The 57,671-nt window shown below is 69.0% G+C and carries 46 protein-coding genes, 1 tRNA gene and 2 pseudogenes; 33 read left to right on the top strand and 16 right to left on the bottom strand.

What is annotated here, in order from left to right:
- Positions 1-327 precede the first annotated feature (327 nt).
- On the bottom strand, positions 328-1,194 hold the full coding sequence (locus ACFYO0_RS26210) for a LysR substrate-binding domain-containing protein (RefSeq protein ID WP_388680512.1): 867 nt from the start codon (positions 1,192-1,194) through the stop codon (positions 328-330).
- A 148-nt stretch (positions 1,195-1,342) separates the two neighbouring features.
- Here ACFYO0_RS26210 and ACFYO0_RS26205 point away from each other — a divergent pair, with 148 nt between their 5' ends.
- Positions 1,343-2,380: a bile acid:sodium symporter family protein gene (locus ACFYO0_RS26205; protein ID WP_388680509.1), complete on the top strand. Its 1,038-nt coding sequence runs from the start codon at positions 1,343-1,345 to the stop codon at positions 2,378-2,380.
- Here the strand turns inward: ACFYO0_RS26205 and ACFYO0_RS26200 are convergent.
- The 8 genes from ACFYO0_RS26200 to ACFYO0_RS26165 form a co-directional block, all read right to left on the bottom strand.
- Entirely contained in the window at positions 2,319-3,551 is a 1,233-nt protein-coding gene (locus ACFYO0_RS26200) for a DUF4185 domain-containing protein (protein ID WP_388680507.1), read from the bottom strand. The genes ACFYO0_RS26205 and ACFYO0_RS26200 overlap by 62 nt on opposite strands.
- A gap of 11 nt (positions 3,552-3,562) precedes the next feature.
- Positions 3,563-5,464 carry an exo-alpha-sialidase gene (locus ACFYO0_RS26195; protein ID WP_388680504.1) on the bottom strand — a complete coding sequence of 634 codons (1,902 nt, stop codon included), beginning with the start codon at positions 5,462-5,464 and terminating at the stop codon, positions 3,563-3,565.
- A gap of 439 nt (positions 5,465-5,903) precedes the next feature.
- Complete coding sequence (fdhD, locus tag ACFYO0_RS26190) at positions 5,904-6,758, bottom strand: formate dehydrogenase accessory sulfurtransferase FdhD (protein ID WP_388680501.1); 855 nt, start codon at positions 6,756-6,758, stop codon at positions 5,904-5,906.
- A gap of 7 nt (positions 6,759-6,765) precedes the next feature.
- Positions 6,766-7,626 (bottom strand): 2Fe-2S iron-sulfur cluster-binding protein, encoded by an 861-nt coding sequence (locus ACFYO0_RS26185; protein ID WP_388680498.1) that lies wholly within the window; start codon positions 7,624-7,626, stop codon positions 6,766-6,768.
- A 31-nt stretch (positions 7,627-7,657) separates the two neighbouring features.
- The gene (locus ACFYO0_RS26180; protein ID WP_388680495.1) at positions 7,658-9,628 is read right to left on the bottom strand and encodes an NAD(P)H-dependent oxidoreductase subunit E; all 1,971 of its coding nucleotides are present in this window, start codon (positions 9,626-9,628) and stop codon (positions 7,658-7,660) included.
- 4 nt (positions 9,629-9,632) lie between these two features.
- A complete protein-coding gene (locus ACFYO0_RS26175) occupies positions 9,633-11,576 on the bottom strand; it encodes a molybdopterin oxidoreductase family protein (protein ID WP_388680492.1) in 1,944 nt (647 codons plus the stop codon).
- Positions 11,573-12,544, bottom strand: a complete 972-nt coding sequence (locus ACFYO0_RS26170) for a 2-dehydropantoate 2-reductase (protein ID WP_388680489.1) — start codon at positions 12,542-12,544, stop codon at positions 11,573-11,575. Before ACFYO0_RS26170 ends, ACFYO0_RS26175 begins: the two co-directional genes overlap by 4 nt.
- 182 nt (positions 12,545-12,726) lie before the next feature.
- Positions 12,727-13,614, bottom strand: a complete 888-nt coding sequence (locus ACFYO0_RS26165; RefSeq protein ID WP_388680486.1) for a LysR family transcriptional regulator — start codon at positions 13,612-13,614, stop codon at positions 12,727-12,729.
- A gap of 81 nt (positions 13,615-13,695) precedes the next feature.
- Here ACFYO0_RS26165 and ACFYO0_RS26160 point away from each other — a divergent pair, with 81 nt between their 5' ends.
- The 5 genes from ACFYO0_RS26160 to ACFYO0_RS26140 all read left to right on the top strand — a co-directional run bounded on the left by ACFYO0_RS26160 (position 13,696) and on the right by ACFYO0_RS26140 (position 18,761).
- Entirely contained in the window at positions 13,696-14,652 is a 957-nt protein-coding gene (locus ACFYO0_RS26160; RefSeq protein ID WP_388680484.1) for a Gfo/Idh/MocA family protein, read from the top strand.
- Positions 14,649-15,611 (top strand): quinone oxidoreductase family protein, encoded by a 963-nt coding sequence (locus ACFYO0_RS26155; RefSeq protein ID WP_388680482.1) that lies wholly within the window; start codon positions 14,649-14,651, stop codon positions 15,609-15,611. The genes ACFYO0_RS26160 and ACFYO0_RS26155 overlap by 4 nt, the downstream gene beginning before the upstream one ends.
- A gap of 121 nt (positions 15,612-15,732) precedes the next feature.
- Positions 15,733-16,182, top strand: coding sequence for a nuclear transport factor 2 family protein (locus ACFYO0_RS26150; RefSeq protein WP_388680479.1), 450 nt, complete (start codon positions 15,733-15,735; stop codon positions 16,180-16,182).
- A 495-nt stretch (positions 16,183-16,677) separates the two neighbouring features.
- The gene (gene ctaD / locus ACFYO0_RS26145; protein WP_388680477.1) at positions 16,678-18,390 is read left to right on the top strand and encodes a cytochrome c oxidase subunit I; all 1,713 of its coding nucleotides are present in this window, start codon (positions 16,678-16,680) and stop codon (positions 18,388-18,390) included.
- Positions 18,387-18,761 (top strand): hypothetical protein, encoded by a 375-nt coding sequence (locus ACFYO0_RS26140; protein ID WP_388680474.1) that lies wholly within the window; start codon positions 18,387-18,389, stop codon positions 18,759-18,761. The genes ctaD and ACFYO0_RS26140 overlap by 4 nt, the downstream gene beginning before the upstream one ends.
- A 198-nt stretch (positions 18,762-18,959) precedes the next feature.
- Here ACFYO0_RS26140 and ACFYO0_RS26135 read toward each other — a convergent pair whose 3' ends face one another.
- Positions 18,960-19,439, bottom strand: a complete 480-nt coding sequence (locus ACFYO0_RS26135) for an SPW repeat protein (protein WP_388680471.1) — start codon at positions 19,437-19,439, stop codon at positions 18,960-18,962.
- A 311-nt stretch (positions 19,440-19,750) separates the two neighbouring features.
- Here ACFYO0_RS26135 and ACFYO0_RS26130 point away from each other — a divergent pair, with 311 nt between their 5' ends.
- From ACFYO0_RS26130 to ACFYO0_RS26030, 21 genes and pseudogenes are all read left to right on the top strand, one after another.
- Positions 19,751-20,323, top strand: coding sequence for a hypothetical protein (locus tag ACFYO0_RS26130; protein ID WP_388680468.1), 573 nt, complete (start codon positions 19,751-19,753; stop codon positions 20,321-20,323).
- 647 nt (positions 20,324-20,970) lie between these two features.
- Entirely contained in the window at positions 20,971-22,299 is a 1,329-nt protein-coding gene (locus tag ACFYO0_RS26125) for an OFA family MFS transporter (protein WP_386341444.1), read from the top strand.
- Positions 22,271-22,426, top strand: coding sequence for a hypothetical protein (locus ACFYO0_RS26120; RefSeq protein WP_386341446.1), 156 nt, complete (start codon positions 22,271-22,273; stop codon positions 22,424-22,426). The genes ACFYO0_RS26125 and ACFYO0_RS26120 overlap by 29 nt, the downstream gene beginning before the upstream one ends.
- Before the next feature lie 135 nt (positions 22,427-22,561).
- The gene (locus ACFYO0_RS26115; RefSeq protein ID WP_388680465.1) at positions 22,562-23,500 is read left to right on the top strand and encodes a beta-ketoacyl-ACP synthase III; all 939 of its coding nucleotides are present in this window, start codon (positions 22,562-22,564) and stop codon (positions 23,498-23,500) included.
- Between the two features lie 144 nt (positions 23,501-23,644).
- Positions 23,645-24,322, top strand: a complete 678-nt coding sequence (locus ACFYO0_RS26110; RefSeq protein ID WP_388680462.1) for a GntR family transcriptional regulator — start codon at positions 23,645-23,647, stop codon at positions 24,320-24,322.
- A 164-nt stretch (positions 24,323-24,486) separates the two neighbouring features.
- The gene (locus tag ACFYO0_RS26105; protein WP_388680460.1) at positions 24,487-25,209 is read left to right on the top strand and encodes a VOC family protein; all 723 of its coding nucleotides are present in this window, start codon (positions 24,487-24,489) and stop codon (positions 25,207-25,209) included.
- Positions 25,210-25,408: 199 nt separating this feature from the next.
- A complete protein-coding gene (locus tag ACFYO0_RS26100) occupies positions 25,409-26,590 on the top strand; it encodes an ROK family transcriptional regulator (protein WP_189326998.1) in 1,182 nt (393 codons plus the stop codon).
- Between the two features lie 165 nt (positions 26,591-26,755).
- Positions 26,756-28,273 carry a sugar ABC transporter ATP-binding protein gene (locus ACFYO0_RS26095; protein ID WP_388680457.1) on the top strand — a complete coding sequence of 506 codons (1,518 nt, stop codon included), beginning with the start codon at positions 26,756-26,758 and terminating at the stop codon, positions 28,271-28,273.
- On the top strand, positions 28,270-29,289 hold the full coding sequence (locus ACFYO0_RS26090) for an ABC transporter permease (RefSeq protein WP_388680455.1): 1,020 nt from the start codon (positions 28,270-28,272) through the stop codon (positions 29,287-29,289). The genes ACFYO0_RS26095 and ACFYO0_RS26090 overlap by 4 nt, the downstream gene beginning before the upstream one ends.
- A 109-nt stretch (positions 29,290-29,398) precedes the next feature.
- Positions 29,399-30,436 carry a substrate-binding domain-containing protein gene (locus ACFYO0_RS26085; protein ID WP_388680452.1) on the top strand — a complete coding sequence of 346 codons (1,038 nt, stop codon included), beginning with the start codon at positions 29,399-29,401 and terminating at the stop codon, positions 30,434-30,436.
- A gap of 220 nt (positions 30,437-30,656) precedes the next feature.
- Positions 30,657-31,859: a Gfo/Idh/MocA family protein gene (locus tag ACFYO0_RS26080; protein WP_388680450.1), complete on the top strand. Its 1,203-nt coding sequence runs from the start codon at positions 30,657-30,659 to the stop codon at positions 31,857-31,859.
- A 13-nt stretch (positions 31,860-31,872) separates the two neighbouring features.
- Positions 31,873-32,877 (top strand): sugar phosphate isomerase/epimerase family protein, encoded by a 1,005-nt coding sequence (locus tag ACFYO0_RS26075; RefSeq protein ID WP_388680446.1) that lies wholly within the window; start codon positions 31,873-31,875, stop codon positions 32,875-32,877.
- Positions 32,878-32,960: 83 nt separating this feature from the next.
- On the top strand, positions 32,961-35,471 hold the full coding sequence (locus tag ACFYO0_RS26070) for a PQQ-dependent sugar dehydrogenase (RefSeq protein ID WP_388680993.1): 2,511 nt from the start codon (positions 32,961-32,963) through the stop codon (positions 35,469-35,471).
- A 14-nt stretch (positions 35,472-35,485) separates the two neighbouring features.
- Positions 35,486-36,889 carry a ThuA domain-containing protein gene (locus tag ACFYO0_RS26065; RefSeq protein WP_388680443.1) on the top strand — a complete coding sequence of 468 codons (1,404 nt, stop codon included), beginning with the start codon at positions 35,486-35,488 and terminating at the stop codon, positions 36,887-36,889.
- 144 nt (positions 36,890-37,033) lie between these two features.
- The gene (locus tag ACFYO0_RS26060) at positions 37,034-38,254 is read left to right on the top strand and encodes an inositol-3-phosphate synthase (RefSeq protein ID WP_388680441.1); all 1,221 of its coding nucleotides are present in this window, start codon (positions 37,034-37,036) and stop codon (positions 38,252-38,254) included.
- Positions 38,251-39,312: a sugar phosphate isomerase/epimerase family protein gene (locus tag ACFYO0_RS26055; RefSeq protein ID WP_388680438.1), complete on the top strand. Its 1,062-nt coding sequence runs from the start codon at positions 38,251-38,253 to the stop codon at positions 39,310-39,312. The genes ACFYO0_RS26060 and ACFYO0_RS26055 overlap by 4 nt, the downstream gene beginning before the upstream one ends.
- Positions 39,309-40,034: an EboA domain-containing protein gene (locus ACFYO0_RS26050; RefSeq protein WP_388680435.1), complete on the top strand. Its 726-nt coding sequence runs from the start codon at positions 39,309-39,311 to the stop codon at positions 40,032-40,034. The genes ACFYO0_RS26055 and ACFYO0_RS26050 overlap by 4 nt, the downstream gene beginning before the upstream one ends.
- Complete coding sequence (locus tag ACFYO0_RS26045; protein WP_388680432.1) at positions 40,034-40,909, top strand: TatD family hydrolase; 876 nt, start codon at positions 40,034-40,036, stop codon at positions 40,907-40,909. The genes ACFYO0_RS26050 and ACFYO0_RS26045 overlap by 1 nt, the downstream gene beginning before the upstream one ends.
- A 3-nt stretch (positions 40,910-40,912) precedes the next feature.
- Complete coding sequence (gene eboE, locus ACFYO0_RS26040) at positions 40,913-42,085, top strand: metabolite traffic protein EboE (RefSeq protein WP_388680430.1); 1,173 nt, start codon at positions 40,913-40,915, stop codon at positions 42,083-42,085.
- A 36-nt stretch (positions 42,086-42,121) separates the two neighbouring features.
- A pseudogene (locus ACFYO0_RS26035) lies at positions 42,122-42,301 on the top strand (alkaline phosphatase family protein); the annotation flags it as partial.
- Positions 42,302-42,416: 115 nt separating this feature from the next.
- Positions 42,417-43,469: a sugar phosphate isomerase/epimerase family protein gene (locus ACFYO0_RS26030; RefSeq protein WP_388680427.1), complete on the top strand. Its 1,053-nt coding sequence runs from the start codon at positions 42,417-42,419 to the stop codon at positions 43,467-43,469.
- A gap of 81 nt (positions 43,470-43,550) precedes the next feature.
- On the opposite strand, the gene ACFYO0_RS26025 is transcribed toward ACFYO0_RS26030, so the two are convergent.
- The 4 genes from ACFYO0_RS26025 to ACFYO0_RS26010 form a co-directional block, all read right to left on the bottom strand.
- Positions 43,551-44,939, bottom strand: coding sequence for an OFA family MFS transporter (locus ACFYO0_RS26025; protein ID WP_388680424.1), 1,389 nt, complete (start codon positions 44,937-44,939; stop codon positions 43,551-43,553).
- Positions 44,940-45,051: 112 nt separating this feature from the next.
- A complete protein-coding gene (locus tag ACFYO0_RS26020) occupies positions 45,052-47,253 on the bottom strand; it encodes an acetate--CoA ligase family protein (RefSeq protein WP_388680421.1) in 2,202 nt (733 codons plus the stop codon).
- A gap of 3 nt (positions 47,254-47,256) precedes the next feature.
- The gene (gene frc, locus ACFYO0_RS26015; protein WP_388680418.1) at positions 47,257-48,534 is read right to left on the bottom strand and encodes a formyl-CoA transferase; all 1,278 of its coding nucleotides are present in this window, start codon (positions 48,532-48,534) and stop codon (positions 47,257-47,259) included.
- Positions 48,535-48,544: 10 nt separating this feature from the next.
- Positions 48,545-50,230 (bottom strand): thiamine pyrophosphate-binding protein, encoded by a 1,686-nt coding sequence (locus ACFYO0_RS26010; RefSeq protein WP_388680415.1) that lies wholly within the window; start codon positions 50,228-50,230, stop codon positions 48,545-48,547.
- Positions 50,231-50,418: 188 nt separating this feature from the next.
- Here ACFYO0_RS26010 and sucC point away from each other — a divergent pair, with 188 nt between their 5' ends.
- The 4 genes from sucC to ACFYO0_RS25990 all read left to right on the top strand — a co-directional run bounded on the left by sucC (position 50,419) and on the right by ACFYO0_RS25990 (position 54,404).
- Positions 50,419-51,549 (top strand): ADP-forming succinate--CoA ligase subunit beta, encoded by a 1,131-nt coding sequence (gene sucC / locus ACFYO0_RS26005; RefSeq protein ID WP_388680412.1) that lies wholly within the window; start codon positions 50,419-50,421, stop codon positions 51,547-51,549.
- Positions 51,550-51,560: 11 nt separating this feature from the next.
- Positions 51,561-52,457 (top strand): succinate--CoA ligase subunit alpha, encoded by an 897-nt coding sequence (sucD, locus tag ACFYO0_RS26000; RefSeq protein WP_388680409.1) that lies wholly within the window; start codon positions 51,561-51,563, stop codon positions 52,455-52,457.
- 87 nt (positions 52,458-52,544) lie between these two features.
- Positions 52,545-54,086 carry an aldehyde dehydrogenase family protein gene (locus tag ACFYO0_RS25995; protein ID WP_388680406.1) on the top strand — a complete coding sequence of 514 codons (1,542 nt, stop codon included), beginning with the start codon at positions 52,545-52,547 and terminating at the stop codon, positions 54,084-54,086.
- A 233-nt stretch (positions 54,087-54,319) separates the two neighbouring features.
- Positions 54,320-54,404 (top strand) — tRNA-Leu (locus ACFYO0_RS25990).
- On the opposite strand, the gene ACFYO0_RS25985 is transcribed toward ACFYO0_RS25990, so the two are convergent.
- On the bottom strand, positions 54,369-54,602 hold the full coding sequence (locus tag ACFYO0_RS25985) for a hypothetical protein (RefSeq protein WP_388680403.1): 234 nt from the start codon (positions 54,600-54,602) through the stop codon (positions 54,369-54,371). The two genes, ACFYO0_RS25990 and ACFYO0_RS25985, sit on opposite strands and share 36 nt — an antisense overlap.
- Positions 54,603-54,637: 35 nt before the next feature.
- Positions 54,638-54,721, bottom strand: a pseudogene (locus ACFYO0_RS25980) (hypothetical protein); the annotation flags it as partial.
- A gap of 63 nt (positions 54,722-54,784) precedes the next feature.
- Between ACFYO0_RS25980 and ACFYO0_RS25975 the strand changes: the two are divergent.
- Positions 54,785-55,396 (top strand): hypothetical protein, encoded by a 612-nt coding sequence (locus ACFYO0_RS25975; RefSeq protein ID WP_388680400.1) that lies wholly within the window; start codon positions 54,785-54,787, stop codon positions 55,394-55,396.
- Positions 55,397-55,741: 345 nt separating this feature from the next.
- On the top strand, positions 55,742-57,433 hold the full coding sequence (locus ACFYO0_RS25970) for a sigma-70 family RNA polymerase sigma factor (protein WP_388680990.1): 1,692 nt from the start codon (positions 55,742-55,744) through the stop codon (positions 57,431-57,433).
- Positions 57,434-57,671 lie beyond the last annotated feature (238 nt).

Genomic DNA, 57,671 nt, shown 5'->3' with positions numbered 1-57,671 from the left:
GCGGGAGTGGCGGTGGCTTGTGCGGTCGTTGTGTTATACGTGCTGGTCAGGGCCCTATTTGCGGCTCCAACGGGGTGGGCCGGGACATAATTCTTACGGGTGCGTAGGTTTCCGGCTCGTAATCTCCACGGAATCTGTACGAAAGCGCTCCGCTCGGTGCGCCGTGGGGTGGATTCCCTTTGGGGTGGTGGGCTCGTGCGGGTTGTCTGTGGCTGGTCGTGCCCACGCGGCGGAGCCGCAAATCGACACAGCTCCGCGCCCCTTTCAGGGTCGCTTCCGTGAGCGTCCGCTGTCGAGGAACCCGCCTCAGTGCAGGCCGAACCCGCCTCAGCGGCCGGTGTGTGGGCTGACGCCGCCTTGGAGGATGCGAGTTGCCAGGGCGTTGGCTGAGCCCTGTGCCGGTGTGTGGCGGGTGGCTTGGGTCAGGACGAAGTCGACTCTGCCCAGTTCGGGGAGGGCTGCTCGGGGTGGGAGTCGGACCAGACCCGGAGGGATCAGACCCTGGGAGTGAGCCATTACGCCCAGCCCTGCTCGGGCTGCTGCGATGAGGCCGCTCAGGCTGCCGCTGGTGCAGGCTATGCGCCAGGGGCGGCCCTGGCGTTCCAGAGCTTCCAGGGCCAGGGCTCGGGTGATGCCCGGGGGTGGGTAGACGATCAGGGGTACGGGGCGGTCGGGGTCCAGCCGGAGGCGTTCCGCGCCGATCCAGACCAGGCGGTCGTGCCAGACGAGTTCGCCGTGGGGGTCCTCGGGGCGGCGTTTGGCCAGGACCAGGTCGAGCTTTCCGTCGGCCAGTTGCTCGTGCAATGTGCCTGAGAGCTCGACCGTCAGCTCCAGGTCGACTTCGGGGTGGTCGTGCCGGAAGCCCTCCAGGATCTCGGGGAGGCGGGTCAGTACGAAGTCCTCGGAGGCGCCGAAGCGCAGCCGGCCGCGCAGCCGCGTCCCCGTGAAGAACGCCGCCGCCTGCTCGTGCGCCTCAAGGATGCGGCGCGCGAAACCGAGCATGGCCTCGCCGTCTTCCGTCAGCTCCACGGAGTGGGTGTCCCGCGAGAACAGCTGCCGCCCCGCCGTGCTCTCCAGCCGGCGCACATGCTGGCTGACCGTCGACTGACGCAGCCCGAGGCGCCGGGCGGCCTGGGTGAAGCTCAGCGTCTGGGCCACGGCCAGGAACGTACGCAGGTGTGAAGGGTCGTACACGCTCCTCAGGCTATCGCGATCCGTGATGACAGTAAGAGCCGTATGCCGGATTCCCGATCACGCTCCGAAGGAGGACCATGGAGAGGGCACGATCCTGCGTCCGGACCGACAGACCGACGAACAAGAACCGACTCAGCAACGGAGCACCGTGAAACGCCTGACGTGGCCGTCCTGGCTGCCGATCGACCCGTACATCCTGCTCCTGCTCGGGACGGTGGGCCTCGCGGCGCTGCTGCCCGCCCGGGGGACGGCGGCCGATGTCGCGTCCGGGGTGTCGACGGGTGCGATCGCTCTGCTCTTCTTCCTGTACGGGGCACGCCTGTCGACCCGCGAGGCCCTGGACGGGCTGCGCCACTGGCGGCTCCATGTCACCGTCCTGGCCTGCACGTTCGTGGTGTTCCCGCTGCTCGGTCTGGCGGCCCGCGGCCTTGAACCGGTGTTCCTGACGCACTCGCTCTACATCGGACTGCTCTTCCTGACGCTGGTGCCCTCGACGGTCCAGTCGTCGATCGCGTTCACGTCCATCGCGCGCGGCAATGTGCCCGCCGCGATCTGCGCGGGCTCCTTCTCCTCCCTCGCGGGCATCGTGATCACCCCGCTGCTCGCGGCGACGCTCCTCGGCAGCGCCGGCGGCGGCTTCTCCGCGGACTCGATCCTCAAGATCGTGCTGCAACTGCTCGTACCGTTCGTGGCGGGCCAGGTGCTACGGCGCTGGATCGGCGACTTCATCGCACGCCACAAGCGGATCACCGGCCTCGTCGACCGCGGCTCGATCCTCCTGGTCGTCTACGCCGCGTTCAGCGAAGGCATGGTCCAGGGCATCTGGCACCAGGTCAGCCCGCTGCGGCTGGCCGGGCTGCTCGCGGTCGAGGCGGTGCTGCTCGCCGTGATGCTCACGCTCACCTGGTACGGCTCGAAGGCGCTGCGGTTCAGCCGTGAGGACCGGATCGCCATCCAGTTCGCCGGGTCGAAGAAGTCCCTGGCGGCCGGACTGCCCATGGCGAGCGTGCTGTTCGGTGCGCAGGCCTCGCTGGCCGTGCTGCCGCTGATGCTCTTCCACCAGATGCAGCTCATGGTCTGCGCGGTGATCGCCAAGCGCCGCTCCCGCGACCCCGAACCGGACCTCAGCCCGAGCCCAGCTTCAGGGTCACGAATCTCGGTCGGTACAGGGACACGTTCCGACTGAGATTCGACTGCGCCGCGGCCCCCGTCGCGTCCAGCCAGTTGACGTCGTAACTGAGCACGAGCCGCCCGCCGAGCGCCGGGTGCACCTGCGGGTTGTACGCCGCGACTTCCCCCTTCTGCTCGGGCAGCGGCGGGCTGAAGCCCTTGGTGGGCCCGCGCCAGGGGCCGGTGGGCGAGCACGCCCAGTACGAGGTGACGGTCGTCAGCCCCTCGGCGCCCGCCGCCATCGTGAACAGCACCCACGTGCCGCCGTCCCGCACGACCGTGAACGCGCTGCCCACGCCCTTACGCTGCCCGTCGCCGAGCACGGGCTTCATCCGCGACGAGATGGTGGACCACCGCCCGCCGTCCCAGTACTCCCACGCGTCCGGCTCAGCCAGCCGGTCGCGGGGCACCCGCGCCACGTACGCCTTCGAGGCCGGCCGGGAGGCGGCCTGTGCGTCGTCCCCGCCGAACACATACGTCCAGTCCTCGTCACTGGTCACCGCCGTCGTGCCGAACAGCACCCGCCGCTCCGGCTCCCGCACCTGCTGCTGGTCGAGGACCTTGACGATGCCCTCGACCCGCAGATCGGGCAGCGAGAGCGTGGCCACCTCCGTGGCGGTGGGGACGCCGTAGATCCAGGGGTACGTGCCGTTCGTACGGGTCCACAGCAGGACGCGTACGACCTTGTCCGAGGACCCGGGGGAGCGGGCCTCGACCTTTGCTGCTACCGGCCAGCGCCACTGACCGGGGGCCGGGTCCGGGAACAGAGGCGCGGGCAGGGTGTTCTGGAGGCGGCCGTCCGACATGACCACGGCCGAGTTCCGCACCAGGGGCGTGTTCTGGTCCCGCCAGGCGTACGACTCACCCACCGGGTTCGGCGGGCCGTACACCTGGCCGAGATACGTGTCCGAGAACAGCCACAGCACCCGGCCGTCCGGCAGCCGCACGGAATGGGTGCCGTCGCCGCCGGTCCAGTCGTCGGCCCGCGAGGCGTCATCGCCGTACCGCGCGAACTCGCCGGTGAGGTCCGGCTCCGCCGCCCAGGACGAGACCGTACGAGGCGTGCAGGCGCCCTCCCGGTCGTCTTCCTCCGGGAGGGCGGTGAGCAGCACCGCTCCGAGGACCAGGGCAAGGAGCAGTCCCAGCCCGGCCCCCGTACGGTGTCGTACTCGTGAGTCGTCGGGCACGGCACGGGACGTTAGTTGCTACCGCGCACCCGGTCCATGGGAAGCCACAGGACGGTGTCCCGCGTCACAGAGCTCGAACTGCCCGTACTGCCCGTGCTGCTGACTCCGGTCAACTCCGTGTCGCTGAGCGCACGGTCGTAGACGCGCACATCATCGATCGCGCCCGCGAAGTGTGCCCGGCTGTCCAGCTTCTGGCCGATGTGCACGCCGAACGGTGAGTTACGGCTCACGGAACCCGGCACGTCCGCCGTGCTGATCGGCGTGCCGTCGATGAACAGCGTGAGCTCCCCTCCGCCGCGCCGCAGCGCCAGATGGTGCCACTGCCCGTCGTTGTACGCGCCACTCGTGCGGACCGAGGCGGACTGCGGGGCACTCGCGCCGTCCCGGACCGTGATCAGCCCCTGAATGCGGTTCGAAGCGGGTTCACCGCGCAGCCACACCTGCGGCTGCGTGGTGCCGACCCCGCCCATCCAGAGCAGCGGCTGCTCACCGGTGGTGGCGGTGTAGCGGAACCACAGCGAAGCCGTGAAGTCCTTTGTCTCCAGCGGCAGTTCACTGTGATATGGCAGCCTTACGGCGTCGTCGGCGCCGTCGAACTCCATCGCCCGGCCGAACACACCGTCCGTCGGGCGCGCGCCACCGAGGACCGCCGCGGGACGCGTGGGAGAGACCAGATCGGTGGTCTTGGGGTCGGGGCCGCGACGCGGTTGCAGCCAGTCCTCCGTGAACCGTGCGAAACGGATCTCGTCGCGCGCGTCCACGGCCCCGCCCTCGTACATCAGGCCGACCGTGCCGCGGTTGATGTCCACCATGTCCGAGTAGCCGGACCAGTCCGTCGTGACGACCGTGCCACGGTCCACGCTGTCCCAGGTCCGCCCGCCGTCGTACGAGGAGCGGACCATCATCGTCCGGCGCCGGTCCGGATCGGCGGGGCAGGCGAGCAGGAGCCGGTCGCCCAACCGCAGGGTGGAACCCTGGACCTGGGGCGTGTAGAGGTCCGGCTGGGTACGGAAGGGCGAGGTGAAACTGTCGCCGCCGTCACGGCTGAACGTCTGCGTGCGGTGGCCGAGTTCGGTGCCGTCCTGCTCACGGCCGCTGATCAGGATCACCCCGTCGGCCCGCTCGGTCATGGTGATCTCGGACGGCTTCTGGCGGAACGTACCGCCTGCCGGTATCGGGTAGGAGTCCGTCGCCCCGATCCGCCAGCTGTCGCCGCCGTCGTCACTGACGATCAGCGCGGCATGATTGGCGGAGACCTGACTGCCGTTCCACGTCTCGGTGTTGACACCGAAGACGAGCCGCCCCGCGTGCCGGCCACGGCTCAGCTGGATGCCGTGCACGGGCCCGGTCGCGTACCAGGAGTTCCAGTGGTCGGGCAGGATCTCGTCGCTGAGGTCGCGCGGTTCGGACCAGGTGAGCCCGTCGTCGTCGCTGTGCTGCATATGGGGAGTGCGGTCGCACGGCACGTCGCAGTTGCGACCGTCCGTACGGCCCGTGTTGTACGTCTCCGCCAGCACGATGCGCCCGGTCTCGCGGTCCACGATCGGAGCGGGGTTGCCGTGGGTGTCACCCCCGCCCTCGTTGACGACCTGGAGGGGACTCCAGGTGCGCCCGCCGTCCGTGGAGCGCTTGAGCACGATGTCTATGTCGCCGGCGTCACTGCAGTCGTTCACCCGGCCTTCGGCGAACGCCAGCAGCGTGCCTTGCGTCGTTTTCACGACGGCGGGGATCCGAAAGCACGCGTATCCGGGATCCTGAGAGGCCTTGAAGAGGATCTGCTGCTCGAACCCGGTGGTTCCTGCGGCCGGTTGGATCCGGTCTGGTGCCGGTTGTGGCGACAGCGCGAGTAACGCGGCGGTGGTGACGCTTGCGATGGCGGTGGTTCTGAGACGTGCGCGAACACTTGACGGCATGGTGCGACCTGCCCTTCATCCGTCCGGACATCTGGACATCCCACGTCCAACGTGCGCGCCACAGACGCTACTTGGGCTCTCAGTGGGCCCACAAGAAGCGTGCAGCGGCCGTTCCGTCCGTTCCGTGATCACGAATGCCCGTGCGGCGACTGTGAAACCTCCGGGGCCACGGATGGGGGAGGTCAGGTGCTGTGGCTGGGGGAGTTCATTCTGACGGAGCAACAGATGATCAGGGTGGATCGTTATGGCGCGGCCGCGATTCAAACGCCGGTCCGGGCGAATTGAGCCCGTCCGGCGATTGAGGACAAGGCCTCAAGGCCGATACGGCGGTCTGGGGGCGGAGCCCCCAGTCGCGGCGTGACTGAGGCGGAGCCCCATCACGGCGCAGGGGGCGCTCCCCGCCGGTCGGGGGCCCCGCCGCCGTGTCGCGGGGAGCCGGTCAGCCCTGGGCGGCCGCGGTCCGCAGGGCGATCCGGTGTTCGCCCGCGTACACGTTCATGGAGGCGCCCCTGAGGAAGCCGACGAGGGTCAGATCCGACTCCGCCGCCAGGTCCACCGCGAGGGACGAGGGCGCCGAGACGGCGGCCAGGACGGGTATGCCCGCCATCACCGCCTTCTGGGCGAGCTCGAAGGAGGCCCGGCCCGAGACCAGCAGGGTCGTGCGGGAGAGCGGAAGCATGCCGTTCTGGAGGGCGCGGCCGACCAGCTTGTCGACCGCGTTGTGCCGGCCCACGTCCTCGCGGATGTCCAGCAGCTCTCCGTCCTCTGTGAACAGGGCCGCCGCGTGCAGACCCCCGGTCCGGTCGAAGACGCGCTGGGATGCGCGCAGCCGGTCGGGGAGACTCGCGAGCAGTTCGGGTTCGAGCCGGACCGGGGCGGCTTCGCCGTCGTCGATGGCCCATCGTGCCGTCGTACGGACGGCATCGAGGCTCGCCTTGCCGCACAGGCCGCAGGAGGACGTCGTGTAGACGTTGCGTTCAAGCGTGATGTCGGGGATGACGACGCCGGAGGCGGTCTTCACATCGACGATGTTGTACGTGTTGGACCCGTCCACGGTCGCGCCCGCGCAGTAGACGATGTTCTGCAGCTCTTGCTGATCGCCCAGCACCCCCTCACTGACCAGGAACCCCGCCGCCAGCGCGAAGTCATCGCCCGGAGTGCGCATCGTGATCGCGAGCGGCTTGCCGTTCAGCCGGATCTCCAGTGGTTCCTCGGCGACGAGCGTGTCCGGGCGGGACGAGACCGCCCCGTCCCGGATACGGATCACCTTGCGTCGTTCCGTGACTCGTCCCATGTTCTGATCAGCCCCGGTTCTGTACGTGCTGGTAGCCGAAACGGCCCTTGATGCAGAGATTGCCGTGGGTCACCGGGTTGTCGTGCGGCGAGGTGACCTTCACGATCTCATTGTCCTGCACGTGCAGGGTCAGATTGCAGCCCACTCCGCAGTACGCGCACACCGTGGTCGTCTCGCTCTGCGCCGACTCGTCCCACGTACCCGCCGCCCGCATGTCGAACTCCGTTTTGAAGCTGAGCGCTCCCGTCGGGCACACCTCGATGCAGTTGCCGCAGTACACGCAGGCGGAATCGGTGAGCGGGGCGTCGTGCTCGACCGCGATACGGGCGTCGAAGCCGCGCCCGGCGACGGAGATCGCGAACGTGTTCTGCCACTGGTCGCCGCAGGCGTCGACGCACTTGTAGCAGAGGATGCACTTGTCGTAGTCGCGGACGTAGAGGTCATTGTCGATCTTTGGTTGTTCATTCAGCCGGGCCGCGTCCGGGCCGAAACGGTCCGGCTTGGCCTCGTACTCCTTGAGCCACTCGGCGACCTGGGGTGTGGTCGACAAGTCGACCGAGGAGGCGAGGAGTTCGAGGACGATCTTGCGGCTGTGGCGGGCGCGTTCGGTGTCGGTCCGCACCTCCATGCCGGGCTCGGCCCTGCGGGAACAGGCCGGGACCAGGGTGCGAGAGCCCGCCACCTCCACCACGCAGACGCGGCAGGCGTTCTTGGGGGTGAGGGTGTCGCCCTGGCAGAGAGTCGGGATGTCCTTCCCCGCGGCCCGGCAGGCGTCGAGGATGGTAGAGCCCTCCGGGACCCTGGCCTCCTCGCCGTCGATGGTGAACTCCAGCAGACGACGGGGGATCCCCAGCGGCGTCACGGTCATACGGCGGCTCCTGTGCTGCGGCAGGTCGCGGTCATTCGTACGCCCCCAAGCGGTCGATGGCGGATTCCACGGCGTTCCACGCGGTCTGCCCGAGACCGCAGATCGAGGCATCCCGCATGGCGCGGCCGACCTCCCGGAGCAGGGCGATGTCGCCGGCCGCGTCCGTGCCCGTGCGCTCGACGATGCGGTGCAGGGCCTCCTCCTGGCGCACGGTCCCGACCCGGCATGGCACGCACTGGCCGCACGACTCGTCGCGGAAGAACTCTGCGATACGGAGCAAGAGGCGGGGGAGGGGAACGGTGTCGTCGAAAGCCATCACGACACCCGAGCCGAGCGTCGTTCCCGCCTCCCTCGTGCCCTCGAAGGTGAGCGGGATGTCCAGCTCGTCAGGGCGTACGAAGCCGCCGGCGGCGCCGCCCAGGAGGACGGCGCGCAACCGTCGACGTACGCCTGCCAAATCCAGCAGTTCGCCCAGTGTCGCGCCGAACGGGAGCTCGTAGACACCGGGGCGGTCCACGCTTCCCGATACGCAGAACAGCTTGGGGCCGGTGGATTTCCCGGTGCCGATCGCCGCGTATGCCTCGGCCCCCATCGTGAGGATCGGCAGCACGTTGACCAGTGTCTCGACGTTGTTCTCGGTAGTGGGTTTGCCGAACAAACCCTTCTCTACGGGGAAGGGCGGTTTCGAGCGGGGCTCTCCTCTGTAGCCCTCGATGGAGTTGAAGAGGGCGGTCTCCTCACCGCAGATGTAAGCGCCCGCGCCGCGGCGGATCTCGATGTCGAAGGCGTAGCCCTGGCCGAGGATGTCGTCGCCGAGCAGGCCACGCGCGCGTGCCTGACCGATGGCGTGCTCCATGCGCTCGAGGGCGCGTGGGTACTCGCCGCGCAGGTACAGGTAGCCCTTGTGCGCGCCGATCGCGTACGCCGCGATCGTCATCGCCTCCACGAGGGAGTACGGGTCGCCCTCCATGATCACGCGGTCCTTGAAGGTGCCCGGTTCGGATTCGTCGGCGTTGCAGACGAGGTAGTGCGGGTGGTCGGGTTGGGAGGCCGTGGCCTGCCATTTGCGGCCGGTGGGGAAGGCCGCGCCGCCTCGGCCGACGAGGCCCGCGTCGGTGACTTCGCGGATGACGCCGGCGGGGCCGAGGGTGAAGGCCCTTCGGAGGGCGGTGTAGCCGTTGTGCGCGCGGTAGTCGTCCAGGGAGGTGGGGTCGGCTGCTCCGATGCGGTGGAGGAGGAGCAGGGACGGGTCGCCGGACTGGGGGACGGCTGTTGACGCGGGGGGCTCGTCAGGTGCGGCGCCGGGGGAGGTGGCCGCGAGGACGGTGGACTCGACGGTGGCGGGGGCGGCAACGGCGGTGGCCCGCAGGCCCGCGGCGGTCGCCGGACGGGCTGAAAGATCAGCCCCTCCGGCGTTTGAGGAGCGGGCGCCCGCGGGCGGCGCCCCCGGCGGAGCCCCAGCGGGGCTCCGGGGCGCAGCCCCGGTTCCGGGAATGGGGAAAGAGCCCGCCGCGGGCGCCCCCGCCCGCACCACCAACGCCGCCGGCGCCCGCTCACACAACCCCAGACACGGACTCCGCTCCACGGAAACCCCGCTCCCGAGCCCCAGCCGCGCCTCGACCCCCGCGCACAACTCCGCCGCCCCCGCCCCCACGCACGCGAGATCGGTGCACACGTGCAGTACCGTCGCGGGCCGTGGCTTCACCGAGAACATGGCGTAGAACGTGGCCACCCCGTACGCCTCCGCCGGTGGCACGGTCAACCGTCGGCACAGGTAATCCAGCGCACCCTCGCTGATCCACCCCACGCGATCATTGATCGCGTGCAACCCCGGCAACAGCAGGTCACGACGATCCCGCGCCGCACGGCCCCCACGTGCCCACCTCAGGTCGGCGTCGGACCGGTCCGCGCCCTCCCACGACGACTGCGGAGGCCCGAGCAGCGCGTCGACCGCCGCCCGTTCCTCGTCCGTGGGCTTGCTGTCACCGAAGTGCAGATCCACCAGATCACCTCACCTGAATCGCAACCGGAAGCTTCTCGATCCGGATCGCCGACGCCTTGAACTCCGCGGTCCCGGCGATCGGGCAATTGGCCTCGATCGTCAGCTGGTTGGTGTCCACCTCGTCGGGAAAGTGCATGGTCATGAACGCCAGCCCGGGGCGCAGCGCCGGATCGACCCACACCGGCGCCACCACCGCACCGCGCCGCGACGACACCTGGACCTCTTCGCCCACCACGACCCCGTAGCGCTCCGCGTCCTCCGGACACAGTTCGACGTACTCCCCGCGCCGCAGCGGCGAGGCGAAACCGCCGCTCTGTACACCGGTGTTGTACGAGTCGAGCCGACGCCCGGTGGTCAGACGGATCGGGTACTCCTCGTCCGTCAGATCGACGGGCGGATCGTGCTGGACGAGCCCGAAGGGCGCGAGACGGCCGCGACGGGCCGGATCCGCATCCCACAACCGCCCATGCAGGTACGTCGGTTCGAGCCGATCCGTGTCCGGGCACGGCCACTGGATGCCCTGGTGTTCCTCCAGGCGCTCGTACGTCATCCCGTAGTGGTCCGGCGACACCGACCGCAGCTCGTTCCATACGGTTTCGGAGTCCGCGTACTTCCACTCGTGGCCGAGCCGGGCGGCCAGCTCGCAGATGATGTCGATGTCCTCGCGGGCCTCACCGGGTGGAGTGACGGCCGCCCGTACCCGCTGAACTCGCCGCTCGCTGTTGGTCGTTGTGCCGTCCGTCTCGGCCCACCCGGCGGTCGCGGGCAGCACCACGTCCGCCAGCTCGGCGGTCTTTGTGAGGAAGATGTCCTGCACGACGAGGAAGTCCAGGGCCTTGAGGCGCCGTACGGCCTGCTCGGTGTCGGCCTCGGACTGGGCGGGGTTCTCGCCGATGCAGTAGACGGCCTTGAGCGCGCCCTCCTCCATCGCCTCGAACATCTCCGTCAGGTTCAGCCCGTAGTGCGGCTGGATGACTGTGTCCCAGGCGGACTCGAACTTCAGCCGGATGTCCGGATTCAGGATGTCCTGGAAGCCGGGCAGCCGATTCGGAATCGCCCCCATGTCACCCCCGCCCTGCACGTTGTTCTGACCGCGCAAGGGCTGCAACCCCGAGCCGTAACGCCCCACATGCCCCGTCAGCAGGGACAGGTTGATGAGCGCGCGCACGTTGTCCGTGCCGTTGTGGTGCTCGGTGATGCCGAGGGTCCAGCACAGCTGTGCGCGCTCGGCGCGGGCATACGCATGCGCCAACTCCCGTATCGCGGGGGCCGGTACGCCCGTCACCTTCTCGGCGAGCGAGAGCGTCCAGGGCTCGACGAGTTGCTTGTACTCCTCGAAACCGGTGGTCGCCCGCTCGATGAAGGCCTCGTTCGCCAGCCCCGCGTGGATGATCTCGCGGCCGATCGCGTGCGCCATCGGGATGTCCGTGCCGACGTTCAGCCCGAGCCAGCTCTCCGCCCACTCGGCGGTCGACGTCCGGCGCGGGTCGACGGCGTACATCCGTGCGCCTTTCCTGATCCCCTTCAGGACATGCTGGAAGAAGATCGGGTGTGCGAAACGGGCGTTGGAGCCCCACATCACGATGAGGTCGGTGTGCTCGACCTCTCCGTACGACGACGTCCCGCCGCCCGAGCCGAATGCGGCCGAGAGGCCGGCGACGCTCGGAGCGTGGCAGGTGCGGTTGCAGGAGTCGACGTTGTTGGTGCCCATGACGACGCGCGCGAACTTCTGTGCCACGTAGTTCATTTCGTTGGTCGCGCGGGCGCAGGAGAACATCCCGAACGCACCGCGGGCGGCGGAGAGCCCGCGGGCGGCTCGGTCCAGCGCCTCGTCCCAACTGGCGCGCCGAAAGGGTTCGTCGCGGGAGTCACGGACGAGGGGGTGCGTGAGTCGGGTGTACGTCTTGGGAGTTCGGTCGCGCTTGTTTGTACGGCTCATGCGGCTCATGCGGCGGTCCTCAATGCGAGCAGATCCGAGATGGCGTGGACGGTGCGGAGCGTCGGCACCTCGACCCCGGTGATCTCCGCCAACTCGACGACGGCGGCGAGGAGTACGTCGAGCTCGAGCGGTTTGCCGCGCTCCAGGTCCTGAAGGGTCGAGGTGCGGTGATCGCCGACGCGCTCGGCGCCGGCCAGCCGCCGTTCGATGGAGACCCCGACCTCGCAGCCCAGTGCCCGGGCGACCGAGAGCGTCTCGGCCATCATGATCTCGATGACCTTGCGGGTGCCGCCGTGCAGGCACATCTGCCGCATGGTCGCGCGGGCGAGGGCACTGATCGGGTTGAAGGAGATATTGCCGAGCAGCTTGAGCCAGACGTCGTTGCGCAGGTCCGGCTCGATCGGGCACTTGAGCCCGCCCGCCCGCATGGCCTCGCTGAACGCGGTGCACCGCGCCGACACCGAGCGGTCGGGCTCGCCCACGGAGAACCGGGTGCCTTCGAGATGACGTACAACTCCCGGCCCTGCAAGCTCAGTTGCGGCATACACCACGCACCCGACGGCCCGTTCGGGCGCGAGCACCGCACTGACCGCGCCGTCCGGGTCCACGCTCTCCACACGATGGCCGTCGTACGGGCCGCCATGTCGGTGGAAGTACCACCAGGGAATGCCGTTCTGGGCGGCGACCACCGCCGTCGTGCCATGAAGGAGCGGCTCGATCAGCGGCCCGCACGCCGCGTACGAGTTGGCCTTCAGACCCAGGAAGACGAAGTCGGCCGGGCCGACCTCGGCCGGGTCATCGGTGACGTGTGCCCGAGCGGTGAAGTCCCCGCGCGGGCTGAGCACTTGCACTCCGTGCTGCCTCATGGCCGCCAGATGCGGTCCACGGGCGATGAGATGCACATCGGCGCCCGCGCGATGCAGCGCGGCACCGACGTAGGCGCCGATCGCGCCGGCGCCGAGAACTGCCACTTTCACTTGAGGGTCTCCGTTCGGTCGAGGGATACCGCGGAGGTGACTGTGGTGTCGAAATCTGTCGACGGAATATTGTCTACAGTATGGGAGTTGGTGCAGCAAGGGTTCGCGCACTAGCTGGGACAGCCTGGTGTGTGACGGTGCGTAGCTGACCACTTCGAGGGTCGCGCTCGCTCAAATGGCCTTCAGGCGTGGGATGCGGCGACTTCGCGGAGGAGGCTCAGAAACGCGGACAGGGCCGGCTGGTCCTCGGTCGCCTCCTTGACCACGGCAAAGATGGACCGTGTGGCTGCGGGCCGGGTGACCGGCAGGCACGTCACCGCAGTGGTGGAGATGGCGGTGAGCGCGAGCTTGGGAACCATGGTCACGCCGAGGCCGGTGGCGACGAAGGCGACGGCGGTGGCGTAGTCGTGGGCCTCCACGACGAAGTTCGGGTTGAACCCGGCCGCGCCGCACGCGTCGAGGATGGTCTCCCGGCAGATGCTGCTCGGCCACTCGTTGTCAATCCATGTCTCGTCGCTCAGCCTGCCCAGCTCAATGATCTCTTCGGCGGCGAGACGGTGCTCCGGCGGCAGGACCACGACGAAGGGATCGTCCAACAGGTGGATCGCACGTAGCCCGCGGGGCACCGGGACGGTGTCGTCCAGCACCATGATCTCGGCGTCCACCGCCTCGCCGGTCAACCCCTTGCCCAGCCTCAGCTCCACCCGGACCTCGGGGAAGCGCCGGCCGAACTCGGCGATGATCGGCGGGATCAGCACCGCGCCGGCAGTGGCGAAGTAGCGGACGGTCAACCGGCGCGACTTCCCCGCACGCAGGTCGGAGAGGGCTGTCTCCGCGTCGGCGATCCGCGTCTGGATCTGCCGGGCATGCGCGGCCAGGAGCCGTCCCGCTTCGGTGGGGCGGATGCCTCTGCCCCGGCGTTCGAACAGGGCGGTGCCGGTCTCCCGCTGCAGCGCGGCGATGTGCTGGCTGATCGCCGATGGGGTGTAGCCGAGGATGCCGGCCGCAGCTTGGATCGAGCCGGCCTCGACGACCGAGCGGAGCACAACGAGACGGCGGACATCAAGCATAGGCAGATAATACAGTCCCGCTTCATAGTTCTTAAGAAAACATCGCTTGTGCTGTCCTGTCGGCGGCTCCAGAATCCGAGCATGGAGAAGAACAGAAGCATTCGGCTGGGCATCGTGGGTCTGGGGGCGATGGGCAGCGAGATGCTCGATGTCGCGTGGCGGCACCCCGAGTTCGAGGTGGTTCTGGCCGCGGACCCCAGCACTCAGGCCGTTGAGCGGGCACGAGCGGCGCATCCGCAGGTGCCGTGCATCCAGCGTGCGGAGGAGCTGCTCGACCATGACGGGCTCGACGCGGTCTACATCGCGTCGCCGCCCGCCACGCACGCGGGCTTCGCGGTACGCGCCATGAAGGCGGGCAAGGCGGTCTTCGCCGAGAAGCCGCTCGCGGTGGATCTGGCTGAAGGCGAGGAGATGGTGGCGGTGGCCACGGCGACCGGAGCTGTGAACGCGCTGAACTTCGTGCTGTCCGATCGCAGCGCCGCGTTGGCGGTTGGCCGGGCGTTGCGGGACGGTGAAGCCGGCACAGTCCTCGGTGTGGATATCCGTTTCGACTTTCCGCAGTGGCCGAGGGAGTTCCAGCAAGACGCTCGCTGGGTGGCCGGACGTGCGCAGGGCGGGTTCCTGCGTGAGGTCGCCTCGCACTACCTCTTCCTCACCGACCGGCTTTTGGGCCACATCTCGCCCGTCCACACACACGTGACCTATGGCGTGGCAGGAGAGAGCGCAGCCTCGGGCCTGTTACTCGCAGGCGAAGTGCCGGTCAGGCTCTCCGGACAGGTCGCTGCTGCTCCGGAGACTTACGAGTGGACACTGCACGGATCCGAGCGGTCGTACCGGATCGACGACTGGGGAGACTTGTGGCTCGGCGACCGCTCCGGCTGGACCCGCGTCGAGCTGGATGGTCCGCGGGGCAGTGAGGAAACCCGGCTGACCGAGTTCGCCCGGGCCGTCCGGGGTGAGGACTCCACGCTGGCCGACTTCGCCGCCGGCTTGCGGGTGCAGCAACTGGTCGAGCACTTCCACCGGGAGATCCGGTGAGGCGTTGCGGCCCGGCGGTGGTCGTCGGCGAGCATGGCGGGCCGGGCGTGCTCGAAGTGCACGACCTCGGTCTTCCCGAGGTGGCTGGTGACCAAGTGCTGGTGGAAGTCGCCTACGCCGGAGTCAACTATGTGGACATCTACCAGCGCGAGGGCGTCTACCCCCGCCAGGTCCCCTTCGTGCCCGGCGGTGAAGGGGCGGGCCGGGTCCTGGAGGTGGGTGCCGAGGCGTCCGGACTGAGCCCCGGCGACAGGGTCGCATGGCAAGGCGCCCCGGGCGCCTACGCCCGGTATGTGTCGGTCCCGGCCTCCCAACTGCTGCGGATCCCCGACGAGGTGACCGACGAACAGGCTGCGGCACTTCCCCTCCAGGGGCTGACCGCCCACTACCTCGCAACCAGCTCATACGCCGTCCAACCCGGAGACACCGTCCTCATCCACGCCGGAGCGGGCGGGGTGGGGCTCCTGCTGACCCAGATCGCCAAGATCCGCGGCGCCACCGTCATCACGACCGTCTCCTCACCCGGCAAAGCGGAAGCCTCGCGCGCGGCGGGCGCGGACCAGGTGCTTGGATACGACGACTTCCATGAGGAACTGAGACGGCAGGGCGTCCATGCCGTCTACGACGGGGTCGGCAGAAGCACCTTCGAACGATCACTGAAAGTCCTGCGTCGGCGCGGCACTCTTGTGCTCTATGGCGGCTCCAGCGGGCATGTGGCCTCGGTCGACCCGCTTCGTCTGACCGACGGCGGCTCGCTCACGCTGAAGCGCCCCACTCTCCGCGACTTCGTCGTCGACCGAGCCGAGCTTGAAGGCCGCTTCCAGGATCTGCTCGACTGGCTCATCGAAGGACGGCTGCATCTGCACATTCACCGGCACTACCCCTTGGCGGACGCGAAGGATGCCCACCGTGCTCTCGCCTCGCGGGACACGGTCGGCAAGCTCCTCCTAGCCCCGTGATCCGGTGGCTCCTGGATGACGAAGTCGCTCGACCTGGAGGGGGCATTCACAGCCCCGGAACCCAGACAGTGATGTCTGATTGCCGCCAGCACTCGTTGGTGAGGGCGACGATGCTGGCGGCATGACTGATTCGTACACGACGGACTCAGTAGCCGTACTCACCAACATGTATGCGGCCGAGGCGGAGTACCTGGCGGCTGGTGGTCCCGGTGAGGCTTCGTTCGATCTACTGGCTCCGTTCTTCACCCTCGACGTTGTGCTGCACCAGGCCGATGCCCTGCCCTATGGCGGCACCTGGCGTGGTCATGCGGGCATGGAACAGCTCTTCCTCGCCATGAGCCAGGCTTGGGAATCGTTCGACATGATGGAACAGGAGTTCCTCGCCACCGGCGAGACCGCGGTGGTACTCACTCAGGTTCGTGCTCGCGCACGTGCCACCGGTCGGAAACTTGCCTTCCCCATCCTGCAGACCATCGCAGTCAAGGACGGGAGGATCGCCCAGGTCCGTGCTTTCTACTGGGACACCGCCGCAATCGCCGAGGCTTTCGCAGCACCCGGGAATACCATGTGAGGCCACCGGTGAGCTTGCTGGTCACACCTGCCGCGAACGGCCGGCCTGCGGCTCCAGCGCAGGCCGCCGTGACAGGCCCCGGAGCGGCTGAGAGCCACGCCAGCCTGGATCGCACCGGCCTGAGAGCGGGCGGCAGGAACTGGATCAACCGCCACAGGTGGACGCCGTACGGGCGAGTCGTCATCGCCGGCTTCTCCCTGTGACCGTGAGAGACATAGGCGCCGGTGGAAACGGCCGCCCCTCGTGACCGAGCAGCCAGTACGGCTCATCTGGTCCTCGAGTAAGCGGAACCAGCCAGCTCCCCCCTCGGATGGATGGATCAGTCAGCCAATCGGCCCTAGAACGGCCGCTGCAGGGCGTGGTGACGAAATTGGCAGGACTAGTTTTCGCTGGGCTGATTTCGCCCTGCCCAGCGACAGGTCCGAACCGGTGAGGCAAGGCTCCGCTGTCCCAGCCGTGCCCACCCACCACCGATTGCTGCCGATTGAGGGATCCATGGCGACACATACTGAACCGGTTGCTCCGGTACCGGCGGCGGAGCGCCGCGGCGCAGGGCAGGTGATCATCACCTGGATCACCACGACCGACCACAAGAAGATCGGGCACCTGTACCTGATCACGTCGTTCGCGTTCTTCCTGATCGGCGGGGTGCTGGCGATGGCGATCCGGGCGGAGCTGGCCCGGCCGGGGCTGCAGCTCATCTCCAACGAGCAGTACAACCAGGCGTTCACCATGCACGGCACGATCATGCTGTTGCTGTTCGCCACCCCCACGTTCGCCGGGTTCGCCAACGCGGTCATGCCCTTGCAGATCGGCTCACCGGACGTCGCCTTCCCGCGGCTGAACATGCTCTCGTACTGGCTGTTCCTGTTCGGCGGCCTGGCGGTGCTCAGCAGCTTCCTGACGCCCGAGGGCGCCGCCGACTTCGGCTGGACCGCCTACACCCCGCTCAGCAGGGAGGAGCGCACCCCTCAAGTGGGCGGTGATCTGTGGATCATGGGGCTGGCATTCGCCGGGTTCGGCACGATCCTCGGCGCGGTCAACTTCATCACCACCATCATCTGCATGCGTGCCCCCGGCATGACCATGTTCCGCATGCCGATCTTCACCTGGAACGTGCTGCTCACCTCGGTCCTGGTCCTGTTCGCCTTCCCCGTCCTGGCCGCCGCGCTGCTCGCGCTGGAGGCGGACCGGAAATTCGGCGCGCACATCTTCGACCCGGCGAACGGCGGAGCGATCCTGTGGCAGCACCTGTTCTGGTTCTTCGGTCACCCCGAGGTCTACATCCTCGCTCTGCCGTTCTTCGGCGTGGTCACCGAGATCCTTCCGGTCTTCTCCCGTAAGCCGATCTTCGGCTACATGGGCCTGGTCGGCGCCACCATCGCCATCACCGGCCTGTCCGTGACCGTGTGGGCCCACCACATGTTCGCCACCGGCGCCGTGCTGTTGCCGTTCTTCTCCTTCATGAGCTTCCTCATCGCCGTACCGACCGGCGTGAAGTTCTTCAACTGGATCGGCACGATGTGGAAGGGCTCGATCTCGTTCGAACCCCCGATGCTGTGGGCGGTCGGCTTCCTTGTCACGTTCCTCTTCGGCGGCCTTTCCGGAGTGATCCTGGCCTCGCCGCCGATGGACTTCCACGTCACCGACAGCTACTTCGTGATCGCGCACTTCCACTACGTGCTGTTCGGCACGATCGTCTTCGCGATGTTCGGCGGATTCAGCTTCTGGTGGCCGAAGATGACCGGCACCATGCTCGACCAACGCCTCGAGAAGGTCCACTTCTGGACGCTGTTCGTCGGCTTCCACACCACTTTCCTCGTCCAGCACTGGCTCGGTGCTGAGGGCATGCCCCGCCGTTACGTCGACTACCTCGCCGCCGACGGGTTCACCGCACTCAACACCGTCTCCTCCATCGGCTCCTTCCTCCTCGGCCTGTCCACCCTGCCCTTCCTCTACAACGTCTGGAAAACCGCCCAACGTGGCAAACGGGTCCAGGTCGACGACCCCTGGGGATACGGCCGCTCCCTGGAATGGGCCACCTCCTGCCCGCCGCCCCGCCACAACTTCGTCACCCTGCCGCGCATTCGCTCCGAATCCCCCGCCTTCGACCTGCACCATCCGGATCTGGCACAGCTCGACGAGCGAGAGCGCGCCGGTAAGCGCGACGTCCTGGACGCCGGCGGTCACAACGGCGAACGGCCATGAGCCACGAAGCGCACGGCGGACCCCACGGCGACCGGGACAGCGTTCTGGCCGACGAGGTCGAGGGCTACCTGCTCGCCCACGTCCATCACGACCAGGCGCGCCGTGAGGCCGAATCCCTCTGCGCCCGCATGCCGTGGCTGACCGGCGCCCAAGCCGAGGACCTCACCCGCCACTACGTCCACGTGCGCATCGGCCTCAGCCGTCAGATGCTGCTCGACGTAGCCGAGCGAGCCGGCCGGCTGCGGCAGGAGTACGAGGAGCGGTACGCCGACCTCCGACGCGACCTGCTCAAACGCCACGCCGCCTGTGCCTGCGCAGTCCTCGCCTGCGCCGGAGGCGTGAGCACACTGGCGTGCCTGCTCGCCCGCTGACGGTTGGATCCGGACACGCGGAAACCCGCCGATGGTCCCTGGCTCCCGCCCATCCCTATGGACCGCCGAGGCCGGCGGTCCATAGGAGGCGTCAGTCGTCGGACGCGTGTCGCCGGAGCCGCGCTCGGTTCCCCGCCCGTTGCCGGTGAGCGGGGCGCACGGGTCGCCTGATAAAGCCAAGCCGGCTCCGGCAGGCATCTAGGCAGCCGGCATGCCGCGGTTTCGGCCGGTTGACCGACGTGAGTCGGTTTGTCGGGCGGCGGCGCTGGCTGCCAGCCCCAGCAGCAGAGCGACGGTACCCACGGTGACGTTGCTGACGATGGACCTCGTAGAGGTGACGTCACCTGCCACGACCCAGGGGGCGATGATGGTCCACACGCCCAGGGCGCAGGCCGCCCACGCCATGCTGTGCGTGCGCTCGTAGGCACGCCCGAAGCCACCGCTCATCAGGACCGCATAGGCGATGCCGACGATCAGGTTGTTGACGGCCAGTGTCGTGAGGTCGTTGAACCCCACGATCCATGGCGACGCCGCCAGATACAGGCCGGTGAGGAGAGCCATCGTCTCCACGGTCTGCGCCTGGGGGGTGGTCGCCGCGCGCTCGGCCATCTCGTGGCGCGTGCGCATGTCGAGGATGTCGGGATGGGTTTCCATGGGGGATCGGGGAGAGGTTGTCATTCCTGCCACCTCCGATGTTGCGTGATCTCCGGATGCGAATGAGCGAGTACCCATATTTCAGCCCGATTCCGGTTCCGGCGGCCGATCGGCGCCTGCAGGCCGATGCACGTGACAGGACCCGTCGCACGCGCCGAAGTCGGTACCCCTCGCGGCACGACAGTACGGCCGACACGACGGCGTGGGCCGGTCATGCCAGTCCACGGTGGTGCGAGCAGGCCAAACCGGACCAGACGCAGCCTCGAGGCATAGGTTGACGGACTCAGCCGGGGCACTCGGTGAACATCGACAGGTCCGAGACCCTGAGGGAAATCATGAACGTGACAGAACGAGGTACCGGCGACGGTCAGACACGGCAGAGAAGACTGGACATCTATCTCAATGATCACCTGGCCGGGGCGACGGCCGGTGTGGAGCTCGCCCGGCGCATGGTCCAGGAGCACGGAGACTCGCCGTACGGCGACGACCTGAAGAACCTGGCGGCGGAGATCTCGCGGGACCGGCAGGCACTGCTGCGACTCCTGGCAGACCTCGACGTTCCCGTAAAGCACTACAAGGTCTACGGGGCATGGCTGGGCGAGAAGATCGGGCGTGTGAAGCCCAACGGGCGCCTGCTGCGTCGCTCCGGCCTCACCGTGCTGGTCGAACTCGAAGCACTGCGGCTGGGGGTACAGGGCAAGGCGTTGCTCTGGCGCAACCTGCTCTCCGTAGCGGCGCAGGACTCACGCCTGGACTTTGACCGGCTGGAGCGACTGCGGCAAAGGGCCGGGCAGCAGAGCGAGACGTTGGATTCCCTGCACGTCAGAGCCGCAACGGCGCTGCTGTCCCCCACCCCACTGCCGGCAGCGACATCACAGGCCACCACCGCGCAGGACGCACCCTCGTGATCACTCCTGAGCAGATCGAGGCCCTCCTCGGCACCGGCGTACCGTCCCGGCGTGATCTCAAGGAGATGGCCGCTCCGGGCACCGCTGTGACACAGCTCGGCGCCTGAGAACGTCTGGTCCGCAGATCCGGCGCCGCGGGGCCCGACGGCCTGCGCTCCGTGGCTTCGTACGGCACCGCGCACGGCGATCCGCAGCGGCGCCATTCGCCGCCTGGCTGTTCCGTCCCGGTCGCCGCCGTTCTTGCCGGTTGACTCCGGACGGCAGCGGGTACGTGGCGTCGGCCTGGTTCCGGGCCGTCAGCCGAGTAGACCCCCGTAGGCTTCGACCCTCTCGAACACCAAGGCATCCTGCTGGACCGCCAGCTGCGCAACTGGCGGGTGGTCGACGGCCCCCGGGATCCCGTACGCAAGACCATGGGCAAGGACCGCTGAACGACGTCCGCCTCATGGCCGGAACAGCCCTGAACTCCCTGGCACCCAAGCGGACTTGCCGCGGTCCGGCGCGGAGCCCGCCAAAGGCCACGGGGTGCCGCCCGTCGGCCCCCGACGACCGTTCGTCGCGTCCGGCATACCGTTCATCGCATCCCGTCGACGCGTTCCGGCGGGCCGACTTCCCAACTGGGCGCCAGATTCCTATCGTTCGGGATCATGAGTCCCCCCATAGCCCCGCCCGGCTGGAGCCGCTGGCTGGTTCCGCCGGCTGCCCTTTCGGTCCATCTCTCCATCGGTCAGGCCTATGCCTGGTCCGTGTTCAAGCCGCCCCTGGAGTCCGCGCTCGACCTCAGCGGTACGCAGAGCGCACTGCCGTTCCAACTGGGCATCGTGATGCTCGGGTTGTCCGCAGCGTTCGGCGGCACGCTCGTCGAGCGGAACGGGCCGCGCTGGGCGATGACCGTGGCCCTGTGCTGCTTCTCGTCCGGCTTCCTGCTGTCGGCGCTGGGTGCCGCCACCGAGCAGTACTGGCTGATCGTCTTCGGCTATGGCTTCGTCGGCGGGATCGGTCTCGGCATCGGGTACATCTCGCCCGTCTCCACGCTCATCAAGTGGTTCCCGGACAGGCCCGGCATGGCCACCGGCATCGCCATCATGGGCTTCGGCGGCGGCGCGCTGATCGCCTCACCCTGGTCCGCGCAGATGCTGGAGTCGTTCGGCTCCGACAGTTCCGGTATCGCGCTCGCCTTCCTCGTGCACGGGCTGACGTACGCCGTCTTCATGCTGCTCGGCGTTCTCCTGGTGCGCGTGCCGCGCACAGAAAAGCCGGTGGCCTCCGGGCCGAGCGCCTACGAGGGCGTCCAGGTGTCGGCGCGCAACGCCGTGCGCACCCCGCAGTTCTGGTGTCTGTGGATCATCCTCTGCATGAACGTCACCGCGGGCATCGGCATCCTGGAGAAGGCCGCCCCGATGATCACGGACTTCTTCGCGGACACCTCGACGCCGGTCTCGGCTTCGGCGGCGGCCGGCTTCGTCGCGCTGCTCTCGGCGGCCAACATGACGGGCCGAATCGTCTGGTCGTCGACGTCCGACCTGGTCGGGCGCAAGAACATCTACCGCCTGTATCTGGGCGCGGGCGCCCTGATGTACGCGCTGATCGCGTGGGTGGGGGACTCTTCGAAGCCGCTGTTCATCATCTGCGCGCTGGTGATCCTCTCCTTCTACGGAGGCGGCTTCGCGACCATCCCCGCCTATCTGAAGGACCTCTTCGGCACCTACCAGGTCGGCGCGATCCACGGCCGGCTGCTCACCGCCTGGTCGACCGCCGGAGTCCTCGGACCGCTGATCGTCAACTGGATCGCGGACCGGCAGGAAGAGGCGGGCAAATCCGGTGAGGCCCTGTACGGACTGTCGCTGATCATCATGATCGGGCTGCTGGCCATCGGCTTCGTCGCCAATGAACTCGTACGCCCCGTCCACGCCCGCCACCACGTCCCCGCCCCGAAGGAGGCCGCCGATGTCCACGAGCGACAGCAGTCCGCCTAGCACACCGGCCGGCACTCCGCCCGGGCGCCGGGGGCTGATCGCCTTCTCCTGGGTGTGGGTGGGGGCGCCGCTCGCCTACGGTCTGTACGAACTGGTGCGGAAGGCGACGCAACTGTTCACCGGGTAAGTGCTCGGGTGTCCAAGCGTTCAACAAAAGCCGACAAGGCTGAGGCCGCTTTCCTGTGGCTTCACCTGCCCTCGTACCCGTGAGTACCCGAACAGACTGGTGGGTCATACACCCAGGCAACGAGGGGGACCGCCCATGAGGGGCTCACGCATCGCCGCCGTCGGCCACTACCAGCCCGCCAAGGTACTCACCAACGAGGACCTGGCGGGTCTGGTCGACACCAGCGACGAGTGGATCAGGAGCCGGGTGGGCATCCGCACACGGCATATCGCCGGACCCGACGAACCGGTCGACGAGCTGGCCGCGCACGCCGCCGCCAAGGCCCTCGCGGCGGCCGGACTCGCACCCGACGACATCGACCTGGTCCTGGTGGCGACCTCCACCGCGGTCGACCGCTCGCCGAACATGGCCGCCCGGGTCGCCGCCCGGCTCGGCATCCCGTCCCCGGCTGTGATGGACCTCAACGTCGTCTGCGCGGGCTTCACGCATGCGCTGGCCACCGCCGACCACGCGGTACGCGCCGGGGGCGCGAGCCGGGTGCTCGTCATCGGCGCCGACAAGATGTCCGACGTCGCGGACTGGACGGACCGTACGACCTGCGTGCTCGTCGGGGACGGGGCGGGGGCCGCGGTCGTCGAGGCCTCGGAGGAGACCGGTATCGGGCCGGTTCTGTGGGGTTCGGTGCCCGAGATGGGGCACGCGGTACGGATCGAGGGCACGCCTTCGCGGTTCGCACAGGAGGGGCAGAGCGTCTACCGGTGGGCCACCACCCAGCTCCCGCCCATCGCGCGCAAGGCCTGCGAGCGGGCGGGCCTGGCCCCAGAGGACCTCGCCGCGGTCGTCCTGCACCAGGCGAACCTGCGCATCATCGAGCCGCTCGCCGAGAAGATCGGCGCCGTGAACGCCGTCGTCGCGCGCGATGTCGCCGAGTCCGGCAACACGTCCGCGGCGAGCATCCCGCTCGCCTTCTCGAAGCTCGTCGAACACGGCGAGATCTCCACCGGCGACCCGGTGCTGCTCTTCGGCTTCGGCGGCAATCTGTCGTACGCGGGACAGGTGGTCCGCTGCCCATGACGTGCGGGTTCCCGGTGGTGTGACGAGCCCAACTCCCCCTCGCCCTGGCTGTTGTGCGCCGTAGACTGTAGACGAAAGACAATTGATACTGGCTGGCACCGGCTTTCGGCTACCGCGCTGCCGTTGCACAGGAGGGGGACCGCGATGTTGTCGACAGGACTGCCGCAGGGGGCGGTACCCAAGCTCGAACGGCCGGGGCCGCTCAGGGATCGTGTTTACGAGGCGCTCCTTGAACTCATCACGACGCGCGCCCTGCAGCCCGGCCAGCACCTGGTCGAGAGCGAGCTCGCCGGGCATCTCGGGGTCTCCCGGCAGCCCGTGCGCGAGGCCTTGCAGCGGCTGAACACCGAGGGCTGGGTCGATCTGCGGCCCGCGCAGGGCGCGTTCGTGCACGAGCCGACGGAGCAGGAGGCGGACCAGCTCCTCACGGTCCGTACGCTCCTGGAGGCCGAGGCTGCCCGGCTCGCCGCGGCTGCCGCGGGCAGTGCCGGCATCAGCGCCCTTGAGGAGCTGTGCGCGGAGGGCGAGCGGGCGGTGGACGCCGACGACGTGGACGGCGCGGTCGCGATGAACGCCCGCTTCCACGCGAAGGTCATGGAGCTGGCGGGCAACGCGGTCCTCGCGGAGCTGGCGGCGCAGGTCGACCGGCGGGTCCGCTGGTACTACACGCCGGTCGCCCGCCAACGCGGTCACCAGTCCTGGATCGAACACCGCGAACTCATCGCGGCGATCTCGGCCCGAGACGAGCAGCGCGCGACGGAGGTCATGCGCGCCCACACGGAGCACACGCGCAGGACGTATCACGCGCGCGAGAAAGCCTGACCGGCTCCGGTTCGGACGGCAGCCGTCTCTCCAACCCGCGGGCGCGCTGCGGTGGTTGAGGCACAGGACCACCTTCAGGGCCGTACCCGGCCAGGGATTCCTGGGTGTGTCGCCGCGTCCAAAACCGCGTTGCGTGGCAGTTCCCGGGCGCTTTAGCTTTGCGGATGACTTCTCACCTCCACGCGCTCTGCTTCGATGCGAACGACCCGCTCCGTCTCGCGCGCTTCTGGGCCGGCTTCCTGGGCTGGGAGATGTCCGACGACTACTCCGAGGGCATCGTGCTCCTACCGAGCGATGACACCGGGTTCCGGATGCGGTTCCTTCCGAGCCAGGAGCAGAAGACCGGCCAGAACCAGATGCACTTCGATCTGACGAGCACGTCCCTCCAGGACCAGCAGCAGACGGTGGCGAGGGCCCTGGAATTCGGTGCCCGTCACATCGACATCGGTCAGCGTCCCGAGGAGGGTCACGTGGTGCTGGCCGACCCCGAAGGCAATGAGTTCTGCGTCATCGAGCCGGGCAACAACTTCCTTGCCGACTGCGGATTCATCGGAGCGATCGCGTGCGACGGCTCGCAGGAGGTCGGGTACTTCTGGAGCCAGGCGCTGGGCTGGCCGTTGGTCTGGGACCAGGACCAAGAGACCGCGATCCGCTCGCCGCACGGCGGTCCGAAGGTCACGTGGGGCGGTCCGCCCCTGATGCCGAAGACCGGAAAGTACCGGCTGCATTTCGACCTCGCTCCGCCTGCCGACGGTGATCTGCAGGCTGAGGTCGACCGCCTCGTCTCCCTGGGGGCGACTCGCATCGACATCGGCCAGGGCGAGGTCCCCTGGGTGGTGATGGCCGATCCCGACGGCCATGAGTTCTGTGTGCTGGGGCCCCGATAACGCGAGCGATCCGGGTGGGCGGCCCTGCCCTCCTCAGAGTGGGCTCGGAGCCACCGTCGGCCACTCTTTGTCCTGTGAGTGGAAAAAGTAGGCACGAATTACTGCTCAACTTCTTCCCACCCCCGGCAACCGCTGCTACGTTCCCCTCGAAAGCACGACGAAGCGGTGCCGATGAGGCGGGGAGGGGCTCGTGAGACGTATGACGGCGCGACCCGCGAACGCCCACCAGGCGCGGCTGCTCAGGCTGTTGCGTGACGACGGGCCCAACTCCCGTGCCCAGCTGGGCGATCGGGTCGATCTCTCGCGGTCCAAGCTGGCCGTGGAGGTCGAGCGGCTCCTGGAGACGGGGCTCGTGGTGGCCGACGGACTCGCCGCCTCGCGCGGTGGCCGCCGGTCCCACAACATCCGGCTCGCGCCCGCTCTGCGCTTCCTCGGCGTGGACATCGGCGCGACGTCGATCGATGTGGCCGTCACCAACGCCGAGTTGGAAGTGCTGGGACACATCAACCAGCCCATGGACGTACGCGAGGGCCCGGTCGCGGTCTTCGAGCAAGTCCTGTCCATGGCGGCGAAGTTGAGGGCCTCGGGGCTCGCGGAAGGTTTCGACGGCGCCGGCATCGGCGTACCAGGACCGGTCCGTTTCCCCGAGGGTGTCCCGGTCGCCCCGCCGATCATGCCGGGCTGGGACGGGTTCCCGGTGCGCGAGGCGCTGAGCCAGGACCTCGGCTGCCCCGTCATGGTCGACAACGACGTGAACCTGATGGCCATGGGGGAGCAGCACGCGGGCGTCGCACGCTCCGTGGGCGACTTCCTCTGCGTCAAGATCGGCACCGGCATCGGCTGCGGCATCGTCGTCGGCGGTGAGGTCTACCGCGGTACGACGGGCAGCGCCGGCGACATCGGCCACATCCTCGCGGTACCGGACGGCCGCCAGTGCGCCTGCGGCAACCGGGGCTGCCTGGAAGCCCACTTCAGCGGCGCCGCACTTGCCCGCGACGCCACGGAAGCCGCCCAGCAGGGGCTGTCACCGGAACTGTCGAGCCGCTTGGAGACGAACGGCAGCCTCAGCGCCGTCGACGTCGCCGCCGCGGCCGTCGCGGGCGACACCACGGCACTCGATCTGATCCGCGAGGGCGGCTTCCGCACCGGCCAGGTCATCGCCGGACTCGTCAGCTTCTTCAACCCCGGCCTGGTGGTGATCGGCGGCGGAGTGACCGGCCTCGGCCACACCCTTCTCGCCGCTATCCGCACCCAGGTCTACCGCCAGTCGCTGCCCCTCGCGACCGGCAACCTCCCGATCGTCCTAGGGGAGTTGGGCCCCACTGCCGGAGTCATCGGCGCGGCCCGGCTCATCAGCGACCACCTGTTCTCACCTGCTTGACGCAGCACGTCACGCTCCACCAGGGCCGCACGTAAAGCCACCAGCACAGCACACGCACCGCTCCGACACACCACCCTGCATCACTCCAGCACAGCACCCCGCACCGCCCCTGCCCTACCCCGCCCTGCCCTGAACCGGCCCGCACGCCCGCCAAGGGGAACCGTCATGGCATCCGAACCACCGCTGCTCACCATGTCCGGGATCACCAAGTCGTTCCCCGGCGTCCGCGCGCTCGACGGCGTCGACCTCGACGTCCAGCCCGGCGAGGTGCACTGTCTGCTCGGCCAGAACGGCGCCGGGAAGTCCACCCTCATCAAGGTCCTGGCCGGCGCCCACCAGCCCGACAACGGCACCATCAGCTGGCGCGGCGACCCCGTCACCCTCCGCTCGCCAATCGCCGCCATGCGCCTCGGCATCGCCACCATCTACCAGGAACTCGACCTGGTGGAGGGCCTGTCGGTGGCCGAGAACGTCTACCTGGGTCATGAGCCGACGACCGCCGGTTTCGTCGTACGACGCAAGGGTGCGCGCTCCTCAACGGCCGCCCTGCTCAAGCGACTTGGTCACCCCGAGATCGATCCGGCCCGGCTCGTCGGCGACCTGTCCGCCGCCCAGCAGCAGATCGTCTCCATGGCGCGGGCTCTCTCCCACGACGTACGCCTCATCGTCATGGACGAACCGTCCGCCGCCCTCGACCCCGACGAGGTCGACAACCTCTTCCGCATCGTCGGCGACCTCACCGGCGACGGCGTCGCGGTCGTCTACATCTCGCACCGCCTGGAGGAGATCCGCCGCATCGGCGACCGCGTCACGGTCCTCAAGGACGGGCGCGCGGTGGCCGGCGGGCTGCCCGCGAAGTCGACGCCGACGAGTGAGGTCGTGGCGCTGATGACGGGGCGGAACGTGGAGTACGTCTTCCCCGAGCGGCCCGTGCACGACGCGCTCCCGGAACCGGTACTCGAGGTCAAGGGCCTGGCCCGCGAAGGGGAGTTCGCACCCCTCGACCTCAGCCTCCGGCCGGGCGAGATCGTCGGCCTCGCCGGACTCGTCGGCTCCGGACGCTCCGAGATCCTGGAGACCATCTACGGCGCGCGCAAACCGACCGCAGGTCAGGTCCTCGTCGAAGGAAGGCGGTTGAAGCCTGGCAGCGTACGGGACGCCGTCCGCGCCGGACTCGGACTCGCCCCCGAGGAACGCAAGGCACAAGCCCTGCTGATGCTGGAATCCGTCACGCGCAACGTGTCCGTGTCCTCCATGTCCCGCTTCTCGTACGGGGGTTGGCTGGACCGGAGCGGCGAGCGGGAAGCGGCCCTGAAGGCCACGCGCGAGCTGTCGCTGCGCCCCGACAACCCCTCCGTGCCCGTGCGCACCCTCTCCGGCGGCAACCAGCAGAAGGCCGTACTGGCCCGCTGGCTGCTGCGCGGCTGCCGGGTGCTGCTGCTCGACGAGCCCACCCGTGGCGTCGACGTCGGCGCCCGCGCCGAGCTGTACGCCGTCATCCGCCGCCTCGCCGACGAAGGCCTGGCCGTGCTCCTGGTCTCCAGCGAAGTCCCCGAAGTCCTCGGCCTCGCCGACCGCGTCCTGGTGCTCCGCGAGGGCCACGTCGTGCACACGGCGCCCGCCCGGGAGCTCGACGAACCCCGTGTACTCGACCTCGTCATGGAAGGAACTCCGGCGTCATGACGCAGCACGCATCACCGCCCCGGGATGACACCCCGAAAATGTCGCCGGTGGAGGGACCCAGCCCCTGGCGGGCACTCACGGCCCGCGCCGACGTCCGCACCCTCTCGCTGCTCGGCGTACTCGCCGCCCTGATCATCATCGGCGGCATCACCAAGCCCGACCAGTTCCTCGACACCCGCAACCTTCAACTCGTCCTCACCCAGGCCTCGGTCATCGGTGTCGTCACCGTCGGCATGACCTTCGTCATCGTCTCCGGCGGCATCGACCTGTCCGTCGGCGCGATCGTCGCGCTCGCCTCCGTATGGGCCACGACGGTGGCCACCCAGGAGTACGGCTTCATCGGCATCCTCTTCACCTCGATGGTCGTCGGCGTGGGCTGCGGCCTGGTGAACGGCATGCTGATCGCGTACGGAGCCATGGTCCCGTTCATCGCGACGCTCGCCATGCTCGCCTCGGCCCGCGGGCTCGCTCTGCAGATCACCGACGGAAACACCCAGGTCGTCACGGTCCAGAGCGTGCTGGACCTCGGCGGACGCGACGCCTACATCCTGGGCATCCCGCCGCTGGTCATGGTCTTCGCGGTGGTCACCGTCATCGGCTGGCTGCTGCTCAACCGCACCACCTTCGGGCGGCGCACGGTGGCCGTCGGCGGCAACGCGGAGGCGGCCCGGCTCGCGGGCATCGACGTCCGCCGGCAGCGGCTGTACCTGTATCTGCTCTCCGGGCTGTGCTGCGGCATCGCCGCCTTCCTGCTGATCGTGCTGGCCGGTTCGGGCCAGAACACCAACGGCAACCTGTACGAACTCGACGCCATCGCGGCCGCGATCATCGGCGGCACGCTGCTCAGCGGCGGGCGCGGCACCATCGTCGGCTCGGTGCTCGGCGTCCTGATCTTCACCACGATCACCAACATCTTCGCCTTGAACAACCTGCAGAGCGACGTCCAGCAGATCGCCAAGGGCGCGATCATCGTCGCCGCCGTGCTCGTCCAGCGCCGTACCGCACACACGACTTGACGCCGCACCACAAGCACGACTTGACGCCGTAGCGCCAGCACGACTTGACGCCGTAGCGCCAGCACGACTTGAGCCGTTTCGCACGTCCTTCACGGAAGGGTCCACCGCCATGCCAGAGTTCACCAGCCGCAGAGGACTGCTCTTCGGCACCGCCGCCGTCGGGGCCGGTGCGCTCCTCACCGGTTGCACGAGTAACGAGTCCAGCGACGAGCCGGCCTCCAACGACCAGCCCGCCGCCGACGACAAGCCCGGCAAGCCCGTCACCATCGGCTTCGCGGGCCCGCAGGCCGACCACGGCTGGCTGAACGCCATCAACGACAACGCCAAGAACCGGGCCAAGAAGTACAAGGACGTCACGCTGGAGATCACCGAGGGCTCCAACGACACCGCCCAGCAGATCGGCCAGATCGAGACCCTGATCAACAAGAAGGTCGACGTCCTGGTGGTCCTGCCCGCCGACGGCAAGGCCCTCACCCAGGTCGGGCTCCAGGCCATGCGCGCCGGCATCCCCGTCGTCAACCTCGACCGGATCTTCAACTCGCCGCAGGCATACCGCTGTTGGATCGGCGGCGACAACTACGGCATGGGCCTGAACGCCGGTCACTACATCGGCGAGAAGCTCAAGGGCAAGAAGAACGCCCGCGTCATCGAACTCGCCGGGCTCGACAACCTGGAGCTGACCCAGCAGCGTACGCAGGGCTTCGACGCGGCCCTCAAGAACTACCCGAACATCAAGAAGGTCGCCCGGCAGGCCGCCGACTTCACCGTCGAGTCGGGGCAGGCCAAGATGTCCCAACTCCTGCAGGCCCAGTCGAACTTCGACGCCCTGTGGAACCACGACGACGACCAGGGCGTGGGCGCCCTGCGCGCCATCGACCAGGCCGGGCGCGACGACTTCCTGATGGTCGGCGGCGCGGGCGCGCTGTCCGCCTTCCAGGCCATCAAGGCGGACGACGGCGTCCTCAAAGCCACCGTCCTCTACCCGCCCACCATGGCCGCCTCCGCGATCGACCTCGCCCGCGCCCTGGGCCAGGGCAAGGGCGTAGGCGGCCTCGCCGAGTTCGAGATCCCGGCGTCCCTGACGCTCTACTCGGCAGTCGTCGACAAGGAGAACGTCGACCAGTACATGCCCACCGGCTTCAAGTGACGTGCCCGCCGGGTTCGAGTGGGTGCTGCGCCGCGCCCCGTAAGGGGCGCGGGGCTGTGACATTTGCGGCTCAGCCGCGATGGGGGTCCCCCGCTCGAGCGAAGCCGGGAGTGGGCAAGCGACCAGCCACGACGGACCCGCAGTTTTCCAACCGCACCTCTCGCGGAGCGCCCCGTAAACACCCCCCACAGCGCACCACGACGACGAGGAGGACATCTCCATGGGACAGCCGCACCAGGGCGACGAGGCAGCCAAGCCCGCGCTGGGCGTTGGCATGGTCGGATACGCGTTCATGGGCGCCGCCCACTCCCAGGGCTGGCGCACCGTGGGCCGCGTCTTCGATCTGCCACGCCGCCCCGTCCTCGCCGCCGTCTGCGGCCGCGACGGACAGGCCGTACGAGCGGCGGCCGACCGGCTCGGCTGGGCGGCGGCCGAGACCGACTGGCGGTCGCTGATCGCTCGGGACGACGTCGACCTCGTCGACATCTGCACGCCCGGCGACAGCCACGCCGAGATCGCGCTTGCCGCACTGGCCGCCGGCAAGCACGTGCTGTGCGAGAAGCCCCTCGCCAACACGGTGGAGGAGGCCGAGGCGATGACCGAGGCCGCCGAAGCCGCCGCCCGACGCGGCCAGGTGGCGATGGTCGGCTTCAACTACCGCCGGGTGCCCGCCACTTCCCTCGCCCGGAAGATGGTCGCCGAGGGACGGTTGGGCGCCCTGCGCCACGTACGGGTGACGTACCTTCAGGACTGGCTGGTGGACCCGGAGTTCCCGCTGACCTGGCGGCTGCGCAAGGAGACGGCGGGCTCGGGCGCGCTCGGCGACCTGGGTGCGCACATCGTCGACCTCGCGCAGTACCTCGTGGGCCAGCCGGTCGTGGGAGTGTCCGCGCTCACCGAGACCTTCGTACGGGAAAGGCCGCTGCCCGGCGGCCCGACCAGCGGCCTGTCCGCCGTCTCCTCCAATGGCGTCGGTCAGGTCACCGTGGACGACGCCGCCGTCTTCACCGGCCGTTTCGCGTCGGGCGCCCTCGCCTCCTTCGAGGCCACCCGGTACGCCACCGGCCGCAAGAACGCCCTGCGCATCGAACTCAACGGTGAGCACGGCTCGTTGGCCTTCGACCTGGAGCGGCTCAACGAGCTCGAGTACCACGACCACCGGGAGCCCGGCACCCACGCGGGCTTCCGCCGCATCCTGGTCACCGAGCCCGATCACCCCTACCTGGAGGCCTGGTGGCCGCCCGGTCACGGCCTCGGCTACGAGCACACCTTCGTCCACCAGGCCCGCGACCTGGTGAACGCCATCGCCGAGGGCAGCGCACCGGCGCCCTCCTTCGCCGACGGACTGCAGGTGCAGCGCGTGCTCGCGGCCGTCGAGGAGAGCGCCGCGAAGAACTCCGTATACACCCCCGTCGCGAGTTGAGGAGGGCCCTTCCATGCCGCGCAACTTCACGCTCTTCACCGGCCAGTGGGCCGACCTACCGCTTGAGGAGGTCTGCCGGCTCGCCCGCGACTTCGGCTACGACGGACTCGAACTCGCCTGCTGGGGCGACCACTTCGAGGTCGACAAGGCACTCGCCGACCCCTCGTACCTCGACTCCCGGCGCCAACTGCTCGACAAGTACGGCCTGAAGTGCTGGGCCATCTCCAACCATCTGGTCGGCCAGGCGGTCTGCGACGCCATCATCGACGAACGCCACCAGGCCATCCTCCCGGCCCGCATCTGGGGTGACGGTGAGGCGGAAGGCGTACGGCAGCGGGCGGCGTCCGAGATCGCCGACACCGCACGCGCGGCGGCGGCCTTCGGCGTCGACACCGTCATCGGCTTCACGGGGTCCGCGATCTGGCATCTGGTCGCGATGTTCCCGCCCGCCCCCGAATCGATGATCGAGCGCGGCTACGAGGACTTCGCCCTGCGCTGGAACCCGATCCTCGACGTCTTCGACCACGAGGGCGTGCGGTTCGCCCACGAGGTCCACCCCAGCGAGATCGCGTACGACTACTGGACAACCCAGCGCGCGCTGGAGGCAGTTGACCACCGTCCGGCCTTCGGGCTGAACTTCGACCCCTCGCACTTCGTCTGGCAGGACCTCGACCCGGTCGGCTTCCTGTGGGACTTCCGCGACCGGATCTACCACGTCGACTGCAAGGAAGCACGCAAGCGCCTCGACGGACGCAACGGCCGCCTCGGCTCGCACCTGCCGTGGGGCGACCCGCGGCGCGGCTGGGACTTCGTGTCCGCCGGCCACGGCGATGTGCCCTGGGAGGACGTCTTCCGGATGCTGCGCTCCATCGACTACACGGGACCCGTCTCGGTCGAGTGGGAGGACGCCGGCATGGACCGCCTCCAGGGTGCACCCGAGGCACTCACCCGGCTCAAGGCGTACGACTTCGAGCCGCCGACGGCGTCCTTCGACGCGGCGTTCGGCGGCAACGACTGATCTTTCCGACGCACCTCCGGGGTGACGGCGCACCCCGGCGTTCCGCACACACCCGTACGACCAGCCCCATCGTGGAGGCATTCGTGCACCCGTACGTCAGAAACAGGAACACCAGAAGCCACACCAGACGCCCGAGACTTCGTGGGGCCCTCGCGTTGCTGAGCGGCCTGCTGCTGGCGGGCGCCTCACTCGGCCTCACCGCCCCCGCGGCCGGCGCAGCCGTTGCCGACCCGGGTGGCACCCCGGCGGCGGCTGCCGAGCCCGCGGCCGAGGACTTCCAGCAGGTCACCCTCGCCAAGGGCGAGCCCGAGACCGGCGAGCCCATGTCGCTCGCCGTCCTCCCGGACCGCTCGGTCCTGCACACCTCGCGCGACGGGGAGTTGCGGATCACCGACGCCGCGGGCAACACGAAACTCGCGGGCAAGCTCGACGTGTACGCGCACGACGAGGAAGGTCTGCAGGGCATCGGCGTCGACCCCGGCTTCGCCGACAACCGCTTCATCTACCTCTACTACGCCCCGCCGATGAACACCCCGGCGGGTGACGCCCCGGAGACGGGCACCGCCGCCGACTTCGCGCCGTTCGACGGCGTCAACCGGCTCTCGCGCTTCGTCCTGAAGGCCGACGGCACCCTCGACAACGCCAGCGAGAAGAAGATCCTCGACGTCCCGGCATCCCGTGGCATCTGCTGCCACGTCGGCGGCGACATCGACTTCGACGCGGCGGGGAACCTGTACCTGTCGACCGGTGACGACTCCAACCCGTTCCAGTCGGACGGCTTCACCCCCATCGACGAGCGCGCGAACCGCAACCCGGCCTTCGACGCCCAGCGCACGGCCGGCAACACCAACGACCTGCGCGGCAAGATCCTCCGCATCAAGGTGAACGCCGACGGCTCCTACGCCATCCCCGACGGCAACCTCTTCGCGCCCGGCACGGACAAGACGCGTCCCGAGATCTACGCGATGGGCCTGCGCAACCCGTTCCGCTTCAGCGTCGACAAGAAGACGGGGATTCTGTACGTGGGTGAGTACGGCCCCGACGCAGGAGCCGCCGACCCGGCCCGTGGTCCCGCAGGCCAGGTCGAGTTCGCCCGCATCACCAAGCCCGGCAACTTCGGCTGGCCGTACTGCACCGGCGACAACGACGCCTACGTCGACTACGACTTCGCAACCGGCGCTTCCGGTGCGGCATTTGACTGCGCCGCCCCCAAGAACACCTCGCCGAACAACACCGGCCTGACCGAGCTGCCTCCCGCGCAGCCCGCCTGGATTCCGTACGACGGCGCGTCCGTACCGGAGTTCGGCGACGGCTCCGAGTCCCCGATGGGCGGCCCGGTCTACGACTACGACCCCGAGCTCGACTCGCCGGTCAAGTTCCCCGAGGCGTACGACGGGGACTTCTTCGCCGGGGAGTTCGGCCGCCGCTGGATCAAGCGCATCAGCTCGGACGCCGACGGCACCGTGCAGTCCATCAATGACATCCCGTGGACCGGCACCCAGGTGATGGACATGGCCTTCGGCCCGGACGGCGCGCTGTACGTCCTCGACTACGGCCTGGCCTGGTTCGGCGGTGACGAGAACTCGGCCCTCTACCGGATCGAGAACGCCACCGACGGTCGCTCGCCCGTGGCGCAGGCCGCCGCCGACCGGACGTCGGGCCAGGCACCGCTGAGGGTGAAGTTCTCGTCCGCCGGCACCAGTGACGCCGACGGCGACTCCCTCACCTACAGCTGGGACTTCGGCGACGGCGGCAAGTCGACGTCGGCCAACCCCACGCACAAGTACACGAAGAACGGGACGTACACGGCGACGCTGACGGCCAAGGACGCCGGCGGCCGGACAGGCAGCGCGAGCGTGCAGATCGTGGTGGGCAACACGGCGCCCAAGGTGACCCTGGAACTGCCGGGCGACGGGCAGCTGTTCAGCTTCGGAGACGCGGTGCCCTTCAAGGTCAAGGTCACCGACCCGGAGGACGGGGCCATCGACTGTGCCAAGGTGAAGGTCAGCTTCGTCCTCGGCCACGACAGCCACGGACACCCGCTCACCTCCGCGAACGGCTGCTCCGGCACCCTCCAGACCAGCGCCGACGGCGGCCATGACGAGAACGCGAACATCTTCGGCGTCATCGACGCGGAGTACACCGACGGCGGTGGCGGCGGCCAGGAGGCGCTCACCAGTCACGACCAGGCGGTCGCGCAGCCCAGGCACCGGCAGGCCGAGCACTTCGGGAAGACCTCGGGCACCACGGTGCAGTCGCGTACCACCGCGCACGGCGCCAAGACCGTCGGCGACATCAACAGCGGCGACTGGATCTCCTTCGAGCCCTACGTGCTGAGCAACGCCACGAAGATCACGGCACGGGTCGCCTCCGGCGGCGCGGGCGGAAAGCTCGAGGTCCGCGCGGGCTCGCCCACGGGCCGTCTCCTCGGCACCGCGACCGTTCCGGTGACCGGAGGCTGGGAGACCTACCAGGACGTCAGCGCGTCCCTGACGAAAGCACCCCGCGGCACGACCACGCTCTACCTCGTGTTCAAGGGACGAGGGACCGGAGCGCTGTACGAGGTGGACGACTTCACCTTCACGACTCGCTGAGGGGGTGGGCTGTCATGCGCGCAAAAGGCAGAACGGTGACCGCCGTGCTGGGCGCCGCCCTGCTCATCGGGTGTGTGTCGGGGCCGGCCGCGTCGAAAGGGCCTGATGCGAAGCAGGCCGAGTCGAAGGAGGCTGACGTCAAGGGGCGTGCGGACGGCCGGGTGCTGGTGTTCTCCAAGACCGCCGGGTTCCGGCACGACTCCATCCCCGACGGGATCGCCGCGGTGAAGGACCTCGGCGCCGAGGGCGGGTTCACGGTGGACGCGACAGAGGACGGGGCAGCTTTCACCTCCCGCAACCTCGCCAAGTACGACGCCGTCGTGTTTCTGTCCACCACCGGAGATGTGCTCAACGACGCCCAACAGCGTGCCTTCGAGGGCTACGTCCGGCGCGGCGGCGGCTACGTGGGCGTCCATGCGGCCGCCGACACCGAGTACGACTGGGCCTTCTACGGCGGCCTCGCGGGCGCCTACTTCCAGTCGCACCCGGCGATCCAGCCCGCACGGATCGACGTCGAGGACCGTGCGCATCCGGCCACCTCGCACCTGGGGGAGGCCTGGGACCGTACGGACGAGTGGTACAACTACCGCTCCAATCCCCGGGACCGGGCCCATGTCCTGGCCTCGCTCGATGAGTCGTCGTACACCGGCGGCACGATGAACGGCGACCATCCGATCGCCTGGTGCCAGAACTACCAGGGCGGCCGTTCCTTCTACACCGGGGTCGGCCACACCAAGGAGTCGTATGCCGATCCCGCCGTCCGGCAGCACCTGCTGGGCGGAGTGCGCTGGGCGATCGGGGCCGCGGAGGCCGACTGCCGCCCGGAGAACGGTTACCGGCCGCTCTTCGACGGCACGGAGGAGTCACTGTCCGCCTGGAAGCAGGCGGGGCCGGGCTCGTTCACCCTCAGCGACGACGGCACGCTGACGTCGTCGGGTGGCCTGGGCATGCTCTGGTACGGCGACTCGCAGTTCGGTTCGTACTCGCTGAAGCTCGACTGGAAGGTGGCCGGGGACGACAACTCCGGTGTCTTCGTGGGCTTCCCGGCCTCCGACGATCCCTGGTCGGCGGTCAACAACGGGTACGAGATCCAGATCGACGCCACGGACACGCCCGACCGCACCACCGGGTCCGTCTACAGCTTCCAGTCCGCCGACATCAGGAAGCGCGACAGTGCGCTGAACCCGCCGGGGGAGTGGAACACGTACGAGATCCGCGTGGAGGGCGAACGGCTCCGCGTGTATCTCAACGGCGTGAAGATCAACGATTTCACCAACACCGATCCCGCGCGAAGCCTGCGTGACGGTCATATCGGCATCCAGAACCACGGGGCCGAAGACCAGGTGTCCTTCCGTGACATCCGGATCAAGGAACTGCCCGTGAAGGCGTCGACACGGTCGGCTCCAGCGGGTGACTGAGCGACGGCGGGCGGGGGACGCCGGACTCCCGCTCGCCGTCTTACCCCCTCTTACTGCTGTGTTTCTGCACGGCTCTCTGGTTTCTGTACGGCCGTCTGGTTCGCGTACGGCCCTTTTGGCTCGCGTACGACAAGGAGGCTGACCATGTCCGCCGAACCGTTCCCTTCCGAGTCCCGGATGTCCCAGTCGCGGGTGCCCGAGTCACGGGTGGGCGTGTGGCTGATCGGAGCGCGCGGTTCCGTTGCCACCACCGTTGTCGCGGGCTGCGCGGCCATGACCGCCGGCCTGCACCCTCCGACGGGCATGGTCACCGAGACCGACCTCTTCTCCGGCTCCGGACTGCCGACGTTGTCGTCCCTCGTCTTCGGCGGCCACGACACGGAGGACTGCCCCCTGCCCAAGCGCGCGGAAGTCCTGGCCGCCGGGGGAGTCATGCCGCACGGCCTCCCGACGGCCGTGGGTGCGGAACTCGCCGCTGCGGACCGGGAGATCAGGCCGGGCGGCCCCCTCCCCGGGGATACCCGGGACACGAAGGAACTGGTGGCCGCCTTCGCCACGGACATGCGGGACTTCGTACGCCGTCACGGTCTCGCGCGGGCGGTGGTCGTGAACGTCGCGTCCACGGAACCCGCTCCGGCCAGGACCGAGCTGCCCCCGAGCTCGCTCTACGCGGCGGCGGCGTTGCGGGCCGGCTGCCCATACGTCAACTTCACGCCGTCCACGGGCCTGCACCACCCTGCGCTGGCGTCAGCCGCCGTCTCCTCCGGGCTGCCGTACGCAGGCCGTGACGGCAAGACCGGCCAGACCCTGCTGCGGTCGGTCCTCGGCCCGATGTTCGCGCAGCGGGCCCTGGCGGTCCGCGCCTGGTCCGGCACCAACCTGCTGGGCGGCGGCGACGGCGCGGCCCTGTCCGACCCGGCTGCCGCGGCGGCGAAGAACGCGGGCAAGGAACGTGTCCTCGCCGACACCCTCGCCGCGGTTCCCGAGGGCGAGGTCCACATCGACGACGTACCGGCGCTCGGCGACTGGAAGACCGCCTGGGACCACATCGCCTTCGACGGCTTCCTCGGCACCCGCATGATCCTCCAGACCACCTGGCAGGGCTGCGACTCCGCCCTCGCCGCACCCCTGGTCCTGGACCTGGCCCGCCTGGTGGCACGGGCCCACGAGAGGGGTCTGTCGGGCCCCTTGCGCGAACTCGGCTTCTACTTCAAGGACCCGGTGGGCGACGGGCCTTCGGCGCTCGGGGAGCAGTACGCGGAACTGGCGCGGCTCGCGGGGCGGTTAGGGGCTTCGGGGGCGTCGCACGTGTCGGGAGCGCAGGGGCTGCGGGAGTCGCGAGGGCTGTCGGAGGAGGGGCGATGACGGGGCCGGGGCGCGAGGTGCCGCAGGGCGCTTCGGCGGACGAGTCCGCGCGGCACCGGTCGGGGCGGCTGAGTGGCGGTGAGTCCCCGTCGAACGGAAGCACCGGCTCGGCGGCGACCGGTGTCGATCAACCCCTCCGCTATGGCTACGGCACCAACGGCCTCACCGACCTCCGCCTGAACGATGCCCTCTCCCTGCTCGCCGACCTCGGCTACGACGGCGTAGGGCTGACGCTCGACCACATGCACCTGGACCCCCTTGCCCCGGACCTCGTGACCCGCACCCGTCGAGTCGCCCGCAGGCTGGAGGAACTCGGACTGGGCGTCACCGTCGAGACCGGCGCCCGCTATGTCCTCGACCCGTGGCGCAAACACGGTCCGTCCCTGCTCGACCCGGATCCGGGTCAACGGGCCAGACGCGTCGACCTGTTGATCCGCGCGGTCCAGGTAGCCGGCGACCTGGGCGCCCACGCGGTGCACTGCTTCAGCGGCATCACCCCCGAGAACACGGACGAGGACACCGCCTGGAAACGCCTCGCCGAAACACTCGCCCCCGTCCTGGACGCCGCCACCACCGTCGGCATCCCACTCGCCATCGAACCCGAACCTGGCCACCTCCTCGCCACCCTCACCGACTTCCACCGTCTCCGCCGGACCCTCGGCAGCCCGGACGCCCTCGGCCTCACCCTCGACATCGGCCACTGCCAGTGCCTGGAACCCCTCTCACCTGCGGAGTGCATACGCGCCGCCGCCCCCTGGCTCCGCCACGTCCAGATCGAGGACATGCGCCGCGGCCTCCATGAACATCTCCCCTTCGGTGACGGAGAGATCGACTTCCCGCCCGTACTCGAAGCCCTGGCCACCACCTCCTATCAGGGCCTGATCGTCGTCGAACTGCCCCGCCACTCCCACGCCGGCCCTCAACTCGCCGAGCGATCCCTCCAGTTCCTGCACCATGCGGCCGCCGGTCTCAAGTCCAAGGAGCCCGACAACTCCCAAGACCCCGACAAGACCGCGACCCCCGGCGAGGGCGCCGCCTCCGAAGGGAGAACCCCGTGAACCACCTGCACAACGCCGCCGCTCCTTCTCCCACCAGCGCTTCTCCCGCCACGCCGACGGAAGCCGTCGCCGCCCTGCACGCCCGCCTGAACTCCCAGCTGGACGCCGCCGCCCGCGCCTGGCTGGATCGGGCACTTGACGAAGCGGAGGCCCACCCGGGCGCTCACGGGCCCATTTCCGTCTGGGAGTTGCGCATCGCCGAGGCGGGTCGCCGTTGCGGGCCCGAGCACGCTGACGCCGCCCGCGTCCTCCTTCTGCACAGGGCCAGGGCCGACGCCGACACCCTGGCCCGCGTCTACCGGCAGGGCACCGCCGCCGAACGCCGCGCCGTCCTGCACGCCCTGCCCCACCTCGTACCGGGCCCCGACGCCCTGCCGATCGTCGAGGACGCACTGCGCACCAACGACACCCGGCTCCTGGCCGCCGCTGTCGGCCCGTACGCCGCCCGGCATCTGGACGCCCACAACTGGCGGCACGCGGTCCTGAAGTGCCTGTTCACCGGCGTCCCCATAGACGCGGTGGCCGAACTGCCCCGCCGCGCCCGCGCCGACCTCGAACTGGCCCGCATGCTCGGCGACTACGCCGACGAACGCTCCGCCGCGGGCCGTCCCGTGCCCGAGGACCTGTACCGCGTCCTGGCCCTGACCGAGCCCGGGAGCGACGTGCCGACCGCTTCGGCACCGTCGGACCATCCCGGCACCCCGTCCGGCAAGGAGTCCTGATGCGCATCTTCGACCCCCACATCCACATGACGTCACGGACCACTGACGACTACGAGGCCATGTACACGGCCGGCGTCCGAGCCGTCGTCGAACCCTCCTTCTGGCTCGGTCAGCCCCGCACCTCACCCACCTCTTTCCTCGACTACTTCGACTCGCTACTGGGCTGGGAACCCTTCCGCGCCGCCCAGTACGGCATTGCCCACCACTGCACGCTCGCCCTCAACCCCAAGGAGGCGAACGACCCCCGCTGCGTGCCCGTCCTCGACGAACTGCCCCGGTATCTCGTCAAGGACCAGGTCGTGGCCGTCGGCGAGATCGGCTATGACTCGATGACTCCCGCCGAGGACACCGCCCTGGCTTTCCAGCTTCAGCTCGCCGCCGACCACGGGCTGCCCGCCCTCGTCCACACCCCGCACCGGGACAAGCTGGCGGGCCTGCGCCGCACCCTCGACGTCGTCCGGGAGTCCGCGCTGCCCCCGGACCGGGTGCTCGTCGACCACCTCAACGAGACCACGGTCAAGGAAGCCAAGGACGGCGGCTGCTGGCTCGGGTTCTCCGTTTATCCGGACACCAAGATGGACGAGGAGCGGATGGTCGCGGTGCTGCGGGAGTACGGGCCCGAACAGGTCCTGGTCAACTCCGCCGCCGACTGGGGCAGAAGCGATCCGCTCAAGACCCGTAAGGTCGGCGACGCCATGCTCGAGGCAGGTTTCACCGAGGACGACATCGACCAGGTGCTGTGGCGCAACCCCGTCGCCTTCTACGGACTCAGCGGTCGGCTCACCCTCGACGTCGCCGCCACGGACGCCACCCATGAGGGCAACTCCATCCTCCGCGGCACCCCGGTCACCGACGCGGCCACCCCGGAGGCGTAACCCATGCGTTTCCGACACCCCGACGGATCGACAGTCCACCTCGCCTATTGCACGAACGTCCACCCGGCCGAGACGTTCGACGGCGTCCTCGCCCAACTCCGCGACCACTGCGAACCCGTACGCCGTCGCCTCGGCCGCGACCGCCTCGGTATCGGCCTGTGGCTGGCCAAGGACGCCGCCCACGCCCTTGTGAGCGACCCGTCCGCTCTGCGCCGACTGCGCACCGAGCTCGATGCCCGAGGCCTTGAGGTCGTCACCCTCAACGGCTTCCCGTACGAAGGCTTCGGCGCCGAAGAGGTCAAGTACCGCGTGTACAAGCCGGACTGGGCCGACGTCGAACGCCTCGCCCACACCACCGCCCTGGCCCGTGTCCTCGCCGGACTCCTGCCCGACGACGTCAGCGAAGGCACCATCTCCACCCTGCCGATCGCCTGGCGTACCGCTTATGACGACTCGCGTGCCGCCCAGGCCCACACGGCCCTCGCCACCTTGGCCGAACGCCTCGACGTCCTTGAGGAGTTGACGGGACGCTCCATCCGTATCGGCCTGGAGCCGGAGCCCGGCTGCATCGTCGAAACCACCGCCGATGCCATCGCCCCGCTCACCGCGATCGACCACAACCGCATCGGCCTCTGCGTCGACACCTGTCACCTCGCCACCTCCTTCGAAGATCCGCACATCGCCCTGGACGCGCTGACCACGGCCCGCGTCCCCATCGTCAAGTCCCAGCTCTCAGCCGCCCTGCACGCCGAACACCCCCACCTTCCCGGAGTACGCGAGGCCCTGGCCGCCTTCGACGAGCCCCGCTTTCTGCACCAGACCCGCACCAGCGCCACCGCAGCCGGCCTGGCCGGCACCGACGACCTCGGCGAAGCCCTCAAGGGCGACGCCCTGCCGGACACGTCCCCCTGGCGCGCCCACTTCCACGTCCCGCTGCACGCGGCCCCGGCCGCGCCCCTCACTTCCACGCTGCCCGTACTCAAGGACGCACTGACTCGACTGGTGGGCGGCCCGCACCCGCTCACCCGGCATCTGGAGGTCGAGACCTACACCTGGCAGGCCCTCCCGACCGAGCTGCGCCCACGTGGCCGCGCCCAGCTCGCGGACGGCATCGCCGCCGAACTCACCCTCGCCCGCGACCTGTTGACGGACCTCGGCCTGAAGGAACTGCCGTGACCCAGGCCCGTGCACCGACCGGTGACCCGGTCCCGGCGCTATCGCGTGGCGGTCGTGCCCCTCGACCCGTCACCTATTCGCGGCAGCCACGGCCGCATCCCCACGAGCGACGACGAACGTCCGCTCCCCATCTGCTCCACCCCCCGCACTGTCGGCGGCCGCCACGCGGTCACCGACGTGAAATCGCTCCTGCTTCATCTGGCCGGTCTCGACTGATCGGCGCCGACGGGCACGCCATGGCCCGCGGTCCCACCCGACCTGTCTCTTCCAACTGGTCACAAGTGAAGCACTCACCACTGACAACGCCCTTCGACACCGAGGAGTTCCAGGCATGAGCCGCTCCAGCCGCACCGCCTTCACGGCCGTCACCAGCAAGAACGACGACCCCGAACTCACCCACCGCCTCAGCAGAAGAGGCATGCTCGGCGTGGCCGCGGGCGCCACCGCCGCCGCCCTGCTCGGCACCGCCGCCACCCCGGCCACGGCAGCCGAAGCGGGACGGAGCCGCCCCGTCCTGCCGCCCGGCCGGCTGGGCATCCAGCTCTACAGCCTCCGCGACAAGGTCTCCACGCTCGGCTTCGCGCCCGTCTTCGCCGAATTGGCGAAGTACGGTTACGACGAGGTCGAGTTCGCCGGATACACCCAAGGGTCGGCGGGACCCATCACACTCGCCCAGCTCAAGCGACTGGCCCGCGACCACGGCCTGAACCCCATCGGCAGCCACGTCGGCTACTACTCCAGCGACCCGAACGCGTACACCTTCGCGCAGAACCTCAACAAGGTCCTCGACGACGCCCAGGCCCTGGGTCTCAAGCACATCGGCACCGCGTCGAACCCGTTCCGCTACGGCTCGACCGTCGACGCGTGGAAGCGCGCCGCCGAGGAGTTCAACACCTATGGCGCGGCGGCGAGGGCGCGCGGCATGAAGTTCTACCAGCACAACCACTCGGAGGAGTTCTCCTTCGCCACCGACAAGCCGAAGGTCCGCCTCTACGACGTGCTGCTCGCCGAGACAGACCCGAAGCTCGTCTACCTGGAGATGGACATCTACTGGGCCTACGTGGGCCAGTTCCGCTTCTCCAAGAGGGTCGACGGCACACCGGCGCCCTTCGAGCCCCTCGACTACGTACTCAAGCGGCCCAACCGCTACCCGCTCTTCCACGTGAAGGACGGCGTCAGTGACCCGTCGAACCCCTTCGGCTACCAGATGACCGACGTCGGCGACGGCGACATCGACTACCAGCGCTTCATCTCCGGCGTCACGCGCCTGAAGGGCCACCGCCTCGCCCACCACTGGCAGGCCGAACACGACAATCCCACCGAATCGTTCACCTTCGCCCGCCGCTCCAGCGAGCACCTGCACTCCCTGCGCGAGAAGTGCTGACGGCTCCCACAGCGCGCGCCCTCCCTTCGGCAGCCTGGTGTGCCGAAGGGAGGGAGCGCGCTGTGGGCCCCGCCCGTCATCTCAGGCCATCTCCTCACCGGTCGGGTGCGGGTTGGGCTCGATGCGCTGCTTGCGGGGCCGCCCCGGTGGGTGCAGGAACAGGGCCATGAAGCCGGCGAACAACGAGATGGAACCGGCGAGGATGAAGGCGCCCGCGTAGTCCCAGGCGCCCACGACCACGGCGCCCATGCCGGATCCCAGCAGGCCGGACACCAGCTTGGAGCTGTAGACGAGGCCGTAGTTGGAGGCGTTGTTGTTCTCGCCGAAATAGTCCGCGGTCATCGCCGCGAACATCGGGAAGATCGCGCCGCCACCGAATCCGGAGATGCTGGAGAAGACCAGGAACAGCGGCAGGTTGCCGATGTTGCCGGACCAGAGGATGCCGTACTGCGACAGGCCCAGCACGATGCAGACGAAGATGAGGCACTGCTTACGGCCGTACCGGTCGGACAGCCAGCCGATGACGCCGCGCCCGGTGCCGTTCACGATCGCCTTCATGGACATGGCGGTCGCCACGATCCCGCCCGCGAAGCCGACGTCATTGCCGAACGGCACCTGGAAGGCGATACCGAAGATGTTGACGCCCGAGGTGCACAGCAGGCAGAACCACATGAGACCCACTCGGCCCGTCCGCCATGCCTCGATCGGTGTGTACTGCTTCACGGCGGGCGGGTTCTTCTCCAGTGCGCGCCGCGCGCGCGGGTCGTCCGGTTTCCGCAGCGGGTCGACCTCGGCGGGCCACCAGTTCTTCGGCGGATCCTGGAAGAAGTAACCGGCCACGGCGACGACCGCCGCCAGGAAGATGCCGACGGAGACGAGGACCCAGCGGAAGTTCGAGAGATCCATGAAGCCGGTGAAGATGAACACGAAGGGCACCGAGCCGTAGGCGAAGCCGCCGTTGACGAAGCCGGTCTTGCCGCCCTTGCGCTCCGGATACCACTTGCCGACCATGTTCACGCAGGTCGCGTACACCATGCCGGCGCCCATACCGCTGAACATGCCGAAGCCCACGTACGCGACGATCACATGCGGTGCGTAAGCGAGTGACACATAACCCAACAGCGTGCCGATCGCGCCCAGCATCATCGCCCAGCGAGCGGGCAGCTTCCCGCTCTCACGGAGCTTTCCGGCGGGGAAGGCCACAGCCGCCTGGAAGAACACCCACACGCCGAGCATCCAGAAGATGTGCCCGTTGCTCCAGCTGTGTGCCGTGTGCAGAGTCTCCTCGGCGGAGGCGAACGCGTACTCCGCCGAGCTGATGCCCATCATGCCCACCCAGGGCAGGATGACCATCCACTTGCGTTTGCGGCCCATGATGTCGATATCGGATTCACCGATCCGGTACATCCGGCCGTTGGCGTCCGTCACCTCCCTGTAGGGGACGGATGTGGAGATGTCAGTTGTCGCCATGTCGATCGAACCCTTCGCGTGGAAGAAGTCTGGCCAGCGCCCCCTGTCCGTTCTCTTCGCGCCGGGGCCCGCGGCGAGCGGTCACCGCAGGCCCCGTGGGTCGGGCCGTCGCTCAGTTCATCGACCGCCCCCCAACACGCCCGCCCGTCTCCTGCCTCCGCCCTACCGGAGGGCCTTCGGCCCGTAGCTTTTCTGCCGCGCGCGCCCATTGGTACTTCGCACCCAGCACCGCCACCGGCTTCTCCGTCGTGTACGGGTACGCCACGACGCCCCGCTCGAAGAGGTACTGGCACGCCTCCTCGACCTCGACATCGCCCGCGAGCGACGCCACCACCGGCTTCTCGATGCCGCGCTCCCGGAATTCGGCCACCACGCGCGCGGTGAGCTCGGCGAAGACCATGGGAGGGGTCACGATGGTGTGCCAGTAGCCGAGGACGAGCGAGTGGATCCGCGGGTCCTCAAGGCCCAGCCTGATCGTCGCCTCGTACGTCGACGGGGGCTCGCCGCCGGTGATGTCCACCGGGTTGCCGGCGGCTCCGAAGGGCGGGATGAACTTCCTGAAGGCCTCGTCGAGGTCCGGCGGAATCTCCATCAAGGACAGGCCGTTGTCGGTCACCGCGTCGGACAGCAGTACGCCACTGCCGCCGGCGCCCGTGATGATCACGACGTTGTCACCCTGTGGGGCCGGAAGCACCGGCAACGCGCGCGCGTACTCCAGCATGTCGTTCAGGCCGGGGGCCCGGATGACACCGGCCTGCTTCAGGATGTCGTCGTACACGGCGTCGTCGCCCGCGAGAGCGCCCGTGTGGGAGCCCGCGGCCTTGGCACCGGCTGCCGTACGGCCCGCCTTCAGGACGACCACCGGCTTCTTGGGTACGGTCGCCCGCGCCGCCTCCACGAAGGCGCGCCCGTCCTTGAGGTCCTCCAAGTGCATGGCGATGCACTGGGTGTTGGGGTCCTCGCCGAACCACGTCAGCAGGTCGTCCTCGTCCAGGTCCGACTTGTTGCCGAGCCCCACGATCGCCGAAACACCCGTCTTCGTAGTGCGCGCGAAGCCCAGAATGGCCATCCCTATGCCACCGGACTGCGAGGTGAGCGCGACGCCGCCCTTGACGTCGTACGGCGTGCAGAACGTGGCGCACAGGTCCTGCCACGTCGAGTAGTAGCCGTAGATGTTCGGCCCGAGCAGCCGCACGCCACAGCGCTCGCCGATGGCCACGATCTCGTCCTGGAGCTGCTGCTCACCGGTTTCCGCGAACCCGGAGGGGATCAGTACGGCGTTGGGGATCCCCTTGCGGCCCACCTCCTCCAGAGCCGCGGGCACGAACTTGGCGGGGATCGCGAAGACCGCCACATCCACCTCACCGGGAACGTCGGTGACACTCTTGTACGCCTTGCGGCCCAAGATGTCATCGGCCTTGGGGTTCACCGGGTGGATCTCTCCGGAGAAGCCGCCGTCGACGAGGTTGCGCATCACCGAGTTGCCGATCTTGCCCTGCTCGTTGGAGGCACCTATCACGGCGACCGAGGAGGGCTGCATCAGGCGGCGCATGGAGGTGAGGATCTCCTCGCGCGTGTACGTACGACGCGGCTTCGGGACCGAGTCCGCGAGGATCACGCGGATATCCGCCGCGATCGCCCCCTCCGGAGTGGCGATCACCGGATTGAGGTCCACCTCGGCGATCTCCGGGAAGTCCGCGACGAGTTCGGAGACCCGGCGGATCTGCTCGGCGATCGCCCACCGGTCCACGGCCGGCGCGCCGCGCACCCCGTGCAGGACCTCCGCCGATCGGATCGAGTCCAGCATCGACAGCGCTTCGTCGGCGTCCACGGGGGCGAGGCGGAAAGTGACGTCCTTCAGGACCTCCACCAGCACCCCGCCGAGCCCGAAGGCGACGACTTTCCCGAACGTCGGATCGGTCACCGCTCCGACGATGACCTCCTGCCCCTGGGGCAGCAGCTCCTGCACCTGTACGCCCTCGATACGGGCATCGGGTGCGTACGCGCGCGCGTTGTCGACGATTTCGCGGAAGGCGGCCCGTACGTCGGTCGCGCCTTCCACTCCGACGATCACGCCGCCCGCGTCGGTCTTGTGCAGGATGTCCGGGGAGACGATCTTCATCACGACAGGCCCGCCGAACCGCGCCGCGTACGCGACCGCCTCGTCGACGTCCGTCGCCAGCTCCTCGCCGGGGACGGCGATCGCGTACGCGTCCGCGATCACCTTGCCCTCGGGCGCGGTCAGCGCGGTCCGGCCCTCGGCCCGTACGGCGTCGAGGAGCCGACGCACCCTCAGCACCCGGTCTTCGGCCATCAATCAGATCACTCCGTTCGACTTGAGCAGGCGAAGCTCCTCGTCGCCGAGGCCGAGCTCGCCGACGTACACCTCTTCGTTGTGCTCGCCGAGCAGCGGCGAACTGGTCACGTCCACGGGGGAGTCGGAGAGCTTCAGCGGACTGCCCACGGTCACGAACTCGCCCCGTTCGGGGTGCGGCACCTTCACGACCATCTCGTTGGCGACCAGCGACGGATCCTCGATGATCTCCTTGGTCGACAGGATCGGCCCGCATGGGATGTTGTGGGCGTTGAGCCTCTCCAGGACCTCCCACTTGGGGAGCGTGGCCGACCACTCCTCGATCAGCTGGAACATCTTGTTGAGCTGCGGCAGTCGCGCCTCCGGCGTCGCCCATTCGGGGTCGTCCGCCAACTCCGGCCGTCCGATGAGCTCGGTGATCGGCTTCCAGCCGACGGGCTGCACGATGACGTACACGTAGTCGTTGGGCCCGCCCGGCGCGCACTTGACGGCCCAGCCGGGCTGGCCGCCGCCGGACGCGTTGCCGGACCGGGGAACTTCGTCGCCGAAATCGTCGTTTGGATATTCAGCGAGCGGGCCGTGTGCCAGGCGCTGCTGATCGCGCAGCTTCACCCGGCAGAGGTTGAGCACAGCGTGCTGCATGGCCACATTGACCCGCTGACCGCGCCCGGTGTTCTCCCGCTGAAGCAGCGCCGCGAGAATCCCCGCCACGGCGTGGATGCCCGTGCCCGAGTCACCGATCTGGGCCCCCGTCGCAAGCGGCGGCCCGTCCTCGAACCCGGTGGTCGACATCGACCCGCCCATGGCCTGAGCGACGACCTCGTACGCCTTGAAGTTGGTGTACGGGCCGTCCCCGAACCCCTTGATGGAGGCATAGACGATACGCGGATTGATCTCCTGGATACGGTCCCAGGTGAAGCCCATGCGGTCGATCGCGCCCGGTCCGAAGTTCTCGACCATGACATCCGAGCGCCGGATCAGCTCGGTGAGGATCTCCTTGCCGCGCTCGGTCTTGGTGTTGAGGGTGACGCTCCGCTTGTTGCAGTTGAGCATCGTGAAGTAGAGGGAGTCGACGTCCGGGAGGTCACGCAGCTGCTTGCGCGTGATGTCACCGGTCGGCGCCTCCAGCTTGACCACGTCCGCCCCGAGCCAGGCCAGCAACTGGGTTGCGGAGGGGCCGGACTGGACGTGCGTCATGTCGAGGACACGGATGCCTTCGAGAGCCTTGGGCGCGCTGTTCGGTGCTTCGTTCGTCGCGGTGTGCGTCGCGGTGCTGGTCATGGCGGGCACCTCACTTGTACATCGTCTGGTTCATGGTTCCGGGGGCGTACGCGTCCGGGTCGACCCAGACGTTGATCAGCGAGGGCTTGCCCGACTCGCGGGCGCGCCTCAGGGCGGGACCGATGTCGGCGGGGTCGCGGACCTCCTCGCCGTAACCGCCGAGCATCTGGGCGAACTTGTCGTAGTGGACGTCGCCGAGGGTGTTGCCGACGCGCTCGCGTGCCTCGCCGTACTTGGCCTTCTGGCCGTAACGGATCTGGTTCATCGAGGAGTTGTTGCCGACGATCCCGACGAAGGGAAGGTTGTAGCGGACGAGAGTCTCGAAGTCCCATCCGGTGAGCGAGAAGGCACCGTCTCCGAAGAGGGCCACCACTTCCTTGTCGGGCCGCGCCTGCTTGGCCGCGAGCACGAACGGGACGCCGACACCGAGCGTGCCGAGCGGTCCCGGGTCCATCCAGTGCCCGGGTGACTTGGGCTGCACGACCTGACCGGAGAAGGTGACGATGTCGCCGCCGTCGCCGATGTAGACGGAGTCCTCGGTGAGGAAGTCGTTGATCTCGCTGACGAGCCGGTACGGGTGAATGGGCGAGGTGTCGGACTTCAGGCTGGGCAGCCGCTTCTCGATGGCCGTCTGCTCGGCCGCGCGCAGTTCGTCGAGCCACTCCTTGCGCTTGGACGCGCCCCCGTTGAGGCGTCCGGAGGCGGCTTCGGTCACCGACTTCAGGATGAGGCCCGCGTCACCGACGATCCCGAGGTCGATGTCCCGGTTCTTGCCGACGGTCCGGTAGTCGAGGTCGATCTGCACCACCGTCGCGTCCGGCGACAGCCGCTTTCCGTAGCCCATACGGAAGTCGAAGGGCGTGCCGACGATGACGATGACGTCGGCGTTGGAGAAGGCGTACCGGCGGGAGAGCTGGAAGTGGTGCGGGTCCCCGGGCGGCAGGGTGCCGCGTCCCGCGCCGTTCATGTAGGCGGGAACGTTGAGGGCACGTACGAGATCGATGGCGGACTCGGTGCCGCGGGTCGTCCACACCTGGCTGCCCAGCAGGATCGCGGGCTTCTCGGCATGCACGAGGAGGTCGGCGAGCTTCTCGATCGCCTCGGGGTCGCCGGCCGAGCGGGTCGAGGCCCGGTAGTGGCCGGCGGCGGGGACCCGGGCCTTCTCGGCCGGCACCTTGGCGTCGAGCACATCGCGCGGGATCTCCAGGAAGGAGGGCCCGGGCGCGCCGTGGTAGCACTCGCGGAACGCCATGGACACCATGTCGGCGGCGCGTGCGGTGTCCGGCACGGTCGCCGCGAACTTCGTGATCGGCGTCATCATGTCGACGTGCGGCAGGTCCTGAAGGGACCCCATCTTGTGCTGTGTGTGCGCCCCTTGGCCGCCGATCAGCAGCATGGGGGACTCCGCACGGAAGGCGTTGGCGACACCCGTCACGGCGTCGGTCGTGCCGGGACCCGCGGTGACGACCGCGCAGCCGGGCTTGCCGGTGATGCGCGCGTAGCCGTCGGCGGCGTGGGCGGCGACCTGTTCGTGGCGTACGTCGACGACCTCTATGCCTTCGTCGACGCAGCCGTCGTAGATATCGATGATGTGGCCGCCGCACAGGGTGTAAATGACCTCCACACCCTCGGCTTTGAGTGCCTTGGCGACCAAGTGCCCACCGGAGATGAGGTTCTGGCTGTTGTCGTCGGGCATGGCGAAGTCCTGTCCCTTCGTAGGGGATCGGGCACGCGAATGTGCAGTTCGGACACCGTTCGCGCACTGCTCATGGCTGCCGTCGCGGTTGATTGCATACAGTCGACGAATACTGTATGAAGCTTGTTATCCCGCATCCGGTGGGTGGTGTCCAGGGGGCGTGCGGCACTTTTGAGGCAGGAGCCGGAATGGACCTGTACGAACACCAGGCAAGGCAACTCTTCGAGGAACACGGCATCTTGGTGCCGAGGGCCGAGGTCACCGACTCGTCCAAGGAGGCGCGCGAGATCGCCCGCAGGCTGGGCGGGCGCGTCGTCGTCAAGGCGCAGGTGAAGACCGGCGGACGCGGCAAGGCAGGCGGCGTGAAGCTCGCCGCCGACCCGGCCGCCGCCGAACTGACGGCACGCCAGATCCTCGGCATGGACATCAAGGGCCACACCGTCGGCAAGGTGATGCTGGCCCAACCGGTCGACATCGAAAGCGAGTTCTACGTCAGTTACGTACTCGATCGTGCCGCCGGCCGTTTCCTCGCGATCGCCTCGACCGAGGGCGGCATGGAGATCGAGGAAGTGGCCGCGACCAGGCCGGAAGCCGTGGCACGCATCCCCATCGACCCGGCGGAGGGCGTCACCGCGGCGAAGGCGACGCACATCGCCGACACAGCAGGTCTGCCCCCGCAGACCGTCGACGTCCTCGTACGGCTCTGGGAGGTGCTGACCCGCGAGGACGCCGTACTCGTCGAGGTCAACCCTCTCGTGCGTACCACTCGAGGGCAGATCCTCGCGCTCGACGGCAAGGTCACCCTCGACGACAACGCCCGGTTCCGGCAGGCCCGCTGGGGTGAACAGGAGTCGGCGCACGACGACGCGCTCGAGGCGGCGGCAGCCGCGAAGGGCCTGAACTACGTGAAGCTGGATGGCGAGGTCGGCATCATCGGCAACGGCGCCGGCCTCGTCATGTCGACTCTCGACGTGGTCGCCGGCTGTGGTGCCCGCCCCGCCAACTTCCTCGACATAGGCGGTGGGGCCAGTGCACAGATCATGGCCGACGGCCTCTCCGTCATCCTCTCCGACCCGGCCGTCAGATCCGTCTTCGTCAACGTCTTCGGCGGCATCACCGCCTGCGACGCGGTCGCCGACGGCATTGTGCAGGCCCTGGAGGCCGTCCAGTTGACCAAGCCACTGGTCGTACGCCTCGACGGAAACAACGCTGGACGCGGTCGCGCCGTCCTCGACGACCGTGCGCATCCCCTGGTCCAGCAGGCCACCACCATGGACGGCGCCGCGCGCCGCGCCGCCGAACTCGCCAACGCCGGCTGAAGGAGCGGGACATGGCCATCTACCTCACCAAGGAGAGCAAGGTTCTCGTCCAGGGCATGACCGGCGGCGAGGGCATGAAGCACACCCGGCGCATGCTCGCGGCCGGCACCGACGTCGTCGGCGGCGTCAACCCCCGCAAGGCCGGGCAGACCGTCGACTTCGACGACCGGGCCGTACCCGTCTTCGGCTCCGTACGCGAAGGAATCGAGGCGACGGGTGCCGACGTCACCGTCGTCTTCGTCCCACCCGCCTTCACCAAAGCGGCAGTTGTGGAGGCCGCCGACGCGGGCATCGGACTCGCCGTGGTCATCACGGAGGGCATCCCCGTCCACGACTCGGTCGCCTTCACCACGTACGCGAAGACGAAGGGCACCCGGATCATCGGCCCCAACTGTCCGGGCCTGATCACCCCCGGACAGTCCAACGCGGGCATCATCCCCGCCGACATCACCAAGTCCGGCCGCATCGGCCTGGTGTCCAAGTCGGGCACGCTCACCTACCAACTCATGTACGAACTCCGCGACATCGGCTTCTCGACCTGCGTGGGCATCGGCGGCGATCCTGTGGTCGGCACGACTCACATCGACTGCCTGGCGGCTTTCGAAGCGGACCCCGAGACCGAACTCGTCGTGCTGATCGGGGAGATCGGCGGCGACGCCGAGGAGCGAGCGGCCGCGTACATCCGACAGCACGTCACCAAGCCAGTCGTCGGCTATATAGCGGGCTTCACCGCGCCGGAGGGCAAGACGATGGGGCACGCGGGCGCGATCGTGTCCGGTTCGTCCGGCACGGCGCAGGCGAAGAAGGAGGCACTGGAGGCGGCCGGGGTCCGCGTGGGTGGTACGCCGACTGAGACGGCGCAACTGGTGCTCGCCGTACTGGCCGCGGAGGCGTGCCGTCACTCATAGTTGAGCAGAGGTGACTTTCCGAAGTCACGTCACCTCGCACCGTTATGTCCCCCGCCCCCGACTGTGCACCGAGAGCGGAGCAATCGCATGGCATCCACCCTCACCCTCAAATCAGGCACGTCCTGGACCGACGCCTGGCAGCGTTGCCTGGCCGTGGCCCCCGAGGCGTTCCGGGACGACCGTGTCCTCAACTTCTGGAACGCCGCCTGGCAGGCGGACGGCCGGGCCCTGCCCGCCACCAGTCCCGTCGACGGCGCCCCGATCGCCGGGCCGCCCCGCCTCGACGCCGCCACTGCCCGACAGGCCGTACGCGCCTGTCTCGACCAGCACCGCGCCTGGCGCCACGTACCCCTGGACGAACGCCGCGCCCGCGTCGCGGCCACCCTCGACGCCCTCACCCAGCACCGCGAACTCCTCGCCCTCCTCCTGGTGTGGGAGATCGGCAAGCCCTGGCGGCTCGCGCAGGCGGACGTCGACCGGGCCATCGACGGCGTGCGCTGGTACGTCGACGGAATCGAGCCCATGCTCGAGGACCGGACCCCGCTCGACGGGCCCGTGTCCAACATCGCGAGCTGGAACTACCCGATGAGCGTGCTCGTTCACGCACTACTGGTACAGGCATTGGCAGGGAACGCGGTCATCGCCAAGACCCCGACCGACGGTGGCGTCGCGTGTCTCACCCTGGCCTGCGCGCTCGCCGCACGCGAAGGGATTCCCGTCACCCTCGTCAGCGGCAGCGGAGGCGAACTGTCGGAGGCGCTCGTGCGCGCGCCCGAAATCGGCTGCGTCTCCTTCGTCGGCGGCCGCGACACGGGCGCCGCGGTGGCCACGGCCGTCGCCGACCTCGGCAAGCGACACGTACTCGAACAGGAAGGACTCAACACCTGGGGCATCTGGAACTACACGGACTGGGACGCGCTCACGGCGGTCGTTCCGAAGCTCTTCGACTACGGCAAGCAGCGCTGCACGGCGTACCCGCGCTTCGTCGTTCAGCGTTCACTGTTCGACGAGTTCCTCGCCGCGTACCTGCCGGCCGTACGTACCTTGCGGATCGGCCACCCGCTAGCAGTGGAGCAGCCCGACGACCCGTATCCGCAGCTGGACTTCGGGCCGGTGATCAACGCGGCCAAGGCGAAGGAGCTTCACGACCAGGTCGCCGAGGCCATCGACCGGGGCGCCGTCCCGTTGCACCGCGGCAAGCTCACCGACGCGCGCTTCCTGCCCGGCCAGGACACGGCGGCCTACGTCCAGCCCGTCACGCTGCTGAACCCGCCGCCGTCCTCACCGCTGCACCACGCGGAGCCCTTCGGCCCGGTCGACACGATCGTCCTGGTCGACACCGAGGCCGAGCTGCTGGCTGCCATGAACGCGTCGAACGGCGCCCTCGTCGCCACCCTATCGACCGACGACCCGGCCACGTACGAGCGGCTGGCCCCGCAGATCCGGGCGTTCAAGGTCGGCCACGGGAAACCACGCTCCCGCGGCGACCGGGACGAGCTGTTCGGCGGCTTCGGGGCGTCGTGGCACGGCGCCTTTGTGGGCGGCGAGCTGCTCGTGCGCGCCGTCACCCAGGGCCCGGCGGGGGAGAGGCTGCCCGGCAACTTCCCCGACCACCACCTGATGCCCTGAGTCACACCGCGTGACCGTGTGACCGCGTGACGCGTGACCGGGGGAGTTCCGCACGTCGTCGGCCTGCTGCGACTCCTCGGCGCTGTGGCCGCCCGGCTACTCATGGTGCCTCCCCCGGTTTGCCCTCTCGCCCCCTGTGCGGCCCGGATACGCAGGTGAATCGACGTCCCAAAGCTTGGTATTGTTGTCTCTGTCGCCGCGCGGAACACTCCCCGCAAGGCGGCAGACACCTGGTCCGGGTGGCGGAATGGCAGACGCGCTAGCTTGAGGTGCTAGTGCCCTTTATCGGGCGTGGGGGTTCAAGTCCCCCCTCGGACACTCGCTATAACGATACGGAAGCGAGGGCCTCGACCTTACGGTCGCGGTCCTCGTTGCGTGTTCGTAGCTGATGGTGATGCCCAGGGCTTCGTAGAGTGAGCCCTTCTTGTCGGCGTCGACGGCTTGGATGCGCCGTGCGATATCTCCGAGGCTCTCAGCAATCGCCTGGATCTGCTCGGCGGTGAGCTGCGGCTCCATCTTCGGAGTGACGGCGGGTACCGCGTCGAGCTTCCTCTGCAGCGGTAGTAGACGCGGTCGCGGGTGGCGGCGGGCTGCATCTTCCGTCCGCACAGCGCGCACCGAACCTGTCCCCGCAGGGACCGTGCCCCGGTCGGGCCGCGCGCACAAACAGGCGCTCACCGCCGCGTTACCCCTGATCGATGCCAGCGGCCGTCCTGGACCGCCTCGCGGCCCCACTCCCCACCCGGCGGGCAGCGACCGCACGGACGCTGGCCACGGACCGGGACCGGCGACTCCAACGCCTCCTGCGCACTACCCTCCACCACCTCGACGCAGGCGCCGTCAGCCCGCCCGCAGCCGCCCTCCTGGCCGCCGTCGCCCGCGCTTTCCTGCCTTGGCACGCCACCCCGAACCCACCGGGCGCAGCGGCGGCCCCGAGATACGGGACCCCGGCGGGGACGGCAGACGGCCTGGCCGTGCCACCGACAGCGGCTGGCGAAGCCCTGCTCCCCGATTTGATCGCACTGTTCGCCGTGTTGGCCTCGACCAGCGTGCCCGGGACCGTCCCGCTCACGCCCCCGGTCGAGCCCTGGCAGGTCCGCTACGCGGGCCACTTCCGTCGCTATGGCAGACCCGCTTTCGGGGTGTGGACGGCCGAGACCGTCGCCTGTCCGGCGTGCGGGGGTAAGGCCGGCCCGTGGGCGGTGACCTGCGACTGGCGCCTGATCTCGCTGGGCTGCCCGTGCGGGGTGGTGACCCGCGAGCATGGCCTCGCCTTCTCCGAAGTCTGGCTTCTTCTACCGGACATGTGACCGGGCGTGGTGGCCGACCGCCCGCACAACGACGCTCAGTCACAGCCAGCAGGTTGGAAAGGGCTCAGTGGGGGGCCACGGAGCGGAGGGAGGCCGCGGGTCGATCGCGACCACCCGCACCCGGCGGCGCCATTGGATGGCCCTCGACCCGCTGCCCGAAGCGGGTGGACCACCGACCTGACCTCATTACCGGCCGCGGCGCGGCTCGTGGGCCCCTGACGTTCGTCCAGGAGACGGACCGAGCTCATCGGGACCAGTTTCTGTTATGACACCCCCGGCCAGAGGTCTCCGCTTGTACCGGACGAAAATGCGGGGAGCGGAAAGGGATGGTCAGGCGTGGCGGCAATGGGAGAGCACGAGTACGCGGTGGTCGAGGCGGCGCAGCGTGGCGCCCTCTGGGCGCAGGACGAGTTGGTCGGTGCGTATCTGCCGCTGGTGTACAACATCGTGGGGCGGGCGCTGAACGGGCATGCCGACGTCGATGACGTCGTGCAGGAGACCATGATCCGCGCCCTGCGCGCCCTCGGCTCGCTGCATCACCCGGGCAGCTTCCGGTCGTGGCTGGTGGCCATCACGATGAACCAGATCCGCACGTACCAATACAGGCAGCAGGCGGCACCGGCGGGCTCGGGACTGCAGGACGCCTACGACGTGGCCGACCCTGGTGCGGACTTCGTGGACCTGACGATCGTGCGCCTCGGTCTGGAAGGCCAGCGGCGCGAGGTGGTGCAGGCCACTCGCTGGCTGGATGACGATGACCGGATGCTGCTGTCGCTGTGGTGGCTGGAGGCCGTCGGCGAGCTGAGCCGGGCGGAGGTGTCCGCGGCGCTTGAGGTGTCGCAGCAGCACACGGCCGTGCGGGTGCAGCGGATGAAGGCTCAGTTGGAGACCGCCCGTCTGGTGGTACGCGCGCTGTCCGCGACGCCGTCGTGTGCTCGCCTCGACCAGCTGATCGGGAACTGGGACGGCCGCCCGTCCCCGCTGTGGCGCAAGCGCATCGCCCGGCACGCACGCGACTGTGTCCTGTGCTCGGGTCACCAGGCAGAGCTGGTCCCGGCCGAGGGGCTGTTGGTGGGCCTGGGGCTGGTGCCGGTGGCTGCCGCGCTGACGGGTCTTGCCGGGTTGACCGCCTTCCAGGACGCCGAAACCGCGGCGGAGGCGACACCCTTCGGTATGCCGGAGTACCCGGACCGCGGTCATCCCACTGCCACGGCAGATCACGACTACGCAAGCGCCCACCCGGAATCCGGCACGACAGCCGAACCGGGGGATCCCACGGCCGGACTCGCGCCGGTGCGCGCCGCACACCCTCGGGGTCGGCACGGCCACCGTCAACGGAGGCGAATACCGCAGCGAGGCCGCATCACCGGCGTAGCCGTCGCGGTTGCCCTGTTGATAACGGGAGGCACCGTCGCGACCTTGACGCTGCAGTCGGATGGGGAGGATGACACGGTCCGGTCTGCCGCCGACACGCAGTCGGAGACGCCCCTGGCATCCCCCTCCGCTTCACCGGCCCCCTCGGCACCTCCGTCCCCGTCACGCAGCAAGTCCCCCTCACCCAAGCCCAGCACCAAGTCCCCGAAACCCACGCCGACACCGTCGCGCACGAAGCCAGCACCGGCGACGCTCGAGCCCCGTCCGTCCGCCACCCTCCCTGCCGCCCCCGCGGACACCCCGGCCGCTCAGGTCCTGGCCCTCGTCAACACGGAGCGGGAGAAGGCCGGTTGCCAGCCCGTGAAGCGCGATGACCGCCTCGCACGTGCCGCTCAACTGCACAGCGAGGACATGTCGACCAACCAGTATTTCGACCACACCAGTCTGGACGGCCGCAGTTTCGTCGATCGGGCCGCCGCCCAAGGGCATCCGTCGCCCGGAGCCGAGAACATCGCTCGGGGACAGAGCACCCCAGAGGCCGTGATGGACTCGTGGATGAACTCTCAAGGCCACCGGGAGAACATTCTCAACTGTTCTCTGGCCACCATGGGCCTGGGCGTTGTCGACGACGACTGGACCTGGACTCAGGTATTCGGCTTTTAGCAGGCCGATCCCGGAACGGTACGGATGCGGCTTCCTTCAGACCCCGAGGAGCCGTTGTGATGACGAGCCGGCTGGTGTTGCACCGTCACCCGCTGGCCGGCATCCCCTGGAGGGGGAGCGGCTGCGTCCGCCCTGGGGGTAATTACTGAGGTCTTCGGATTGTTGTCGGTCGGTGGGTGAGCGTGAGTCCGGTGCCGGTGAGGCAGCCATCGATCAGGTCGGGGCGGAACTGAATGTG

The sequence above is a fragment of the Streptomyces sp. NPDC006365 genome (assembly GCF_042870755.1).
Taxonomy (GTDB): domain Bacteria; phylum Actinomycetota; class Actinomycetes; order Streptomycetales; family Streptomycetaceae; genus Streptomyces; species Streptomyces xiangluensis.
The sequence above is the reverse complement of the archived record's forward strand: the minus strand, read 5'-3'. Positions and strand labels throughout refer to the sequence as shown.

What these genes read in the sequence shown, in the direction of transcription:
- ACFYO0_RS26195 (WP_388680504.1), bottom strand. Translation starts at nt 5,464, where the DNA reads ATGCCGTCAAGTGTTCGCGCACGTCTCAGAACCACCGCCATCGCAAGC.
- fdhD (WP_388680501.1), bottom strand. Translation starts at nt 6,758, where the DNA reads ATGGGACGAGTCACGGAACGACGCAAGGTGATCCGTATCCGGGACGGG.
- ACFYO0_RS26185 (WP_388680498.1), bottom strand. Translation starts at nt 7,626, where the DNA reads ATGACCGTGACGCCGCTGGGGATCCCCCGTCGTCTGCTGGAGTTCACC.
- ACFYO0_RS26175 (WP_388680492.1), bottom strand. Translation starts at nt 11,576, where the DNA reads ATGAGCCGCATGAGCCGTACAAACAAGCGCGACCGAACTCCCAAGACG.
- ACFYO0_RS26165 (WP_388680486.1), bottom strand. Translation starts at nt 13,614, where the DNA reads ATGCTTGATGTCCGCCGTCTCGTTGTGCTCCGCTCGGTCGTCGAGGCC.
- ACFYO0_RS26160 (WP_388680484.1), top strand. Translation starts at nt 13,696, where the DNA reads ATGGAGAAGAACAGAAGCATTCGGCTGGGCATCGTGGGTCTGGGGGCG.
- ACFYO0_RS26150 (WP_388680479.1), top strand. Translation starts at nt 15,733, where the DNA reads ATGACTGATTCGTACACGACGGACTCAGTAGCCGTACTCACCAACATG.
- ctaD (WP_388680477.1), top strand. Translation starts at nt 16,678, where the DNA reads ATGGCGACACATACTGAACCGGTTGCTCCGGTACCGGCGGCGGAGCGC.
- ACFYO0_RS26140 (WP_388680474.1), top strand. Translation starts at nt 18,387, where the DNA reads ATGAGCCACGAAGCGCACGGCGGACCCCACGGCGACCGGGACAGCGTT.
- ACFYO0_RS26135 (WP_388680471.1), bottom strand. Translation starts at nt 19,439, where the DNA reads ATGACAACCTCTCCCCGATCCCCCATGGAAACCCATCCCGACATCCTC.
- ACFYO0_RS26130 (WP_388680468.1), top strand. Translation starts at nt 19,751, where the DNA reads ATGAACGTGACAGAACGAGGTACCGGCGACGGTCAGACACGGCAGAGA.
- ACFYO0_RS26125 (WP_386341444.1), top strand. Translation starts at nt 20,971, where the DNA reads ATGAGTCCCCCCATAGCCCCGCCCGGCTGGAGCCGCTGGCTGGTTCCG.
- ACFYO0_RS26120 (WP_386341446.1), top strand. Translation starts at nt 22,271, where the DNA reads ATGTCCACGAGCGACAGCAGTCCGCCTAGCACACCGGCCGGCACTCCG.
- ACFYO0_RS26115 (WP_388680465.1), top strand. Translation starts at nt 22,562, where the DNA reads ATGAGGGGCTCACGCATCGCCGCCGTCGGCCACTACCAGCCCGCCAAG.
- ACFYO0_RS26110 (WP_388680462.1), top strand. Translation starts at nt 23,645, where the DNA reads ATGTTGTCGACAGGACTGCCGCAGGGGGCGGTACCCAAGCTCGAACGG.
- ACFYO0_RS26105 (WP_388680460.1), top strand. Translation starts at nt 24,487, where the DNA reads ATGACTTCTCACCTCCACGCGCTCTGCTTCGATGCGAACGACCCGCTC.
- ACFYO0_RS26100 (WP_189326998.1), top strand. Translation starts at nt 25,409, where the DNA reads ATGACGGCGCGACCCGCGAACGCCCACCAGGCGCGGCTGCTCAGGCTG.
- ACFYO0_RS26095 (WP_388680457.1), top strand. Translation starts at nt 26,756, where the DNA reads ATGGCATCCGAACCACCGCTGCTCACCATGTCCGGGATCACCAAGTCG.
- ACFYO0_RS26090 (WP_388680455.1), top strand. Translation starts at nt 28,270, where the DNA reads ATGACGCAGCACGCATCACCGCCCCGGGATGACACCCCGAAAATGTCG.
- ACFYO0_RS26085 (WP_388680452.1), top strand. Translation starts at nt 29,399, where the DNA reads ATGCCAGAGTTCACCAGCCGCAGAGGACTGCTCTTCGGCACCGCCGCC.
- ACFYO0_RS26080 (WP_388680450.1), top strand. Translation starts at nt 30,657, where the DNA reads ATGGGACAGCCGCACCAGGGCGACGAGGCAGCCAAGCCCGCGCTGGGC.
- ACFYO0_RS26075 (WP_388680446.1), top strand. Translation starts at nt 31,873, where the DNA reads ATGCCGCGCAACTTCACGCTCTTCACCGGCCAGTGGGCCGACCTACCG.
- ACFYO0_RS26065 (WP_388680443.1), top strand. Translation starts at nt 35,486, where the DNA reads ATGCGCGCAAAAGGCAGAACGGTGACCGCCGTGCTGGGCGCCGCCCTG.
- ACFYO0_RS26060 (WP_388680441.1), top strand. Translation starts at nt 37,034, where the DNA reads ATGTCCGCCGAACCGTTCCCTTCCGAGTCCCGGATGTCCCAGTCGCGG.
- ACFYO0_RS26055 (WP_388680438.1), top strand. Translation starts at nt 38,251, where the DNA reads ATGACGGGGCCGGGGCGCGAGGTGCCGCAGGGCGCTTCGGCGGACGAG.
- ACFYO0_RS26045 (WP_388680432.1), top strand. Translation starts at nt 40,034, where the DNA reads ATGCGCATCTTCGACCCCCACATCCACATGACGTCACGGACCACTGAC.
- eboE (WP_388680430.1), top strand. Translation starts at nt 40,913, where the DNA reads ATGCGTTTCCGACACCCCGACGGATCGACAGTCCACCTCGCCTATTGC.
- ACFYO0_RS26030 (WP_388680427.1), top strand. Translation starts at nt 42,417, where the DNA reads ATGAGCCGCTCCAGCCGCACCGCCTTCACGGCCGTCACCAGCAAGAAC.
- ACFYO0_RS26025 (WP_388680424.1), bottom strand. Translation starts at nt 44,939, where the DNA reads ATGGCGACAACTGACATCTCCACATCCGTCCCCTACAGGGAGGTGACG.
- ACFYO0_RS26020 (WP_388680421.1), bottom strand. Translation starts at nt 47,253, where the DNA reads ATGGCCGAAGACCGGGTGCTGAGGGTGCGTCGGCTCCTCGACGCCGTA.
- frc (WP_388680418.1), bottom strand. Translation starts at nt 48,534, where the DNA reads ATGACCAGCACCGCGACGCACACCGCGACGAACGAAGCACCGAACAGC.
- ACFYO0_RS26010 (WP_388680415.1), bottom strand. Translation starts at nt 50,230, where the DNA reads ATGCCCGACGACAACAGCCAGAACCTCATCTCCGGTGGGCACTTGGTC.
- sucC (WP_388680412.1), top strand. Translation starts at nt 50,419, where the DNA reads ATGGACCTGTACGAACACCAGGCAAGGCAACTCTTCGAGGAACACGGC.
- sucD (WP_388680409.1), top strand. Translation starts at nt 51,561, where the DNA reads ATGGCCATCTACCTCACCAAGGAGAGCAAGGTTCTCGTCCAGGGCATG.
- ACFYO0_RS25995 (WP_388680406.1), top strand. Translation starts at nt 52,545, where the DNA reads ATGGCATCCACCCTCACCCTCAAATCAGGCACGTCCTGGACCGACGCC.
- ACFYO0_RS25985 (WP_388680403.1), bottom strand. Translation starts at nt 54,602, where the DNA reads ATGGAGCCGCAGCTCACCGCCGAGCAGATCCAGGCGATTGCTGAGAGC.
- ACFYO0_RS25975 (WP_388680400.1), top strand. Translation starts at nt 54,785, where the DNA reads ATGCCAGCGGCCGTCCTGGACCGCCTCGCGGCCCCACTCCCCACCCGG.
- ACFYO0_RS25970 (WP_388680990.1), top strand. Translation starts at nt 55,742, where the DNA reads ATGGGAGAGCACGAGTACGCGGTGGTCGAGGCGGCGCAGCGTGGCGCC.